The 55793-nt window shown below is 66.7% G+C and carries 57 protein-coding genes and 1 riboswitch (1 of these 58 only partly in view); of the genes, 29 read left to right on the forward strand and 28 right to left on the reverse strand.

The features are described from left to right. On the reverse strand, window positions 1–725 hold the 5' portion of the coding sequence (locus tag AB0I14_RS10990; protein ID WP_358020186.1) for a M20 family metallopeptidase. It extends 460 nt beyond the left edge of the window; the window shows 725 of its 1185 coding nt (coding positions 1–725); its start codon is at window positions 723–725; its stop codon lies off the left edge, out of view. A gap of 47 nt (window positions 726–772) precedes the next feature. On the opposite strand from AB0I14_RS10990, the gene AB0I14_RS10995 reads away from it, so the two are divergent. Then, on the forward strand, window positions 773–1564 hold the full coding sequence (locus tag AB0I14_RS10995; protein WP_358020189.1) for a purine-nucleoside phosphorylase: 792 nt from the start codon (window positions 773–775) through the stop codon (window positions 1562–1564). Here the strand turns inward: AB0I14_RS10995 and AB0I14_RS11000 are convergent. Next, window positions 1561–2106: a TetR family transcriptional regulator gene (locus AB0I14_RS11000; RefSeq protein ID WP_358020192.1), complete on the reverse strand. Its 546-nt coding sequence runs from the start codon at window positions 2104–2106 to the stop codon at window positions 1561–1563. The two genes, AB0I14_RS10995 and AB0I14_RS11000, sit on opposite strands and share 4 nt — an antisense overlap. 100 nt (window positions 2107–2206) lie before the next feature. Here AB0I14_RS11000 and AB0I14_RS11005 point away from each other — a divergent pair, with 100 nt between their 5' ends. Beyond that, the gene (locus tag AB0I14_RS11005) at window positions 2207–3355 is read left to right on the forward strand and encodes an NAD(P)/FAD-dependent oxidoreductase (RefSeq protein ID WP_358020195.1); all 1149 of its coding nucleotides are present in this window, start codon (window positions 2207–2209) and stop codon (window positions 3353–3355) included. Window position 3356: 1 nt separating this feature from the next. Here AB0I14_RS11005 and AB0I14_RS11010 read toward each other — a convergent pair whose 3' ends face one another. Then, window positions 3357–4463, reverse strand: a complete 1107-nt coding sequence (locus tag AB0I14_RS11010; protein WP_358020198.1) for an AbrB family transcriptional regulator — start codon at window positions 4461–4463, stop codon at window positions 3357–3359. A gap of 109 nt (window positions 4464–4572) precedes the next feature. Between AB0I14_RS11010 and AB0I14_RS11015 the strand changes: the two genes are divergently transcribed. Genes AB0I14_RS11015 through AB0I14_RS11025 form a run of 3 tightly spaced genes read left to right on the forward strand, consistent with a single transcriptional unit; the run spans window position 4573 to window position 8140 of the window. Further along, window positions 4573–5019 carry a MarR family transcriptional regulator gene (locus tag AB0I14_RS11015; RefSeq protein ID WP_358020201.1) on the forward strand — a complete coding sequence of 149 codons (447 nt, stop codon included), beginning with the start codon at window positions 4573–4575 and terminating at the stop codon, window positions 5017–5019. Next, a complete protein-coding gene (locus tag AB0I14_RS11020) occupies window positions 5016–6632 on the forward strand; it encodes a phospho-sugar mutase (RefSeq protein WP_358020204.1) in 1617 nt (538 codons plus the stop codon). The genes AB0I14_RS11015 and AB0I14_RS11020 overlap by 4 nt, the downstream gene beginning before the upstream one ends. A gap of 11 nt (window positions 6633–6643) precedes the next feature. After that, complete coding sequence (locus AB0I14_RS11025) at window positions 6644–8140, forward strand: hypothetical protein (RefSeq protein ID WP_358020207.1); 1497 nt, start codon at window positions 6644–6646, stop codon at window positions 8138–8140. Here the strand turns inward: AB0I14_RS11025 and upp are convergent. Next, window positions 8137–8760: a uracil phosphoribosyltransferase gene (gene upp, locus AB0I14_RS11030; RefSeq protein ID WP_358020210.1), complete on the reverse strand. Its 624-nt coding sequence runs from the start codon at window positions 8758–8760 to the stop codon at window positions 8137–8139. The two genes, AB0I14_RS11025 and upp, sit on opposite strands and share 4 nt — an antisense overlap. 157 nt (window positions 8761–8917) lie before the next feature. On the opposite strand from upp, the gene AB0I14_RS11035 reads away from it, so the two are divergent. The 4 genes from AB0I14_RS11035 (at window position 8918) to AB0I14_RS11050 (ending at window position 11887) form a co-directional block, all read left to right on the forward strand. After that, on the forward strand, window positions 8918–9529 hold the full coding sequence (locus AB0I14_RS11035) for a sigma-70 family RNA polymerase sigma factor (protein WP_358020213.1): 612 nt from the start codon (window positions 8918–8920) through the stop codon (window positions 9527–9529). A gap of 19 nt (window positions 9530–9548) precedes the next feature. Further along, the gene (locus AB0I14_RS11040) at window positions 9549–10286 is read left to right on the forward strand and encodes an SDR family oxidoreductase (protein ID WP_358020216.1); all 738 of its coding nucleotides are present in this window, start codon (window positions 9549–9551) and stop codon (window positions 10284–10286) included. 165 nt (window positions 10287–10451) lie between these two features. After that, window positions 10452–10757 (forward strand): hypothetical protein, encoded by a 306-nt coding sequence (locus AB0I14_RS11045; protein WP_358020219.1) that lies wholly within the window; start codon window positions 10452–10454, stop codon window positions 10755–10757. Window positions 10758–10759: 2 nt separating this feature from the next. Further along, window positions 10760–11887, forward strand: coding sequence for a C40 family peptidase (locus tag AB0I14_RS11050; RefSeq protein ID WP_358020222.1), 1128 nt, complete (start codon window positions 10760–10762; stop codon window positions 11885–11887). 7 nt (window positions 11888–11894) lie between these two features. On the opposite strand, the gene AB0I14_RS11055 is transcribed toward AB0I14_RS11050, so the two are convergent. Further along, window positions 11895–15098 (reverse strand): adenylate/guanylate cyclase domain-containing protein, encoded by a 3204-nt coding sequence (locus AB0I14_RS11055; RefSeq protein ID WP_358020225.1) that lies wholly within the window; start codon window positions 15096–15098, stop codon window positions 11895–11897. 126 nt (window positions 15099–15224) lie between these two features. Between AB0I14_RS11055 and AB0I14_RS11060 the strand changes: the two genes are divergently transcribed. Further along, on the forward strand, window positions 15225–16502 hold the full coding sequence (locus AB0I14_RS11060) for a primosomal protein (protein ID WP_358020228.1): 1278 nt from the start codon (window positions 15225–15227) through the stop codon (window positions 16500–16502). 43 nt (window positions 16503–16545) lie between these two features. Beyond that, entirely contained in the window at window positions 16546–17352 is an 807-nt protein-coding gene (locus AB0I14_RS11065) for an alpha/beta hydrolase (protein WP_358020231.1), read from the forward strand. Here the strand turns inward: AB0I14_RS11065 and AB0I14_RS11070 are convergent. The 6 genes from AB0I14_RS11070 to AB0I14_RS11095 form a co-directional block, all read right to left on the reverse strand. Beyond that, window positions 17349–17621: a hypothetical protein gene (locus tag AB0I14_RS11070; RefSeq protein ID WP_358020234.1), complete on the reverse strand. Its 273-nt coding sequence runs from the start codon at window positions 17619–17621 to the stop codon at window positions 17349–17351. The genes AB0I14_RS11065 and AB0I14_RS11070 overlap by 4 nt on opposite strands. A 126-nt stretch (window positions 17622–17747) precedes the next feature. Beyond that, complete coding sequence (locus tag AB0I14_RS11075) at window positions 17748–18836, reverse strand: adenosine deaminase (RefSeq protein ID WP_358020237.1); 1089 nt, start codon at window positions 18834–18836, stop codon at window positions 17748–17750. Between the two features lie 125 nt (window positions 18837–18961). Then, window positions 18962–19468 (reverse strand): hypothetical protein, encoded by a 507-nt coding sequence (locus tag AB0I14_RS11080; RefSeq protein ID WP_358020240.1) that lies wholly within the window; start codon window positions 19466–19468, stop codon window positions 18962–18964. A 67-nt stretch (window positions 19469–19535) separates the two neighbouring features. Beyond that, a complete protein-coding gene (locus AB0I14_RS11085) occupies window positions 19536–20159 on the reverse strand; it encodes a GNAT family N-acetyltransferase (RefSeq protein WP_358020243.1) in 624 nt (207 codons plus the stop codon). Window positions 20160–20211: 52 nt separating this feature from the next. Then, complete coding sequence (locus tag AB0I14_RS11090; protein WP_358020246.1) at window positions 20212–21504, reverse strand: thymidine phosphorylase; 1293 nt, start codon at window positions 21502–21504, stop codon at window positions 20212–20214. A 49-nt stretch (window positions 21505–21553) separates the two neighbouring features. Then, the gene (locus AB0I14_RS11095) at window positions 21554–21952 is read right to left on the reverse strand and encodes a cytidine deaminase (protein WP_358020249.1); all 399 of its coding nucleotides are present in this window, start codon (window positions 21950–21952) and stop codon (window positions 21554–21556) included. A 214-nt stretch (window positions 21953–22166) separates the two neighbouring features. Here AB0I14_RS11095 and sdhC point away from each other — a divergent pair, with 214 nt between their 5' ends. From sdhC to AB0I14_RS11125, 6 genes are all read left to right on the forward strand, one after another. Next, window positions 22167–22583, forward strand: coding sequence for a succinate dehydrogenase, cytochrome b556 subunit (sdhC, locus tag AB0I14_RS11100; protein WP_082448777.1), 417 nt, complete (start codon window positions 22167–22169; stop codon window positions 22581–22583). Next, window positions 22580–23053, forward strand: coding sequence for a succinate dehydrogenase hydrophobic membrane anchor subunit (locus AB0I14_RS11105; RefSeq protein ID WP_036388842.1), 474 nt, complete (start codon window positions 22580–22582; stop codon window positions 23051–23053). Before sdhC ends, AB0I14_RS11105 begins: the two co-directional genes overlap by 4 nt. A 3-nt stretch (window positions 23054–23056) precedes the next feature. Beyond that, window positions 23057–24811: a succinate dehydrogenase flavoprotein subunit gene (sdhA, locus tag AB0I14_RS11110; RefSeq protein WP_358020255.1), complete on the forward strand. Its 1755-nt coding sequence runs from the start codon at window positions 23057–23059 to the stop codon at window positions 24809–24811. Between the two features lie 2 nt (window positions 24812–24813). Next, a complete protein-coding gene (locus AB0I14_RS11115; protein ID WP_358020258.1) occupies window positions 24814–25599 on the forward strand; it encodes a succinate dehydrogenase iron-sulfur subunit in 786 nt (261 codons plus the stop codon). A gap of 158 nt (window positions 25600–25757) precedes the next feature. Further along, window positions 25758–26339 carry a carboxymuconolactone decarboxylase family protein gene (locus tag AB0I14_RS11120; RefSeq protein ID WP_358020261.1) on the forward strand — a complete coding sequence of 194 codons (582 nt, stop codon included), beginning with the start codon at window positions 25758–25760 and terminating at the stop codon, window positions 26337–26339. A gap of 100 nt (window positions 26340–26439) precedes the next feature. Beyond that, a complete protein-coding gene (locus tag AB0I14_RS11125; protein WP_358020264.1) occupies window positions 26440–27243 on the forward strand; it encodes a 3-oxo-5-alpha-steroid 4-dehydrogenase in 804 nt (267 codons plus the stop codon). 26 nt (window positions 27244–27269) lie between these two features. Here the strand turns inward: AB0I14_RS11125 and AB0I14_RS11130 are convergent, their stop codons facing one another. From AB0I14_RS11130 to AB0I14_RS11180, 11 genes are all read right to left on the reverse strand, one after another. After that, window positions 27270–27764 (reverse strand): PPOX class F420-dependent oxidoreductase, encoded by a 495-nt coding sequence (locus AB0I14_RS11130; protein ID WP_358020267.1) that lies wholly within the window; start codon window positions 27762–27764, stop codon window positions 27270–27272. Next, window positions 27764–28690 (reverse strand): sigma-70 family RNA polymerase sigma factor, encoded by a 927-nt coding sequence (locus AB0I14_RS11135; protein ID WP_358020270.1) that lies wholly within the window; start codon window positions 28688–28690, stop codon window positions 27764–27766. The genes AB0I14_RS11130 and AB0I14_RS11135 overlap by 1 nt, the downstream gene beginning before the upstream one ends. A gap of 42 nt (window positions 28691–28732) precedes the next feature. Beyond that, window positions 28733–29071: a cupin domain-containing protein gene (locus tag AB0I14_RS11140; protein WP_358020273.1), complete on the reverse strand. Its 339-nt coding sequence runs from the start codon at window positions 29069–29071 to the stop codon at window positions 28733–28735. Between the two features lie 16 nt (window positions 29072–29087). Then, window positions 29088–30506 (reverse strand): FAD-dependent oxidoreductase, encoded by a 1419-nt coding sequence (locus AB0I14_RS11145; RefSeq protein ID WP_358020276.1) that lies wholly within the window; start codon window positions 30504–30506, stop codon window positions 29088–29090. Window positions 30507–30535: 29 nt separating this feature from the next. Beyond that, window positions 30536–31630, reverse strand: a complete 1095-nt coding sequence (locus AB0I14_RS11150; protein ID WP_358020279.1) for an ABC transporter ATP-binding protein — start codon at window positions 31628–31630, stop codon at window positions 30536–30538. Beyond that, window positions 31620–32420 (reverse strand): ABC transporter permease, encoded by an 801-nt coding sequence (locus tag AB0I14_RS11155; RefSeq protein WP_358020282.1) that lies wholly within the window; start codon window positions 32418–32420, stop codon window positions 31620–31622. Before AB0I14_RS11155 ends, AB0I14_RS11150 begins: the two co-directional genes overlap by 11 nt. Next, complete coding sequence (locus AB0I14_RS11160) at window positions 32417–33304, reverse strand: ABC transporter permease (RefSeq protein ID WP_358020285.1); 888 nt, start codon at window positions 33302–33304, stop codon at window positions 32417–32419. The genes AB0I14_RS11155 and AB0I14_RS11160 overlap by 4 nt, the downstream gene beginning before the upstream one ends. Before the next feature lie 14 nt (window positions 33305–33318). After that, window positions 33319–34443, reverse strand: coding sequence for an ABC transporter substrate-binding protein (locus AB0I14_RS11165; RefSeq protein WP_358020288.1), 1125 nt, complete (start codon window positions 34441–34443; stop codon window positions 33319–33321). A 73-nt stretch (window positions 34444–34516) separates the two neighbouring features. Continuing rightward, window positions 34517–35107, reverse strand: coding sequence for an XRE family transcriptional regulator (locus AB0I14_RS11170; protein ID WP_358020291.1), 591 nt, complete (start codon window positions 35105–35107; stop codon window positions 34517–34519). Window positions 35108–35342: 235 nt separating this feature from the next. Then, window positions 35343–36491: an FAD-dependent oxidoreductase gene (locus AB0I14_RS11175; protein WP_358021241.1), complete on the reverse strand. Its 1149-nt coding sequence runs from the start codon at window positions 36489–36491 to the stop codon at window positions 35343–35345. A 31-nt stretch (window positions 36492–36522) separates the two neighbouring features. Next, on the reverse strand, window positions 36523–38010 hold the full coding sequence (locus AB0I14_RS11180) for a gamma-aminobutyraldehyde dehydrogenase (RefSeq protein ID WP_358020294.1): 1488 nt from the start codon (window positions 38008–38010) through the stop codon (window positions 36523–36525). A gap of 123 nt (window positions 38011–38133) precedes the next feature. On the opposite strand from AB0I14_RS11180, the gene AB0I14_RS11185 reads away from it, so the two are divergent. The 9 genes from AB0I14_RS11185 (at window position 38134) to AB0I14_RS11225 (ending at window position 47046) form a co-directional block, all read left to right on the forward strand. Continuing rightward, entirely contained in the window at window positions 38134–38649 is a 516-nt protein-coding gene (locus tag AB0I14_RS11185) for an Lrp/AsnC family transcriptional regulator (RefSeq protein ID WP_358020297.1), read from the forward strand. After that, window positions 38646–40031, forward strand: a complete 1386-nt coding sequence (locus AB0I14_RS11190) for an aspartate aminotransferase family protein (RefSeq protein WP_358020300.1) — start codon at window positions 38646–38648, stop codon at window positions 40029–40031. The genes AB0I14_RS11185 and AB0I14_RS11190 overlap by 4 nt, the downstream gene beginning before the upstream one ends. Before the next feature lie 123 nt (window positions 40032–40154). Then, on the forward strand, window positions 40155–41153 hold the full coding sequence (locus AB0I14_RS11195; protein WP_358020304.1) for an SMP-30/gluconolactonase/LRE family protein: 999 nt from the start codon (window positions 40155–40157) through the stop codon (window positions 41151–41153). 240 nt (window positions 41154–41393) lie between these two features. Continuing rightward, the gene (locus AB0I14_RS11200) at window positions 41394–42608 is read left to right on the forward strand and encodes a D-alanyl-D-alanine carboxypeptidase family protein (protein WP_358020307.1); all 1215 of its coding nucleotides are present in this window, start codon (window positions 41394–41396) and stop codon (window positions 42606–42608) included. Between the two features lie 331 nt (window positions 42609–42939). Continuing rightward, window positions 42940–43614: a hypothetical protein gene (locus AB0I14_RS11205; RefSeq protein WP_358020309.1), complete on the forward strand. Its 675-nt coding sequence runs from the start codon at window positions 42940–42942 to the stop codon at window positions 43612–43614. A gap of 42 nt (window positions 43615–43656) precedes the next feature. Then, window positions 43657–44286 carry a TetR/AcrR family transcriptional regulator gene (locus AB0I14_RS11210; protein ID WP_358020312.1) on the forward strand — a complete coding sequence of 210 codons (630 nt, stop codon included), beginning with the start codon at window positions 43657–43659 and terminating at the stop codon, window positions 44284–44286. Next, window positions 44283–45554, forward strand: coding sequence for a glycosyltransferase (locus AB0I14_RS11215; protein WP_358020316.1), 1272 nt, complete (start codon window positions 44283–44285; stop codon window positions 45552–45554). The genes AB0I14_RS11210 and AB0I14_RS11215 overlap by 4 nt, the downstream gene beginning before the upstream one ends. After that, window positions 45544–45792, forward strand: a complete 249-nt coding sequence (locus tag AB0I14_RS11220; protein WP_358020319.1) for a F0F1 ATP synthase subunit C — start codon at window positions 45544–45546, stop codon at window positions 45790–45792. The genes AB0I14_RS11215 and AB0I14_RS11220 overlap by 11 nt, the downstream gene beginning before the upstream one ends. Beyond that, window positions 45793–47046: a glycosyltransferase gene (locus AB0I14_RS11225; protein ID WP_358020322.1), complete on the forward strand. Its 1254-nt coding sequence runs from the start codon at window positions 45793–45795 to the stop codon at window positions 47044–47046. Between the two features lie 96 nt (window positions 47047–47142). Here AB0I14_RS11225 and AB0I14_RS11230 read toward each other — a convergent pair whose 3' ends face one another. Next, window positions 47143–48000: a nitronate monooxygenase gene (locus tag AB0I14_RS11230; RefSeq protein ID WP_358020325.1), complete on the reverse strand. Its 858-nt coding sequence runs from the start codon at window positions 47998–48000 to the stop codon at window positions 47143–47145. Window positions 48001–48022: 22 nt separating this feature from the next. Then, window positions 48023–48087, forward strand: a riboswitch (guanidine-III (ykkC-III) riboswitch). A gap of 12 nt (window positions 48088–48099) precedes the next feature. Between AB0I14_RS11230 and AB0I14_RS11235 the strand changes: the two genes are divergently transcribed. After that, window positions 48100–48417: an SMR family transporter gene (locus tag AB0I14_RS11235; protein WP_358020328.1), complete on the forward strand. Its 318-nt coding sequence runs from the start codon at window positions 48100–48102 to the stop codon at window positions 48415–48417. Here the strand turns inward: AB0I14_RS11235 and yhjD are convergent. Genes yhjD through AB0I14_RS11250 form a run of 3 tightly spaced genes read right to left on the reverse strand, consistent with a single transcriptional unit; the run spans window position 48414 to window position 50915 of the window. Then, window positions 48414–49430: an inner membrane protein YhjD gene (yhjD, locus tag AB0I14_RS11240; protein WP_358020331.1), complete on the reverse strand. Its 1017-nt coding sequence runs from the start codon at window positions 49428–49430 to the stop codon at window positions 48414–48416. The two genes, AB0I14_RS11235 and yhjD, sit on opposite strands and share 4 nt — an antisense overlap. 24 nt (window positions 49431–49454) lie before the next feature. Beyond that, window positions 49455–50468, reverse strand: coding sequence for a tryptophan--tRNA ligase (trpS, locus tag AB0I14_RS11245; protein ID WP_358020334.1), 1014 nt, complete (start codon window positions 50466–50468; stop codon window positions 49455–49457). Between the two features lie 33 nt (window positions 50469–50501). Continuing rightward, window positions 50502–50915 carry a MarR family transcriptional regulator gene (locus AB0I14_RS11250; RefSeq protein WP_358020337.1) on the reverse strand — a complete coding sequence of 138 codons (414 nt, stop codon included), beginning with the start codon at window positions 50913–50915 and terminating at the stop codon, window positions 50502–50504. Between the two features lie 51 nt (window positions 50916–50966). Here AB0I14_RS11250 and AB0I14_RS11255 point away from each other — a divergent pair, with 51 nt between their 5' ends. Further along, window positions 50967–51584: a TIGR03086 family metal-binding protein gene (locus AB0I14_RS11255; protein ID WP_358020340.1), complete on the forward strand. Its 618-nt coding sequence runs from the start codon at window positions 50967–50969 to the stop codon at window positions 51582–51584. Here the strand turns inward: AB0I14_RS11255 and AB0I14_RS11260 are convergent. Beyond that, window positions 51575–52366: an exodeoxyribonuclease III gene (locus AB0I14_RS11260; protein ID WP_358021244.1), complete on the reverse strand. Its 792-nt coding sequence runs from the start codon at window positions 52364–52366 to the stop codon at window positions 51575–51577. The two genes, AB0I14_RS11255 and AB0I14_RS11260, sit on opposite strands and share 10 nt — an antisense overlap. A gap of 100 nt (window positions 52367–52466) precedes the next feature. Here AB0I14_RS11260 and AB0I14_RS11265 point away from each other — a divergent pair, with 100 nt between their 5' ends. Then, a complete protein-coding gene (locus AB0I14_RS11265) occupies window positions 52467–53294 on the forward strand; it encodes an alpha/beta hydrolase (RefSeq protein WP_358020343.1) in 828 nt (275 codons plus the stop codon). Between the two features lie 137 nt (window positions 53295–53431). Here AB0I14_RS11265 and AB0I14_RS11270 read toward each other — a convergent pair whose 3' ends face one another. After that, entirely contained in the window at window positions 53432–55672 is a 2241-nt protein-coding gene (locus AB0I14_RS11270) for an NADP-dependent isocitrate dehydrogenase (protein ID WP_358020346.1), read from the reverse strand. Window positions 55673–55793: the final 121 nt, after the last annotated feature.

The raw sequence follows: 55793 nt of genomic DNA on the forward strand, positions 1-55793 counted from the left end.
GCGCGCATGGTGTATCGCATCTCGGCGCGGCCGGGGATGACGTTGGTGGCCTGCCCGCCGTGGGTGACGATGCCGTGCACCATCTGTCCCGGCATGAGCTGCTGGCGCAGCAGGCCGATGGCGACCTGCGCGACGGTGACCGCGTCGCCGGCGTTGACGCCCAGATAGGGCGCCACGGCTGCGTGCGATTCCCGGCCGGTGTAGTTCACCGTCACCTCGGACAGCGCCAGCGAGCGCGCGGCGGCGATGTCCACGGGTCCGGGATGCAGCATGACCGTCGCGGCGATGTCGTCGAACACACCGGCGTTGAGCAGCAAGACTTTTCCGCCACCGAGTTCCTCGGCCGGGGTGCCGACGAGCACAACGGTCAGGCCCAGTTCGTCGGCGACGTCGGCCAGGGCCAGCGCGGTACCGACCGCCGAGGCCGCGATGATGTTGTGTCCGCAGGCATGCCCGATCTCGGGCAGCGCGTCGTACTCCGCGCAGATCCCGACCACCAGCGGGCCGCTGCCGTAGGAGGCCCGGAACGCGGTGTCCAGTCCTCCGGCAGCGGCGGTGATCTCGAATCCGTACTCGGCCACCAGCGCCTGCGTCTTGGCGCAGCTGCGGTGCTCGGCGAAGGCCAACTCCGGCTCGGCGTGTATCGAGTGGGAGAGTTCGACCAGATCGCCACGACGCCGGTTGATGGCATCCTCGACGCTCAGCGAGGCGGTGGCGGAGGGCATCCTCGCAGTATCTCACTGCCGGTTTCCGGCGGTTAAGCTCGCCTATCGTGACCGATCCCCAGGCATCCAGCCAGGCAGCCGCCACCATCGCCGAGCGGACGGGCGTCGAACGCCACGATGTCGCGGTCGTGCTCGGCTCGGGTTGGGCACCCGCGGTGGCCGAGCTGGGCGAGCCGGTGGCCACTGTGCCGATGGCCGATCTCCCCGGCTTCACCCCGCCGAGTGCGGCCGGGCACGGCGGCCAGGTGCACTCGGTGCGCATCGGGGACCACCGGGTGCTGGTGCTGGCCGGGCGCATCCATGCCTATGAGGGCCACGACCTGCAGCATGTGGTGCATCCGGTCCGGACCGCGGCGGCCACGGGCGTGTCGACCGTGGTGCTGACCAACGCCGCCGGCGGGCTTCGTGCCGAGTACCAGGTGGGCCAGCCGGTGCTGATCAGCGACCACCTCAACCTCACGGCACGTTCTCCCCTGGTCGGCGCGCAGTTCGTCGATCTGGTCGACGCCTACTCCCCCACGTTGCGGGCATTGGCGCGGGAGATCGAGCCCTCCCTGGCCGAGGGCGTCTACGCCGGGCTGCCCGGCCCGCATTACGAGACCCCGGCTGAGATCCGGATGCTGCGCACCCTCGGGGCCGACCTGGTCGGCATGTCGACGGTGCATGAGACGATCGCCGCTCGGGCCGCCGGCCTGCAGGTACTGACCATCTCGATGGTGACCAACCTGGCCGCCGGGATGACGGGCGAACCGCTCAGCCACGCCGAGGTGCTCGAGGCCGGACGCCAGTCCGCAACCCGGATGGGTTCCCTGCTGCGCTCGGTGATCGATCGGATCTAGCCGACCAGATACCGCTGCAGCGTGGGGCCGATCCAGTCGACGACCTCCTGGCGGCCCATGGTTACCAACGGCGGGAACTCCAGCACGTAGCGGCACAACGCCATCCCGAGCACCTGCGACGCCGCGAGGCTGGCCCGCACCGGAGTGTCGGCAGCGTTGCCCGTCGTCTCGGCGATGACCGGAGCGAGTTGCGCCGCGAAGATCGTGCGCATCCGCTCGGCGACGGCCTCGTTGGTCACCCCGGCGCGCAGCAGGATCAGCAGTGCCTCATCGCGTTCCCAGCGTTCGAGGAAGTGCGCGGCCAGCGCGGCACCGATCCCCTCACGCGGAACCCGGTTGAGATCCGGTAGTTCCAAATCGAATTCGGCAGCGGCGGCGAACAGCCGTTCCTTGTTGCCGTAGTAGCGCATCACCATCGCAGGGTCGATCCCGGCATCGGCCGCAATCGCCCGGATGGTCGCGCGCTCGTACCCGTCTGCGGCGAATCGCTCCCGCGCCGCGGCGAGGATGGCGGACTTTGTCTCGGCTGCCGGTCGTCGCATGTCAACAATTGTAGGCCAACAGCTGTTGACATCGTGTCGGAAGGCTCCTACGTTGAAGTCAACAGATGTTGACCAACGGTTGTTGACCAAGGAGTCGAAGATGCAAAACACCACTACAGACGTCCTGATCGTCGGAGCCGGGCCCGTCGGACTGACGGCGGCCATCGTGTTGATCCAGCACGGCCACGACGTGACCGTCGTGGATGCTCAGGCCGAGGGCGCCAACACGTCACGGGCCGCTGTCGTCCATCCCCACACCCTGGAACTGCTGGAGCCCTATGGCGTGGTCGACGAACTCGTCGCCCGGGGTGTACACACCCCGTCATTCACCATCCGGGATCGCGATGATCTCCTCGTCGCGGTGCCGTTCAGCGAGCTGCCGACCGCCTTCCCGTACACACTGATGATCTCGCAGGCCGACACCGAGACCTTCCTGCTCAACCGGCTGGAGGAGCTGGGCGGGAAAGTCCTCCGCCCGGCCACCGTGACGGAGATCCGGCAGGACACGGACCACGCGATCGCCACGTTCGCCGATGGTCAGCAGATCCGGGCCCGTTACCTGGTCGGCGCGGACGGCATGCACAGCACGGTCCGCGATCAGGCCGGTATCGCGTTCAGCGGGGGCACCTACGGCGAATCGTTTGCCCTGGCCGATGTCCGCCTGTCCGGCGGTGTGCCCGCCGACGAAGTCATCCTGTACTTCTCGCCGGCCGGGCTGGTCGTTGTCGCGCCGCTGCCCGACAGCATGTACCGCATCGTCGCCACGGTGGACGAAGCCCCGCAGCATCCTGACATCGCGTTTGTGCAGTCACTGTTGAACGAACGCGGTCCGGTGGCGACGCCAGCCGTGGTCGAAGAGGTGGTCTGGGGTTCCCGGTTCCGCGTGCACCACCGGGTGGCGGACACGTTCCGCGACAACCGCATCCTGCTCGCGGGCGACGCCGCACACGTGCACTCTCCCGCCGGTGGGCAGGGCATGAACCTCGGCATCGAGGATGCCGTCGTCCTGGGCGAGCACCTCTCGCAGGTGCTGGACGCCGGGGCCGACGAGGCGCTTCTCGACGAGTACGCCACCACCCGCCGCCACACCGCACGCGGTGTCGTCTCGATGACCAGCCGGCTCACCGAACTCGCCACCGCGTCCGCTCGCCGCCGCCCGATCCGCAACCGCGTCATGCGGCTGGCCGGCAAGCTGCCCGCCGTCCGCCGGGCGCTGGCCTGGCGGCTGTCCGGCCTGAACCGACGCTGAGCTATCGCCGGACGGCGGCCACCGGTCGTTCGGTCGGCTTGCCTTCACGCTGGGAACGCCGCCTGCCCAGCCGCGCCATCACGCGCGCCATGAGCGGCGCGGCGAACAACATCAGCAGCACCCTCAGCACCTGAGCGGCAATGATGAACGTGACATTCGAGCCGGTTTCCACCGCAGTGGCCAGCACCGCATAGACGCCGCCCGGACTGGTCGCCAGGTAGCCCTCCAGTTGCGTCATCCCGGTGACGTTGGCCAACACCACCCCGAGTCCGGCGGTTGCCGCGCCGAGCACCACGATCAAGGTCAGTGCCAGCGGGAGTATCCGGCCGATCGCCCGTAGCGAGTCGCGGGTGAAGGCGATACCCGCCTGCCAGCCGATCACCATGTAGGCGGCCTGCACCAGCACCATCGGGACAGTCAGCCCGAAGGACACGCCGGTGAGCTGCAATGTCACCGTCAGAGCCAGCGGGCCCAGTAGTCCGGCGCCCGGCAACCTGGCCCATCGCCCGCCGACGCCCCCGACCGCGACGATCACAGCCAGCATTGCCAGGCTGAGATACCAAGGCCCCGAGGCAGATTCGCCCTGAACTGACGCCGGATGTGACCGATCGGCATGGAAGACCAGGGTCACCACGAGCGGAATAGTCGCGGTGACGAGGGCGACCCGCAGGTATTGAACGACGGAGACGACGCGATCGTCGCCGCCGAGTTCACGCGCGATCGCCACCAGCCCCGACGCGCCGCCGGCGACCAGCGCAAGCGACCCGGTCAGCGGGCTGACGTCGCGGTGCAGCCCGAGTAACCCGCCGGCAAGGATGCTGAGCAGCAGCGTGGCCACGGTGATCACCAGCACGATCACCCAGTCCGATCCGAGCGCACTGACGGCATCCTGATGGACCATCGTGCCGATGTAGACACCGAGCACGCCTTGGGCGATCACCCCAGCCGAGCGCGGCATCCGTTCGGGGGCCAGTGAGACCAGCGCCAGCGCGACGCCGACCGCGAGACCGGCGAACAGCGCCGCCGAGGGGACGCCGATGAGAGTGAGCGGAACCGTGACGGCGGCAGTCGCGACGACGAGCAGACCCCACCGCAGCGTCCGAGTCATCCGCGTCTGCCACCTCCCACTGAGATCATAAGGTATCCCTTCGCACTATTCACGTTCTGATGCGTACCAAATGCGCTGACCGCAGCAGATACCAAGGTATAACTTATTCATGGCAGCAACATCGGCGACGGAACTACGGGAGTCGATGATGGCGGTGACCCGCCAGATGCGGCGCCACCGTCCAGATCACGGCCTGACGTTGAGCCAGCTGGAACTGTTGGGCGAGGCCAGCCGCAGCGGGACGACAACCCCGGCCGAGATGGGCGCGCGGCTGCATGTGCGTGCCCAGTCGCTGACCGACAGCATCAACGAACTGCTCCGCCGCGGGCTGATCGCCCGGCGTCCCGACGACCACGACCGGCGCCGTCAGCTCATCGAGATCACCGCACAAGGCACGGCGTTGCTGCAGGCCGACCGGGCCGAACGCGACGCCTGGCTGCACGCCACGATGCGGGAGAACCTCACCGATCTGGAGTTCGATCTGCTGATGCTGGTGGCACCGGTCCTGCGCAAGCTGGCGTACTCCGACGCCGCGGCGGGCACACTTGGGTCATGACCACCATCGCGACCGCCGCCGCCGAATGGATCGCGCATGACCCCGACCCGCAGACCGCGGCCGAATTGTCGGCCTGCAGTCCCGACGAGCTCGACCGCCGGTTCAGCAATCCGCTGGCCTTCGGCACTGCCGGCCTACGCGGACCGTTGCGGGGTGGCCCCGATGCGATGAATCTGGCCGTCGTCGTCCGCACTACCTGGGCGCTGGCCCAGGTCCTCAAGGACAGAGGCCTGGGAGGGTCACACGTGGTGGTGGGCCGAGATGCGCGGCACCGCTCAGACGAGTTCGCCCTGGCGGCCGCCGAAGTCCTTGCCGCCGAGGGCTTCCAGGTCATTCTCATGATGGCCTCGGTCCCGACCCCGATGGTTGCCTATACCGTTCGGCACCTGCCTGCCGTTGCCGGCATCCAGATCACCGCGTCGCACAATCCGCCGACGGACAACGGCTACAAGGTGTTTCTCGACGGTGGCATGCAGATCATCTCCCCCGCCGACCGGGAGATCGAGGCCGCGGTGGACCGGGCGCCGCATGCCGACGAGATCCACAGGGCCGCAGTGGAAACCGGCGGACGCCACCAGGTTTACGGGTACCTGGAGCGGGCCGCCCGGGTCCGCCGCAGCACCGGTTCGGTGCGCGTGGCGCTGACCCCGCTGCACGGGGTCGGCGGCGAATACGCCCTTGATGCCCTGGCCCTGGCCGGATTCGACGACGTGCACGTGGTCGAGGAACAGTTCAACCCTGACCCGGACTTCCCCACGGTCAGCTTCCCCAATCCCGAGGAGCCGGGTGCCGTCGACGCGCTGCTGGCCCTGGCCGACGACGTCGACGCCGAGATCGCGATCGCCTTGGACCCCGATGCCGACCGGTGCGCCGTCGGGGTGCCCGGCCCGGATGGTTGGCGCATGCTCACCGGCGACGAAACCGGCTGGCTGCTGGGTGATTACATCCTGTCTCAGCTCGAACCCGGCCCCGTCAGCGAAGCCGCCCTGGTCGCCAGCACCGTGGTGTCCTCGCGGATGCTGGCCGCCATCGCGGCGGCGCACGGGGCCCAGCACGCTGAAACCCTCACCGGATTCAAGTGGTTGGCCCGCGCCCAGTCCCCCGGCAACACGCTGGTCTACGCCTACGAAGAGGCGATCGGGCACTGTGTCGACCCGGCCTCGGTACGCGACAAGGACGGGATCACCGCCGCGATCCTGGCCGCCGATCTGACAGCTGCGCTGCGCGATCAGGGCCGCACGATGCTCGATGCCCTCGATGCCCTGGCCAAGGTGCATGGCGTTCATGTGACGGGAGCGGTCACCCGCCACGTCGACGACGCCGGCGCCGCCATGACCCGGCTACGCGAGGCCCCACCGACAGAACTGGGCGGTATCACCGTCACCGTCGAGGATCTGCTGGAGCGGCCGGGGCGACAACGCACCGATGCGCTGATCTTCACCGGCGACGAGGCCGGTACCTCCGTCCGGGTGGTGGTGCGCCCGTCAGGAACCGAACCGAAACTCAAGTCCTACACCGAGGTTCGTTGTGCGCCGACCGACGATCTGAATACGGCACGGGCCCACGCCCAGAAGCTGAGCCAGGACCTCGCCGACGCCGCTGCGCGCTGGTAACCGGAAACGTAATGCCGGACTGGACCTACCAACCGCTTCGCCCCATCGCGTCCGCGGTCATCGGGGAACATCGCACCCAGCGCTGGGCGCTGCGGTTTCTGGCCACGCTGGTCGAGGCAGGCGGGTACCGCTGGATCCCACGGGTTTTCGATCACCCACCCATCCCGACTGAGTGGGTGGGCCGCTTCGGCGCGGTGGTCCCGCCGTCGGTGGCTCGCGACGCCGTGCTGGTGTTGCCGGTCCAAGGCGCCAGCATCATCGAGATCGCGCCGGTGAGCGCCGCCGATGTCGAAACCGTTCGCCGGGCCGCCGCCGGTCGGCGCTGCCACGTTGTCGCGCGGGTGGATTCCGCAGAGGTCGCCGACCTGCTCGCCCCTGACGTCGACGAGGTGGTCGTCGGCGGCGCGAGCGAGGATCGCTACCTGACCGACCCGGACGTCGCCGCCGCCGTTGCGGCGCTGCAGAATCCGGACCGCGTCGTGCTGGCCCGGCCGACGGTGCTGCTGGCAACCGGGCCGGGCTGGTTCAACCGCGTGATCGAGGCGGCCTCGCAGACCTCGACGCCGCCGCCCAGCCTGGCCGACGCCGGGCTCAACCCGTTTCGCTGGCCGGGCTGGCTGTGGGGTGTACTGGCCGGACTCGGCTTGATCGTCGCCGGCATCGGTGCCGGAGCCATCACCCTCGGTCCAGTGTTGCTGAGCTATGACCGTTCCGACCTCGGCCTGGGGGTGGACGACCTGCGCCAGATCAACGACAACCTGGTCCATTTCATTCAACATGACCGGATCAGCATGGCGGGCAACATGATCGGCCTCGGCGCGCTCTATGCCGGATTGTCCTGGGGCGGTATCAGGCGCGGACTGGGATGGGCCCGCACCGCCCTGCTGATCTCCGGACTCGTCGCATTTCTCACGCTGTTCTACTTCGTCGGAACAGGTTTCGTCGATCCCCTGCACACGCTCGTGGTCGTGACCCTGTTTCCGATGCTGCTGGCTGCGGTGTGGAACAAGCCCGACCCGCCCCGATGGCGTTCGCTGCCCGACGGTCCGGAGTCGCTGCGCAGGCGCGCGTTGTGGGGCCAGCTGCTGTTCATCGGCCTCGGTGCCGGGCTCGCCGTCGCCGGGGCCACCATCTCGTTCGTGGGGCTGACCGACGTGTTCGTCACCACCGATCTGGGCTACCTGCACACCCACGGCGCGACCTTGCGGGCCGCCGACCCGCAACTGCTCGGTTTCATCGCCCATGACCGGGCTGGTTTCGGCGGGGCACTGATCGGTTCCGGGCTGGCGATCGTGTTGATCGCGCTATGGGGGTTCCGCCGCGGCGAGCGCTGGGTGTGGTGGTCGATGTTGATCGGGTTCGTGACGGGCACGCTGCCGGCGCTGGCCGTGCACTACGCGATCGGGTACACGACCTTCATCCACCTGCTGCCCGTGTATGTGCTCATGCTCGCCACCGCGGCCGCACTGGTGTTGTCCCGGCCGTACCTGACGGCGAGAGCGCCCTAGCGCGGACCGAACTGACGATCTCCGGCGTCACCGAGACCCGGCACGATGTAGGCGATCTCATTGAGGCCCTCGTCGATGGTCGCGGTGATCAACCGGATCTCGGGGGCAACCTTCTCCAGCGCCTCGATCCCCTGCGGCGCGCACACCACACATACCGCGGTGATGTCGTCGGCGTTGCGCTCCTTCAACAGCCTGAGGGTGTAGGCCATCGACCCGCCCGTCGCCAGCATCGGGTCGAGCACGAACACCGACCGCGTGCTCAGATCGTCGGGCAGCGACGCCAGGTAGGGCGTCGGCTGGTGCGTCGTCTCATCGCGCGCCATCCCGACGAACCCGACCTGTGCCTCCGGGATCAGCGCGTGCGCCTGGTCCACCATCCCGAGCCCGGCCCGCAACACCGGCACCAACAGCGGCGGATTGGCCAGCCGCGACCCGGTGGTATCGGTCACCGGGGTGCGCACCGCGATCTGTTCGCAGGGCGCGTCACGGGTCGCCTCGTACACCAGCATCATCGTCAGATCGCGCAGCGCGGCTCGAAACCCTGCATTGTCGGTCCGCTCGTCCCGCAGGGTGGTAAGCCGCGCGGCGGCCAGGGGGTGGTCGACGACGCGCACATCCATGCGCTGACCTTAACGGTCGGCGCCAACTCCGTGCAGGTCAATCCGGTGTCCACGCCACGGACCACGGAGACCACGGATTCTCAAGGGTCCGCTGCGAGGTGTCGCGAATCAGGCTGAAGGGGCGTTCGTTCTTGCCCCCGACTTTGGAGTTCTGATCATGACGACAGCCGTAGCCGCCGACTCCGATGCTGCGCTGGCGACGCGGTTCGTCCGCGAGGCCATGCCGTTCCAGACTGTCCTGCTGCGCGCCGCGCGGCGGCTGACACACAGCCAGGCCGACGCCGAGGACCTGGTGCAGGACACGCTGATGAACGCCTACACCGGTTTCCATCGGTTCGAACCGGGCACCAACCTGCGGGCCTGGCTGTTCCGCATCCTGCACAACCGGTGGATCAGCACACACCGGATGAAGCAGCGCCGTCCCGACACGTTCGCGGTCCCAGAGTTCACCGACAGCGACATGTTCAGCAGCGCAGCCCATTCCAGGACTGCAGAGCGCTCTGCCGAGGACCATGCACTCGACCTGTTCTGCGACGACCGGATCCGCGACGCGTTGCTGACGCTGCCCGAGGGGTTCCGAACGGTGTTGTACTACGCCGACATCGAGGGCTTCACCTATGCCGAAACCGCCGCGCGCATGGGAATCCCCATGGGAACCGTCATGTCACGCATCGCGCGGAGCCGCGAACGCCTGCGGGTCGCGTTGACCGATGTCGCCGATGAACGCTGGATGACGAGTAGTGACAGGGACACGCGTCACGTCGCGTAACGAACAACGAGAGGACACAATGGAATCCGGATCGACAGAACTCAACGGATACCGCGCACTGGTTACCGGAGGCACCGCGGGCATCGGCTTTGCCTGCGCGCGCCTGCTGGCTCAGGCGGGCACGGTGGTGACCATCACCGGCAGAGATGAACAGCGCGGACGTGACGCCGCAGCCACGCTCGGTGGCGATGTCCGGTTCGTCAGCGCCGATCTCGCCGACCTGGACTCCGTGCGATCTCTCGCTCAACAATGCGATCGGCTCGACATCCTGGTCAACAACGCGGCCGCGTTTCCCGGTGCGCTCACCGTCGACCAGGATGTCGCCTCCTTCGAGCAGACTTTCGACACCAATGTGCGGGGCACGTATTTCTTGGTGGCCCAGCTCGTGGGCGGCATGCTCGAACGCGGCCGTGGCAGCATCGTCAACGTCACCTCGATGGTCGCGTCCAAAGGGGTACCCGGCGCGTCGACCTACAGTGCGTCCAAGGCCGCCGTCGAATCGCTGACCCGCACCTGGGCGGCCGAATTCGGTTCTGGCGGAGTGCGAGTCAACAGTGTGGCGCCTGGGCCGACGCGCACCGAAGGCGTCGAGGCCCAATGGGGAGACACCAACGAGGAGCTCGGCCGCGCCCTGCCGCTGGGCCGCACGGCCACCCCTGAGGAGATCGCCCACGCGGTGCTGTTCCTGAGTTCACCGCGGGCGGCGTTCATCACCGGCTCGACGTTGCACGCCGACGGTGGTGGTACGGCCATCTGAACGCCAGATCTGCCTCGGCACGCCGGGGACGCGCCGATTTCTATCGCAGGGCGGTCATCCCGGCGTGCGAGCAGCTCTGGAGTAGATAGCGACGCGCGAGCACGGTCGTCTGTGCGGGAGTCGATTTTGGGGGAACCGATCGGGGACGGGTGACGTCCTAACCACATGACCGCCGACCCCCTGCGCGCCGATATGGCGGCTATCGACGCCCTTGGCGGCGCCTTCGACGCACACGCCGCCGAGCTCAGCGCTGTGGCCGCAACCTTGCGGTCGATGCCGTCGCCTCGAGGCGCCCTCGGTCCAGTCGGCGAGCGGTTCGTGGCCGCCTTCACCGCATCCGTCAGCACCCACATCGATGCGGTGGCGGCGCTGAGTGACCGAGCCAGCGCGGGCGCCGTCAGCGCCGGGGTTACCGCCGCCGGCTACCACACCGCCGGCCAGCAGGCGGCTGCACTGTTGCCGCGGGTGTAGCCGTGCCCGCATCCGCCGCTGCGCTGGCCACGCCGCTCTACGCGATGCGAGACCTGGTGGGCAGTGGCCGGGTGGAACCCGGCTCCGCCGTGACAGTGCTGGACGCGGCACATTCCGCTCTGTCGGATATCGCTGCGGCACTCGGGCGATCGTGGGAGCGCACCGCCGGAGAATGGTCGGGCACGGCCGCAGCGGCAGCCGCCGACTTCGCCGCGGGCACCGCGGCCGAGGCGACCGGCCTGGCCGCGCAGGCGCAGGTACTGAGCGCCGCTGCCCGGCGCGCAGGCTCGGCTGTGGCCGACGCGAGGTCACGTCTGCAGGCGATCATCGACCGTTTCGAGGAACGCGCCGCGACGCTGGCTCCCCACCTTGATGAGCCTGGAGTGGCTCAGGACCTGCAGGCCGAGGCACGACGCGCGATCGCCGAGGCGTCGGCCGTCGTCGACGAACTACGCGCCGAACTGGACCGTCAGGCCGGTGCGGTCACTGCCCCGGTCGCCGGCTCGCCGCCGGCGGCCGGGATGCAAGCGGGCCCGACGGGGTTCCCGACGGGTTCGGGGCTTCCGGTCGGCGCGCCGGCAGGGGCCGGGTTCTCCGGGGCCGGGCTCTCAGGGGCAGGGTTCTCGGGAGGCGCACCGCTGGGCGGCTGGGGTGGCGCCGCAGACCTGCCGACGGCATCGGGTACCGATCGCTCCGAAGCCCCGGTCGGGCTCCGCGACCCGGGCATGTTCGGTGATGGCGTGGCAGTCCGCTTGCCCGACGGCAGCACGGCGGTGGCACCCAATGCCGTGGCTGCCAGCGCCGTGCGGCATGCGCTGACCCAGCTCGGGGTGCCCTACCGATGGGGCGGCACCACGCCAGGCGTCGGGTTGGATTGCAGCGGGCTGACTCAATGGGCCTATCACGAAGCCGGGCTGGATATTCCGCGGCTGGCCCAGGAGCAGGACATCGGCAAGGCGGTCGCGGCGGGAACGTTACGCCCGGGTGATCTGGCGGTGTGGGACGGCCATGTCGCGATGATCGTCGGCGAGAATACGCTGATCGAGGCGGGTGATCCGGTCAAACTGTCACCCATCCGAACGACGAACGCCGGTCAGGGTTTTCAGGGATTCTGGCGGCCGACGGTGTGAGCAGTTGTCACCGCATCGCCTCGGCGAGCGCGATATGTCCCGCAAAGTCCAGCTCGGTGGCCATCACGCGGTAACGATCCCGATAGTCGCAGTAGGCGGCGTCATCACCGCGCGCTCGGGCCAGCAGTGCGCGGAGCCGCAGTAGCAACACTTCTCGGGTGGCCAGTCTGTCGTTGGCCGGCTCGTCCGCCAGCCGATCGATCGCCGCCGCGGCGTCAACCAGGTCACCTTCGCCCGCCCGATCAAGCAGGGCCTCGACCACAACGCCCGTCGTCGGAATGCCCCATGCCAGCAGCTGCCCCGCGTGGACCAACTGGTCGAGGGCCGCGCGCATGGCCATGATCCCCTCGTTGCGATTGCCGCGCCGCACCCATTCCCGCGCCAGGTAGACGTCGGCGAGCGGACGGTCCCCCAGGTTGTGCCGGTGGTTCTTGAGCACGTCACTGACCTTGGCCAAGAGATCCTGCCCGCGCTCGCGCTCCGCTTCTGCCTCGCAGTGCACCAGCGCTACACCTAAGGCGAACCGGGCGAAAGCGACTGCCATGTCGTTCCCGGACCGTTCGGCAATCGCCAACGCATCGTTGATTTCACGCAGCGCCCGATCATCCACAGACAGAACGCCATTCGAAACTCCCGGGAAGTAGCCCCAGGCGACGACTCCCGCGTAGGTCAGGGGGTCGGCGTGGCGGGCCATATCCAGGCCGCGGCGCAGGTCACTTCGCCAGTCGACGCGCCCCAGGTAGTAACCGGCAGTCGCCCGGGATGTCAGGGCAAGCGCCAACGGAGATCCGAAAATGAAGTTGCCTTTGAAGGGATCGCCGCCGGCCAGATCGACGGTTCGCTGTGACCACCGCAGCACGTCGGAATACTCGCCGCCTTCGATCTTGGCGTAAATCGTCGGGAAGGACAGCCCCACCTCCAGGGTGTCATCGGCGATCGACTCGATGAACGCCATCGCTTCCGACGCCAACGACGTCGCCTGCCGAATCCGGCCCTGATAGGCGTGATCCATCACCAGTCCGGCCATGGCGATCGCCAATGACCGCTTGTCCCCGGCGTCGTTGCACAGCTGCCGCAATTCCTCGAAGTGAACACTCGCGCCCTGCGCGCGCACTCGATAGGCGGTGGCGCACAACATCGTACGAGGGGCGATGCGCATTGCAGGATTGTTCGGATCCGCGTGCGGCAATGCGTCGGCGATCACCCGCGCTCGCTCCCAGTTCCACCGCGCCGCGTTGAATTCGCGGCTCGTCGCCCACGCTGCGGCACGCATACGCCACTCGTAGGCAGCCTGCAGATCGCCTGCGGCCTCGGAGTGTTCGGCAATCAGGGCAGCGTTCTCATCGATCGAGTCCGGCTCACCCTGTTCGAGCGCGCTTGCCACCCGCCGGTGCATGTCGGCGCGATCGGATCTGAGCTGCGACTCGTAGGCCACCGCGCGGATGAGCGGATGGTGGAACACGTACTCGGGTTGACTGGTGAGCATCACCGGATCGATCAGATGAGCCGCGACCAGATCGGCGATCGCGGGTTCACCGCCGAGCCCCGTCAACAGATCGATTCCGAATCGTGAGCCGATGACGGCTGCCGCTGCCAGCGTGCGTTTGGCGTTCGGGTCAAGTCGGTCGATCCGCGCGCCGATGACCGCCTGCAACGTCGCGGGCACGGTCACCTCGGTCACCGATGCCACGGACTGATAGGCGCCGACCTCTCCGCGAAGAACCTTTCGCTCGGCCAGCTCCCGGACCATCTCCTCGGCGAAAAATGGTGTGCCCGCCGACCTCTCGACGACCATCTGGCCCGCAGCAGCCACCGAGGGGTCCGAACCGAGCAACTGCGACACCAGGGTGGCCGTCTCGGTATCGCTCAACGGCTCCAGAGCGAGAAGGTGAGCCCCGGGGACCCGCGCAAGGCCTCCGCGGTATTCGGGGCGATAGGTGACGATCACCAAGGAGGGCGTCTGCGCGATCACCGAGAGAAACCCGGCCAACATCGACTCGCTGACTTCGTCGATCCAGTGGATGTCCTCGACGATGAAGAGCGCAGGCCTTTCCCGCGCCATCGAAGCGGCATTCACCAGCGCAATCAGTCGGCGTCGCCGCGCATCCGAGTCGATCTTGGGCAACGGTGTGTCACGATCGGCAATGCCGAGCAGGTCGGCAAGGAGCAGCAGATCCTCGGTGTCCGCACCAGAAACCCGCTCGCGCAATCGATCGCGAGCGGTCTGCGGGTCATGTCCTTCCACGCCGGTAGCAGCACGCAAGAGTCGGGCCACGACATGAAACGGGATCTGGCTGGCGTGGGATTCGCAAAAGGCCGTGAAAACGTCGGCGCCACGGACCGTGGCCATAACCGAAAGTTCGCGCACTAGACGGCTTTTCCCGATTCCAGGAGGCCCCACGAGACCGAGGACCGCACCCTCACCGTCGATGGCACGGTTCAATGCGGCTTCAACCGTACTCATCTCCCGCCGTCGACCGACGAGAGTCGATTCGGTCCTTCTGACGACCCGGTCCGGGCGCATGCCGACCAAGCGGCGCGCCGGCACCGGTTGATCGGCGCCCTTGATCCGAACCAGTTCAGGCTCACCGAGGACCGCATTCTCCTCGACCAGCCGCGCCGTCGAGGAGCTGAGCATCACTCCGCCCGGTGGCGCGACCGATTCCATCCGCTGAGCCATCCCGACCTGCTCGCCGATGGCGGTGTAGCCGAGCGGGCCCGAGCGAACCTCGCCCGCAATCACCTGACCGGAGTTCAGGCCCACCCGAAGCAACAACTCCACACCGTCACGCTTGTGCACGTCGACCGCGAGCCGTCTCGCCTCATCCTGAATTCCCAACGCCGATAGAGACGCGTGAACGGCATGGTGTTCGAGGGCAAGCGGCGCGCCGAACACCGCCATGATCCCGTCGCCGGTGAAGCTGTCCACCGTGCCGCCGTAACGCTGCACAACAGTCGCCGAGCGCGCAACCAACTCGGTCATGATCTCGCGCAGCCGTTCGGCGCCCACCGCGGCGGCAATGTCCATCGAGTGCACCACATCGGCGAACAGCACCGTCACCTGCTTGTACTCCGCTGAGCGCGCAGTGCCGGCGACCGGCGTGCCGCACTGACTACAGAATTTGGCAGTCGCGCCCAGTTGCACGCCGCACGTCCGACAGGCGAGATCAGCGGCAGTCGATGCGCCGCGACCATCTGCGGCTTCAGCCACCTCGATATTGTTTCACCGCTGGTCAGCCGTGTCCTCAGATTTGGCGACGGTCCGCAGTCGCCGATTTGCGCCACGAACGGGAGACAACCTGACTGGCGTCGGAGGCGCCCCATTAGGCTGTGCCGCATGGCTGCTGACATCGTCCCGATTCGGCTCGGGCTGACCAAGGGCGACCTCTACACACTGTGGGCTCCGCGTTGGCGGGATGCCGGCGATGAGTGGGAGGCCTTCCTGGGCGAGGGTGACGCCCTGTTTGCCTTCGAATCGGTCGCTGACCTCGCGGCATTCGTCCGCACCAACACCGACAACGATCTGGCCGACCACCCGGCGTGGGAAAAACTGGCCGCGGCCAACGCCCACAAGCTGCAGCCGGCCGACGACCGTGAATACGACATCGTCGGGTTGCCGGAACTGGTCGCCGACAAGCCGACCGAAGAGTCCGTGGCGACCGTGCACCGCACGCTCGTGGTGGTCTCGTCGATCGGCTCGGTGTGTGAACTGGCGGCCATCAGCAAGTTCTTCAACGGGAACCCGGTGCTCGGCACGGTCGGTGGCGGGGTGGACGGCTTCACCGGCCGCTCCGGGCGCAAGCGTTGGGCCGAGATCGAAGCCGTGATCGCGCGGGGCTGGGACGGCGTGCTCGACGCCATCGACGAAATCGTCACCATTCCCGAAGACATCGACGACGACGCGGTCAAGAAGGCCGAGGCCGAGCTCGAGGAGCCGGCCCCCGAAGAGGACGAGGACGACCTCGCCGCAGACACTGAAGACGACGACGACGAGAGCGACGACGAGGACGACACCGCGGCGGCCGAACCCGCGCGCAGCGCCGCCGACGCCGCTGTCCTGGGCGACGACGAGGACTTCTGGCAGAAGGTCGGTATCGACCCGGTGCGCATCATGACCGGCTCGGGAACCGTCTACACCCTGCGCTGCTACCTCGACGACGATCCGGTCTTCCTCGGCCGCAACGGTCGCATCAGCGTGTTCAGCTCCGAGCGGGCGCTGGCCCGCTACCTGGCCGACGAGCACGATCACGATCTGTCGGACCTGGCCACCTACGACGACATCAGGACCGCCGCCACCGACGGCTCCCTGCGGGTCGAGGTCGCCGAGGAGAACGTCTACGTCCTGTCCGGCATCTCCGACGACATCGCCGACGGACCCGACGCGGTCGACCACGACCAGTTGGAGTTGGCCGTCGAGCTGCTGCGCGACGTCAGCGACTACTCCGAGGACAAGACCGTCGACGAGACGCTCGCGGGTACCAAGGCGCTCGGCAAGTTCGTGACCTATGTGCTCGGCGACGAGGGCGCCCGCAAGCCCGACGCGCCGTATGCCCAGGCCGTCGAGCAGTGGGAAGCGTTGGAGCGTTTCGTGGAGTCACGCCTGCGGGCGGAGTAGCCCGGTCCGATGACTTCTGGCCGCGAAAGCGGTCAGATCACTCATGACCGCATCGACCAGCCTCTCCACCCACACCGTCGAGGTTCCCGGCGCGCGCCTGCACTATGAGGTGCGCGGACAGGGCCCGCTGCTGCTGATCCTGGGCGCGCCGATGGCGGCCGCCGAATTCGCGCCGCTGGCGCACGCGCTGGCCGCTGACCACACCGTGGTGACGGCCGACCCGCGCGGCGTCGCCCGCAGTTCCCTCGACGATCCGACCGAGAACTCTATCCCGGAGCGCCGGGCTGATGACGTCGCCGCGATCCTCGATGATCTGGGCGCCGACTCCGCCGATGTGTTCGGCTCGTCCGGCGGGGCGGTGACGGGCCTGTCGTTGGCGGCCCGCCACCCCGACCGGGTGCGCACCCTCGTCGCGCACGAGCCTCCCCTGCTCGAGCTGCTACCTGACGCCGCAGAGCAACGCGCCGCCACCGAGGACATCATCGCCACCTTCAACAGCGACGGGATGTTCGCGGCCTGGGGCAAGTTCATGGTCAACGCCGGCTTCGATATACCGCCCGGTGCACCGGAGATGCCCGCACCGAGCGATCAGGAACTGCGCGACGCGGCACACTTCTTCAACCACGAACTCCGGGGAACCACCCGCTACCTGCCCGGCGTCGCGGCGCTGAAGAACGGGCAGGTGGTGCTCGGACTCGGCGAGGAGTCCGGGCGCCTGTTGACCAAGCGGACCACGATGGCCCTGGCCGATCTTCTGGGCGTACGCCCGGTGAAGTTCCCTGGTGACCACGGTGGATTCATCGAGGCCCCAGGGGCTTTCGCCGACGCGCTACGAGCCGTGCTGCGCTAGCAGGGGTCGCCGGGAGGGGTGAAGTAGGGCACGCCTTCGACTGTGTAGCAAGGGACTTCGCCCGGTACATACGGGACGTGCGCAGCCGCTATAGCGGCGCCGGTGGCGACATCGCCGGCTATGTTCGTGCAGCCTCCGGCGGCGAAGTGACGTCCGTCGGCTCCGGCGCAGACGTCAGCGCCGGCGGTCGGTACGGCAACAACCGGGAGGAACACCGCCGCCGTTGCCAGCGCTGCGCTGGACAACACGGTGGTGAGGGGTCGGGCCATGGATTCTCCTTGTTGATCGGGGCACGATCTCGTGGTCGGGCCTGCTGGATTGTCGCAGGCGTAAGCGCTGTTGTTACAGCGTTTGAGCTGGGAATTTCACCGGGGCGTATTCGCCCGACGGCGGGCTCAGCCGACCAGGACCGCGTACCGGGGCTTGATCACCTCGTCGATGATGGCGAGCCGTTCATCGAACGGGATGAAGGCCGACTTCATCGCATTGATGGTGAACCGCTCCAGGTCACTCCAGCCGTAGCCGAACGCCTCGACCAGGCGCAGCATCTCCTGGCTCATGGTGGTGTCGCTCATCAGCCGGTTGTCGGTGTTGACGGTCACGCGGAACCGCAGCCGCGCGAGCCGGTCGAACGGATGCTCGGCGATGCTGGGTGCCGCCCCGGTCTGCACGTTGCTGCTCGGGCACATCTCCAGCGGAATTCGCTTGTCCCGCAGGATGGAGGCCAGCCGGCCCAGCTGCTGCGTCCCGTCGTCCAGCTCGGTGATGTCGTCGACGATGCGCACCCCGTGCCCCAGCCGGTCGGCCCCGCAGAACGCGATGGCCTCGTGGATGGACGGCAGACCGAACGCCTCGCCTGCATGAATCGTGAAGCGCGCGTTGTTACCTCGCATGTATTCGAACGCGTCAAGGTGCCGGGTGGGTGGGTACCCGGCCTCGGCCCCGGCGATGTCGAAACCGACAACGCCCTTGTCGCGGAAGCGGATTGCGAGTTCGGCGATCTCCCGCGACCGGGCGGCGTGACGCATCGCGGTGACCAGGCAGCGCACGGTGATGGTGCGCCCCTCGGCCGCGGCCGCCTTCTCCCCGTCGGCGAACCCGGCCAGTACGGCGTCGACCACGTCGTCGAGCGACAGCCCACGATCGATGTGCAGTTCGGGGGCGAACCGGATTTCGGCGTAGACGACGTTGTCGGCGGCCAGATCCTCGACGCACTCGTAGGCGACGCGGTGCAGCGCCTCGGGGGTCTGCATGACCCCGACGGTGTGGGCGAACGGTTCCAGGTAGCGCACCAACGAGCCGCTGTGCGCGGCGGTGCGGAAGAACGTGGCCAGCTCGTCGACCTCGGTGGCCGGCAGGTCGTCATAGCCGAGCTGACCGGCCAGGTCGAGCACGGTGGCCGGCCGCAATCCGCCGTCGAGATGGTCGTGCAGCAGGGCCTTGGGAGCGTGCTGGATCTTGTCCAGACTCAGCGGCGTACTCATGTCCCCATCATGCGCGACGCCGACGGAACTGTGCCGAGGAAACGACACCGTCACTGATGACGATCAGGCCAATACCCACCCACTCGTGGATAACCAGCGGTTGGCGACGCAGCAGCCCACGCAGGTCACCAACGCATCATCGGCATGGGCCGAAGCGGGTGGCGAACCGCCCAGCCGGCCGCGGTACGTATCAGAAAGCCATGGAAACCCGCATAGGGATGCGCTGCGGCGACCTCCGCAACCGCCGCCCGGTCCAGACCACCGGGCAGCACACCCCGCGTCACGTCGATCCGGTCGGCGACTCGAAAACTCTCCACCCAGGCGTCCTGGCACGGACGCAGTTTGTGGTGCAATCCGACCATTTGCCGGACCCGTGCGACGTCGTCGATGTCGTAGTCACCGGCAAGTTCGTCGACGAGTTTCACCGACGGTCCCAGATAGTCCCAACCGGCGCTGAACAGGCCGATGTCGTGCAGCGCCCAGGCCAGCGCGATGTCGTTCGGAACCTGGTCCAGGCCAAGCAGTTTCAACTGATAGTTGAGCCCGCGGTAGACATGATTGCGGTAGTTCGTCGGCACCGAGAAGCGGTGCAGGACCCCGTCGATGAGGTCGTTCTTCATCACCACCGTCATCGTCAGAGCCTGCCACGCCGCCACGCGTTCGTGAGCAAAACCGTTTTCCCACTGCGGTTCTTCATGATCACCGCGCTGGCTGGCGGACCATGAGCTCGATCGGCGGTGCGCCGAGTGGACGGACCTGTTGCAGGGTGACGAAGCCGTGCCGCCGGTAGAGCCGGGCATTGTCCGGGCTCGATGCCTCGAGATAGGCCGGAAGCTCCTCGGCGTCGCAACGTCGCGCCAGGTCGGACAGGAGTGTGCTCCCGACCCCCTGTCCCCGCGCGGTGGTGACGACACCGATGTAGGGCAGGTAGTAGTGCGGAAATCGGGGGTGCGCCCGCTCGATGGCGGTGAGCGCCCCCAACGCGTGGCCGAGGCGACGGCCGAAGATCCGTGCGTAGGCGACCGCATGCCTGGCCTCCACGCTGATCGGGGTGCGCCAGTGGCCAGGCGGCAGGATCAGCGCCGCCCCTTGCGCGCCACCCGGTCCGACCGCGGCGACGCTGCCCGGATGACGCAGCACGACGTCACGCGCGGCGATGGCGAAATAGCGCCGTAGCGCCTCGGCCCGCCGCGCGGCATCGGGCAGCAGCCAGCTGAACACCGGATCGGTGTAGAACGCGTCCGCCAGCACGTCCGCCGCGGTCTGCGAGTCCTCACGACACAGCGCCTCGATGCGACGGTTGACAGGTTGTTGCGTGCTCACGCTGCCTCCTCCAATCCGAGGACACGCCAGAGGCGCCGATAGCCGGGGCCGATCAGCCGATCCGGTCGATGATCAGGGGCCGCTGTGCGGGTGCGGTGTCGCTGACCGTCCAGGCGCCCTCGAGCTCGGCGAGTGCGCCGGGAAGCCGCTCGGCGGTCTCGGTGTGCAGGGTAAACAGTGTCTCCCCGGCGGCGACCGGCTCCCCCGGCCCGCGGTGGATCCGCACGCCCGCACCGAACTGCACCGGCGCCCCCGGCTGGGCGCGGCCGGCACCCAGCCGCCAGGCCGCCAGCGCTACCCCCATCGCGTCGAGGTCACCCATGAAGCCGCCGCGCGGGGCCGTCACGGTCTCGGTGGCCGCCCCGATGGGCAACGGGCGGGTCAGGTCCCCGCCCTGGGCCGCCACCAGCGCACGGAAGCAATCCATCGCGCTGCCGTCGCGCAGCGTCTCAGCGGGGTCGGCGCCGTCGACACCGGCCGCGTCGAGCATCTCGGTGGCCAGCGCCAGGGTCAGGGTGACCACGTCGGACGGTCCGCCGCCGGCCAGCACCTCCAGCGACTCGGCGACCTCCACGGAATTGCCGACGGTCCGCCCCAACGGGCAGTTCATATCGGTGAGCAGGGCCCGGGTCGGGACCCCGTTGGCATTACCCAGGCCGACCATGGTGGCCGCCAGTTCGCGGGACTCGGCCTCGGTCTTGAGGAATGCCCCTCGCCCCACCTTCACGTCGAGCACCAGCGATCGGGCACCCTCCGCCAGCTTCTTGCTCATCACGGAACTGGCAATCAGCGGCAGCGACTCGGTGGTGGCGGTGACATCGCGCAGCGCGTAGATCTTGCGGTCGGCCGGCGCCAGCTCTCCGGCCGCGAACACCGCCGCCCCGATATCCCGAAGTTGTTGCCGAATACGGTCTTTCGACAGCTCCGCAGTGAATCCCGGAATCGCCTCGAGCTTGTCGAGCGTGCCGCCGGTGTGCCCGAGTCCGCGCCCGGCCGCCTGCGGAACGCTGGCACCACAGGCCATCACGACCGGCAGTAGTGGAATGGTGATCTTGTCCCCCACGCCGCCGGTGGAGTGCTTGTCCACCAACGCCAGTGGCCGCCCGGCACGACGAAGGTCAGTGAAATCGAACCGCTCCCCGGAGTCGACTATCGCCGCCGTCCAACGGGCGATCTCGGCGGGCGCCATGCCTTTCAGAAAGATCGCCATCAGCAGGGCCGACATCTGTTCGTCGGCGACCCGCCCGTGGGTGTAGCCCTCGACGACCCAGTCGATGGCGGCGTCGGACAGCACACCGCCGTCACGTTTGGTCCGGATGATCGACGGCGCGTCGAGATGCGGCATGCCCGTCAACCTACTCGCCAGTAACCCGGAGTTGTTGGACCACTTGGCCTTACCTGCGCTCCAGATCCTCGGGACCGAAGGCGTCGGGCAGTAGCTCTCGCAGCGGCCGCGGGCCGCGCCGATGGTCGATGAGCAACTCGGGACCACCGTGCTCGAGCAGCACCTGCCTACAACGTCCGCAGGGCATCAACACGTCCCCGTCCGGGCCCACACACGACAGTGCGATGAGCCTTCCGCCGCCCCCGGAATGCAGGGCGCAGGCCACAGCGCACTCGGCACAGAGACCTAGGCCATATGAGACATTCTCCACATTGCATCCGGTGACGACCCGGCCGTCGTCGACAAGCGCGGCAGCCCCCACCGGGAACCCCGAATATGGCGCATAGGCGTGGGACGAAGCCTCGATTGCCTTGTCACGCAACAGATCCCAGTCGACATCGACCGTCACGAGACAACCCCCGACTCAGGTTCTGAATGCATTCCGAAACCCCAATTCACGGACCGCGCAGTAAGATAGGTAAGCCTAACTTTTGCGCGATTTTCAGGTCGAACGGCTCAACCGTAATTCCTTCGCCACTACAAATGGGTTTAGAGTCGCCCCGAGGTTTGGGGCTAATTCACTTCGCAGTCCCGAACGTCCACCGAAGACGTTGGAGGGCGAGATGAGTACTCAGACGGAGGTGCCGGCTCCGCAACCCAGGAAAACGCGTCGGCGCACCCTGTACAAGGGTGATCCGGGAATGTGGTCCTGGGTATTGCACCGTATTACCGGTGCCACGATTTTCTTCTTCCTGTTCGTACATGTCCTTGATACCGCGTTGGTCCGGGTGAGCCCGCAGGCCTACAACGAGGTCATCGAGACGTACAAGACGCCCATTGTCGGATTGATGGAGATGGGCCTGGTCGCCGCGGTGCTCTTCCACGCACTGAACGGCATCCGCGTCATCCTCATCGACTTCTGGCAGCAGGGTCCCCGCTACCAGCGGCAGATGCTCGCGGTCGCCGTCGGCGTCTTTGCCGTGGTCCTCATCGCAGCACTAGGAGTTCTCGGTATGCACATGGCGGAGCGGTTCCTGTGAGCGCGCCAGGAGCGGGCGAGTCGCGGTTGGGTCGTCCGGCACCGGTGATGGAACGCGAGCACGACCGGCCGGCCGCGCTGGATCACCCGCGCGCGCCCCGTCGCCCCCGCGGCATTCCTTACTTCGAGAAGTACGCCTGGCTGTTCATGCGGTTCTCCGGTCTGGCGCTGGTATTCCTCGCGCTCGGCCACCTCTTCATCATGCTGATGTGGCAGGACGGCGTGTACCGCATCGACTTCAACTACGTCGCGCAGCGCTGGGCCTCCCCGTTCTGGCAGATCTGGGATATGGCCCTGCTGTGGCTCGCGATGATCCACGGGGCCAACGGCCTGCGCACCATCATCGGCGACTATGCCCGTAAGAACGTCACGAAGTTCTACCTGAATTCGCTGCTGCTGCTGGCGACAGGGTTCACGTTGGTTCTGGGCACCTACGTCCTGGTCACCTTCGACCCGAATATTGGGGGCTAACCAATGATTCAGGAACATCGCTACGACGTCGTCATCGTAGGTGCCGGCGGCGCCGGCATGCGCGCTGCCGTCGAGGCCGGTCCGCGCGTCCGCACCGCCGTGCTGACCAAGCTGTACCCGACGCGCTCCCACACCGGCGCAGCCCAGGGCGGCATGTGCGCCGCGCTGGCCAACGTCGAAGAGGACAACTGGGAGTGGCACACCTTCGACACCGTCAAGGGCGGCGACTACCTCGCTGACCAGGACGCCGTCGAGATCATGGCCAAAGAGGCCATCGACGCGGTGCTGGACCTCGAGAAGATGGGCATGCCGTTCAACCGGACGCCCGAGGGCCGCATCGATCAGCGCCGATTCGGCGGGCACACCCGCGACCACGGCAAGGCCCCGGTGCGCCGGGCCTGTTACGCCGCCGACCGCACGGGCCACATGATCCTGCAGACGCTGTACCAAAACTGCGTCAAGCACGACGTCGAGTTCTTCAACGAGTTCTATGCGCTCGACATCGCGCTGACCGACACCCCGACGGGCCCGGTGGCCACCGGCGTCATCGCTTACGAGCTGGCGACCGGCGACATCCACATCTTCCACGCCAAGGCGGTCGTCTTCGCCACCGGCGGTTCGGGCCGGATGTACAAGACCACCTCCAACGCCCACACCCTGACCGGTGACGGCCTGGGCATCATCTTCCGCAAGGGACTTCCCTTGGAGGACATGGAGTTCCACCAGTTCCACCCGACAGGCCTGGCCGGCCTGGGCATCCTGATCTCCGAGGCCGTGCGCGGCGAGGGCGGTCGTCTGCTCAACGGCGAGGGCGAGCGGTTCATGGAGCGCTACGCGCCGACGATCGTCGACCTCGCGCCGCGTGACATCGTCGCCCGGTCGATGGTGCTCGAGGTGCTCGAAGGCCGTGGCGCCGGACCGAACAAGGACTACGTCTACATCGACGTGCGTCACCTCGGCGAGGACGTGCTGGAAGCCAAGCTGCCCGACATCACCGAATTCGCCCGCACCTACCTGGGTGTGGACCCGGTGACCGAACTGGTTCCCGTCTACCCGACCTGCCACTACGTCATGGGCGGCATCCCGACCACGATCCACGGCCAGGTGCTGCGCGACAACACCAACGTCATCCCCGGCCTGTACGCCGCCGGTGAATGTGCGTGCGTGTCGGTGCACGGCGCCAACCGCCTGGGCACTAACTCGCTGCTGGACATCAACGTGTTCGGCCGCCGCGCCGGAATCGCCGCCGCGGAGTACGCCGCCAACCACAATCACGTCGATCTGCCGGAGAACCCGGCCGACATGGTCGTGGGCTGGGTCGGCGACATCCTCTCCGAGCACGGCAACGAGCGCGTCGCCGACATCCGCACCGCACTGCAGCAGTCGATGGACAACAACGCCGCGGTGTTCCGCACCGAGGAAACGCTCAAGCAGGCGCTGACCGACATTCACGCACTGAAGGAGCGCTACGCGCGAATCACGGTGCACGACAAGGGCAAGCGCTACAACAGCGACCTGCTCGAGGCCATCGAGCTGGGCTTCCTGCTCGAGCTGGCCGAGGTCACGGTGGTCGGTGCGCTGAACCGCAAGGAGTCCCGCGGCGGGCATGCCCGCGAGGATTACCCCGACCGCGACGACACCAACTACATGCGGCACACCATGGCCTACAAGGAGGGCGACGAGCTGCTCTCCGACATCCGGCTGGATTACAAGCCCGTGGTCCAGACCCGCTACGAGCCGATGGAACGGAAGTACTGATCATGAGTGCACCTGTCATCGACAAGCCCGAAGCCGGCGACCCGGAGCTGCCCCCCGTGCCCGACGGCGCGGTCATGGTCACCCTCAAGATCGCCCGGTTCAACCCCGAGGATCCCGACGCCGCAGGCTGGCAGAGCTTCCGGGTTCCCTGCCTGCCCTCGGACCGGCTGCTGAACCTGCTGCTCTACGTGAAGGGCTACCTGGACGGCACGCTGACCTTCCGGCGCTCGTGCGCACACGGTGTGTGTGGCTCGGACGCCATGCGGATCAACGGCGTGAACCGGCTGGCCTGCAAGGTGCTCATGCGTGACCTGCTGCCCAAGAAGGCGGGCAAGCAGCTCACCATCACCATCGAGCCCATCCGCGGCCTGCCCGTGGAGAAGGACCTCGTGGTGGACATGGAGCCGTTCTTCGACGCGTACCGCGCGGTGAAGCCGTACCTGATCACCAGTGGCAACCCGCCGACCAAGGAGCGCATCCAGAGCGCCACCGACCGGGCCCGCTACGACGACACCACCAAGTGCATCCTGTGTGCGTGCTGCACCACCAGCTGCCCGGTGTACTGGAGCGAGGGGTCGTACTTCGGCCCGGCCGCGATCGTCAACGCCCACCGGTTCATCTTCGATTCGCGTGACGAGGCGGCCGCCGAGCGGTTGGACATCCTCAACGAGGTCGACGGTGTGTGGCGCTGCCGCACCACGTTCAACTGCACCGAGTCCTGCCCGCGTGGCATCCAGGTGACCCAGGCGATCCAGGAGGTCAAGCGCGCTCTGATGTTCGCGCGCTAGATCTTTTCGACTGGCTTTCGACACTGCTCAGCGGGCGTCGACACTGCGGCCAGATCGTGTTTTCGAGCGAAATCACGATCTGAGCGCAGAGTCGGCGCCCGTTTTGCGTTGTCACACCCCGCCTGTCACACATTGCGGGGCTACCTCGTCTAACCGGTATGACCGAGACCAAGACACGAATCCCCGCTGTCACCCCCAAACAAGCCGGCCTGCTCACCCGCGCCATGTACTGGTACGCCAAGCGCCAGTTCGGTGAGGTGCCCGAGCCGTTCGCCGTGGCCGCCAACCATCCGCGCCTGCTGGTCGCCAACGGCGTCCACGAGATGCTGTTGCAGGGCGGCTCCAAGAAACTGCCCGCCACGGTTCGCGAGCTCGCGGTGTTCTGGACGGCCCGCACCGTCGGCTGCTCGTGGTGCGTGGACTTCGGCTCCATGCTGATGCGGCTGGAGAACCTCGACGTGGAGCGGCTCAAGTCGATCGATGACCACGCCACCTCGCCGCTGTTCACCGATGACGAGCGTGCCGCGATCTCCTACGCGAACGCCATGACCACCGACCCGCACACCGTCACCGACGAGCAGGTGGCCGATCTGCAGCGCCGCTTCGGCGACGACGGCGTGATCGAGCTGACCTACCAGATCGGTGTCGAGAACATGCGGTCCCGGATGTACTCGGCTCTGGGTATCACCGAGCAGGGCTTCAACTCCGGGGATGCGTGCCGGGTTCCATGGGCTGAGTAATCGCACGCCGCTGGCATCACGATGCGGCCGGGTGGTAGAACACGTTACAGAAACCAGCGGTCCCAGCCGCTGAAACCGCCCGCTCACCAAGGAATCAGCCATGCATTGGTACACCGGCAACACGTTCTACGACACCGTGCTGACCGCGGCCTTCGCGTTCGCCGCATTCGTGATCATCGGCGGCTTCTTCGCGCAGAGTTCCTACGGGCGCTTCTCGACGACGAAACTCGGCCTCAATCTCAACCCGAAGCTCGGCTGGTGGCTGATGGAGATCCCCGCGACCGTGGTGTTCTTGATCAGCTACCTGGCCGGGCCGAACCGATTCGAGCCGACATCGCTGGTACTGGCCGGAATCTGGATGCTGCACTACGCCAACCGGGGGTGGTTCTTCCCGCTCGCGATCCGCCAGGTACCCGGCAAGCGCGGCACCTTCAACATCTCGGTGATCGTGATGGGCATGCTCGTCACCTCCATGCACGGCTACCTCAACGGAACCCTGTTCAGCCACGACTTCTTCGGGCAGTACACCACCGGCTGGTTGACCGACCCGCGATTCCTGGTGGGGCTGGTGATCTACCTGTGCGGATTCGCGCTGCTGGTCAACTCCGAATCGATCGTGCGGAACCTGCGCGACAAGAACAATCCCGGCGCCTCAACCGTTGGGCAGGAGTACCGGATCCCGTTCGGCGGCGGCTTCCGCTTCGTCACCAGCCCGGCCTACCTGGGCGAGATCATCGCCTGGTCCGGGTTCGCCCTGCTGACCTGGGCATTGCCCGGCGTGGCCATCCTGTTGATCACCGCAGGCAACCTGATTCCCCGGGCCCTGGGCACCCACAGCTGGTACCAGGACAAGTTTCCCGAGTACCCCACCGACCGCAAGGCACTGCTCCCCTACGTGTTGTGACGCTGGGCTTGTGACGCTGGGCGCCGTCACCCCTGCGCAGGGGTGATTTCGATGAAAGCTATTGGCATGCCCATGGTTTGACTGCCGTAGTCGAGGCTGCGCTCGAACAACTTCATCGGAGCGCTCCAATTGGCGGCGATCACCGCGTCGGCGTGCGCGTGTTCGGCCTCGGGCAGGATGCGTGCCACACCGGCCACGACGGGTCCGCTGGGCCTGCCGCGCAGATTACTCGCCACCACAAGGACATTCGGGTTGTTGCGGATGCGTTTGACCTTGCCTGTCGACGCATCGGTACGCACGTAGAGCCTTCCGTCCGAGACGCCATGGTTGATCGGGCTCGGCATCGCCTCACCCGATTTCTTGAAGGTCACCAGCACGATCTGCCGGTAGTTCTCGAACCCGGCGAAGCTGCCCGCGGTGGCCGGCCCGACGTCGAAGGCGTCGCGGTGGCGCATCTTGTCCATGCCGCGGAACATCATTCGGCTGAACGTGTGGGCCAGGGTTCCGGGTTCGTTCGGCATCACGTCGTACCTCCAGGCTCGGCAGCCCCACGAAGGGGCGATCCGGTGAACTTGTCGGGGTTGGCGATATCCCACACCGCACAGACCTTGCCGTCGCGGACGGTGAAGATCGTGACCCGCGGCATCATCTCGGGGTATCCGTCACCGGCCGGCGCGCCTGCCGTATAGACGCCCAACTGGCCGTTGACGAGTGCAAATTGACTGCCTGCCAACCAGTTCGGCCCGTACTTCTTGGACAGTCCGAGGATGAACCGGGCCACCTTGTCCGGTCCGTGGATGACGCGAGCGGCGGTCGGGGCGCGGCGGTTCGAATCGCCGGTGAACGTGACGTCGGGATGCAGCAATCGCACGACGGCGTCGAGCTCACCCGACGCCAGCGCGGCCATCAGCTCGCCGGCGACCTGGTTGTGCAAATCGTCGGGCGACGACGGCGGTGGATTGTCGGCGACCGCGCGGCGGGCCCGCGAGGCCAACTGGCGGGCCGAGGCGTCACTGACACCGAGCACGCCGGCGATCTCGGCGAACGGCATGCCGAACCCGTCGTGCAGCACGAAGGCCACCCGCTGATCGGGAGTGAGCCGCTCCAGGACCACCATCGCGGCGAACCGGGCGTCCTCCCCTGCCACCACCGCGTTGAGTGGGTCGTTCCCGTCGAATCCGGTCACCACGGGCTCCGGCAGCCATTCCCCGTAATAGGCCTCGCGCCGGTGGGCCGCAGAGCGCAGTCGGTCCAGACCCAACCGGCTCACCACGGTGGTCAGCCAGGCCCGCAGGTCGGCGATCTGGGTGCGGTTGGCATCCCAGCGGATCCACGCGTCCTGAACGATGTCCTCGGCGTCGGCGAAGGTCCCGGTGAGCCGATAGGCCACGGCCAGCAGGTGTGGCCGCAACTCCTCGAACTCGCCGACCCGGGCGCTCGCGGTCATGGCCCCAGTTTAGGGCGGATCAGCCGACCGACTTGCGCGCCCTCAGGTACCCACCATGACGTAGGTCTTGCGGATCGCCTCTTTGACGAACCAAGTCCCCCGCCAGCCGCGGGGCAAGACCAGCAGCGATCCGGGCCCGATGTCGGCGCTGGTCCCGTCCTCTCCGACAACCGTGCCGGAGCCCGAGATGATGTGACACACCTCGGTCGCGCCCGACCGGTCGGCGGTGAACTCACCCGGGCCGCATTCCCACACGCCGGTGTCGGTCACCGCATCGGCCCAGACTTCTAGCGAGGATTCCAGCTGACCGCTGACACTCGTCGGTTTCGGTTGCGGCTCGGGTAGTTCGACCGTCGTCGCATCAACTTGAAGAAGCTTCACACTCGTCTCCATCGCGTCAGCGCCCGGTGATCTTGTTGGCCACCCGGGCAAGCCCGCTGGTACCGGTGAGCCCGCGGGTGGACTCGCGCCGGTCAGCGGTCCGGTACAGCGCATACATCGCCTGAACTCCGAGCCACCGCAACGGCTCCGGTTCCCACTTGCGGACCCGTCGGCCCACCCACGGCAACCGGGTGAGCGCGGTGTCGCGTTTGAGCACGAGATCGGCCAGGGTGTGTCCGGCCAGGTTGGTGGTGGTCAGGCCACTGCCGACGTAACCACCCGCGGTGCCGAGCCCGCTCGCCCGGTCGAAGTCCACGGTGGCCGTCCAGTCGCGGGGCACACCGAGCACACCACACCACGCGTGCTCGATCGGAATATCCCGGGTCGCCGGGAACATGTCGCGAACCAGGGCCCCGAGCGCATCGATGGTCCACTCCTGGGTGGCTCCGCGATGATCGAGTGCCGAACCGTATCGGTAGGGAATCCCCCGGCCACCCAACGCGATTCGATTGTCAGCCGTGCGCTGGGCATACATGTAGCCGTGCGCGTAGTCGCCGAGGAGCTCGGCCCCCTTCCAACCGACCTCCTGCAGCACGGAATCGGGAAGGGGTTCGGTCACCACCATCGACGAGTTCATCGGCAGCCACGCCCGGCGTTGCCCCGGCATGGTCGCGGTGAAACCTTCGAGGCAACGCAGGATCACCGGTGCCCGGACGTCGCCTCGGACCGTGATGGCACGTCCCGCCTTGATATCGGTCACCTCGGTCTGCTCGTAGATGTCCACGCCCATGCCCGCCACCACGCGGGCCAGGCCTTGAACGAGCTTCGCCGGCTGCACCCGCGCGCAGTGCGGCGTGAACAAGGCGCCCATGGCTCGATCGACCCGGATACGGGCGTTGGATTCGTCGCCGGTGAGCACCACGAAGTCGTCCTCGGTCGCACCCCAACTCCGCTCGAACTCGAGCGATTCGCGGAGCCGGCCCATCTGCGCCTGGTTGCGCGCCACATGCAACACACCGTCTTTGACGATGTCGGCGTCGATGCCTTCGGACTTCGTGACACCGATGACCTCGTCGACCGCGCCCCGCATCGCCCGCATCAGCGCGACGACGCCGTCATGGCCGTGGGTGGAGGCATAGGCGTCGCGGGATCCGGCGAGTTCGGCGGACAGCCATCCACCGTTGCGGCCGGACGCTCCGAACCCGGCGAACTCCTTCTCCAACATGACGATTCGGAGGTCGGGCTGTTCTTTCTTGAGGTAGTACGCGGCCCACAGGCCGGTCAGGCCCGCCCCGACGATGCAGACGTCGGCTTCGAGCGAGCCCGGCAGAGCCGGTCTTGATTCCGGCCAGCCCGCCGCGCGATACCAGAACGACACGCTGCCGTTCACGAAGTCATTGGCGAGACCGCTGGTCGTGCGACCGTCGGGGGACATCTTGGTTCTCCTGTACTCGTGGCTGTTGATCAGTGGGACGTATCGGCGGGCAGGATGGTGGCGACGTCAGGATCGAACGTCAACCAGACCTGTTGCCCCGCTTGGGTGGGCGTGATGCTGTCCGCGCTTTCGCGGACCAGGGCGACGGTCCCGTCGGGCAGGCTGACCTCGACCTTGCGGGAACTACCCAGGTAGATCTCCTGGATCACAGTGCCCGGCACCGCGTTGACGACGTCAGGCTCGGCGTCGCCGGTGACGATACGAATCCGCTCCGGTCGCACCACGACTGCCACCGAGTCGCCCCGGGTGGATTCGCCCTGGCCGGCCACGATCCGCCGACCGTAGGCATTCACCGCACGCCCGTCCTCGAGCTTTCCGTAGAACAGCGACGACTCGCCGAGGAACCGCGCCACGAAGATGCTCTTGGGGTGTTCGTAAAGGTCGGTGGGCGAACCGATCTGTTCGATGCGGGCCTTGTTGAACACCGCGATGCGGTCCGACAGCACGAGCGCCTCGTCCTGGTCGTGCGTGACGTAGACGAACGTGGTGCCGAGTTCGCCGTGAATGCGCTTGATCTCGAGCTGCAGCGAATCGCGCAGTTTCTTGTCCAGCGCGCCGAGCGGCTCGTCCATGAGCAACACGCGCGGCTCGTAGACCATGGCCCGCGCGAAGGCGACGCGCTGCTGCTGACCGCCGGACAGTTCCTTGGGCATCCGCTTGCCGTAGCCGTCGAGGCCGACCGTCTGCAGCGCGGCGGCCACCTTGTCGCGGCGTTGCGCTTTGCCCATCTTGCGCTGGCGCAACGGGTATTCGACGTTGTCGATCACCGTCATGTGCGGAAACAGCGCGTAGTGCTGGAACACCATGCCGATGTTGCGGCGGTACGGCGGAAGATCGGCAACCGGTCGACCGTCGATCAGCAGCTCACCCTCGGTGACGTCGACGAATCCGGCGATCATGTTCAGCGTGGTCGTCTTGCCCGAACCGCTGGGTCCGAGCAGGGTGAGGAATTCACCCGGCCGGGCGTCGAGGTCGATGGCGTCGACAGCCTTTTCCGATCCGTAGGTCTTGGTCAGGCGCCGCATGGTGATCGACGCACCGTGCGGAGTGTTGTCAGTGGACACGGTTCCTCCTGCGCGAGTAGATGCCCGCAACGACGGTCAGACACGTTGTGAGGGCGAGGATGAGGGTGGCGGCCGCAGCGATCGTGGGATCGGTGTCGCGCGTGACCGAGGCGTACATCTTGACCGGCAGCGTCTGCAGGTACGGGTTCTGGATGAACAGCGAGAGCACGACCTCGTCGAAGCTCGTCGCGAACGCGAACAGTGCTCCCGAGAGCACACCCGGGGCCACCAGCGGCAGGGTGACGGTTCGGAATGTGTTCCAGCGCCCAGCACCACAGATCGCGGCGGCGTCCTCCAGCCGCCGGTCGAATCCCTGCAAGCTGGCCATCACCGGCACGATGACGAACGGCAGCGCCAACATGGTGTGCGCGATGACGAAGCCGAACAGGGTGCCGAGCAGGTTCAGCCTCAGGAACAATGCGTAGAGCCCGACGGCGACCACGATCACCGGAACGACCATGGGAGCCAACAGGAATGCCCGAATTCCCTGCCGCCCGGCCAGCGCGGTGCGGCTCAATGCCACCGCCGCGGCAGTGCCGAACAAGGTGGCGAACACGGCAACCAGAACGCCGACCTCCAAGCTCGCCTTCAGGGCTGAGATCCAGGCGGGGTCCTCGAAGAATGTTTGGTACCAGCGCATCGACCATCCGCTCGGCGGGAAGGCGAACGACGGTCGATCGGTGAAGCTCAGCGGCACCACGATCAACGACGGCGCGACCAGCCACAACGCGACCCCGGCGCAGAACAACCCGAGCAGGACGTTCCAGAACGTCTTTGCGTGCCGTGTCATGCCGTGCGCTCCTTCCGGTTTCGGCGCAGCAGATACATCAGGGCCGCGAGCACCAGGAACGTGACGAACAGCAGGACCACGCCCATCGCTCCTCCCCTGCCCCAGGCCAGCAGACTGGTGACCTGCACGTAGATCTGCTGACTGATCAGCGCGTCGTCCGGAGCGCCGAGCAGCGCGGGCGTGACGTAGAAGCCGAGGCTGCTGATGAAAACCATCAGGCAGCCGGCGCCGACGCCGGACAGCGACAGCGGAACCCAGATCCGCGCGAACGAGATAACCGGTCGCGCACCGAGACTCGATGAGGCGAGCACCAGCCTGCGGTCGATACCCGACATCACGGCGTACAGCGGCAACACCATGAACGGCAACAGGATCTGGCTCATGCCGATGACCACACCCAGGTTGGTCCGCAGCAACGGCACACTGCCCAGCCCGACGAACGACAGCAGGGTCTGTATCGGACCGCCGTCCTCCAGCAGGATCACCCAGGCGAACGTGCGCACCATCAGGCTGGTCCAGAACGGGACCAGCACGATGAGGGTCAGCGCGATGCGCACCGCCGGTCCGAACGCGACCATGGCGTACGCGTACGGATAGCCGAGGACCAAGCAGATCACGGTGACCTCGAGGCCAGTGGTGAACGTGCGCAGCAGAACGCTGCGCTGCACCGAATCCCCCAGGTACCAGGTGAAATTGCCGAAGCCGAGTTCCGGGTCGCTGAACGCCTGCCAGAACATGATGGCCAGCGGCAGTCCGAACACCCCGACGACGAGCAGGATCGACGGCAGCAACAAACCGATGTCACCGAGCCTCCGACCGGAGGTCGTTGGAGTTGTCTGGGTCTTCGGTGGCGCACCACCGGCCAGAACATCGACCATCGACATACGACGAAACCTTCCTAGCCCGCCAGCCAGGCCGTGTACTTGGAAGCGATTTCTTCCTGGTGTTCGGCCCAGTAGTCGAGATCGAGCGGGAACTTGTCCTTCTCCCGCTCCGGTGTGGTGGTCAGGTACGACCGGGCGAGGTCATCCAGTTGAGGCTTGGCATCGACGTTGATCGGGCTGTAGGACGTCAGTTCAGCGAGCTTGGCCTGCTGCTGCGCACCGAGGTAGAAGTTGATGAACGCCATGGACGCCTTGGGATTCCGGGCACCGATCGGCACGGCGATCGTGTCGGCCTCCGGCATCCACTGGTCCCACATCGGAGCGAACGGCGCGCCGTTCTTGACCGCCGTGTAGGCGCGACCGCTCCACACCAGCGCCATGTCGACCTGGCCGGACTCGATGAGTTGTTGAGACTGCGCTCCGGTGGTCCAGAAGATCGTGTCATTGCGGATGGAGTTCATCTTCTTGAGCGCGCGGTCGAGATCGATCGGGTAGATCGCGTCGGGCGCGACACCGTCGGCGAGGAGCGCACCTTCGGGCACCCCGGGGTCGAGCTCGCCGGGCACGCCCTCGATGGCCCGCTTTCCGGGGAACTTCGCGGTGTCGTAGAAATCGGCCCACGTCTTGGGCGGGTTCGCACCGTACTTCTCGGTGTTGTAGACCACGATCAGGCCGTAACCCATTGCCGGAACCGAACAGTCGTCGGTCTTGGTTCCCGCGGGCAGCTTGCTGATGTCCACGATGCTGGTGTCGAGCGGCATGAAGAGCTTGCCGCAGTTCTTCGCGGTGAACACGTTGGTGCTGTCGACCACGTCCCACGTCACGTTCTTGGAATCGACCTGGGCCTTGATCTTCGAGTTCTCAGTAGGCCCGTCCTGCAACACCTTTGCCCCGGATTGGGCGGCGAACGGCTCGATCGCCGCCTTCGCCTGGCCGTCCTGGAAGATGCCGCCGTAGGAGACGAACGTCATCGTGGTGCCCTTGAGTGCCCCTTCCTTGATAGAGCCCGCCTGCGGCGGTCCGCTGCCGAGATCGACGTCGGCCGCACGGCCGGGACCTGCCGGCGTGCATGCCGTGGTCAGGAGAACACCGGCGGCAATTAGTGCGGGCAGCCTGCGGGCGACGGGTGACAGGTTCATCGGGTATCTCCTTTGATCTGGGGCGGAAGGGTTTTCGCGGACGCGGGCACGTCCGCAGCGGGCGAGCGGCCCGTCAGGTCGGCCAGTCGGTCGGGGGGCTGACGATCCAGATGAGCTCGACGGGAGCGTCGCTCAAGTTGTGCACCGTGTGCGGCATGGAGGTGCGGTACTCCGCGCTGTCGCCCGGTTCGAGCACGTAACGCTCACCGTCGAGTTCCAGGGTCGGGGTGCCGGCGAGGACGATCAGGATCTCCTGCGCGTCACCGTGCACATAGGCCTCGCCGGCGCTCGACCCCGGCGAGAGTTCGCCCGCGTACACCTCGAGGTTGCGCAGCGGCTTCTGCGACAGCAGGTACTTCACGCTCAGCTCGGACACCTCGATGGTCGGACGCGCCGCCTTGCGGAGGATGCGTACGTCGGTGACCTCGTCGTCGGTGAACAGGTCGGGCAGCGAGATACCCAGCGCCTGCGCCAGGCGACGCAGAGTTCCGACACTCGCGTTGACCTGTCCGCGCTCCACCTGGCTGAGAAAACCCGCGGAGATACCCGCACGGTCGGCCAGCTGCCGGAGCGACATCTTCCGGGCGGCTCGGAATTGACGAATCCGGCCGCCGACCACGGTGTCCGCCGTCTCGGCGGGATCAGGCTCGACAGTCGCACCCATATCGAAATATCCGTTCGTCACATACGAGCAAGAGGATCGTTTTCAGCGAACACTTTGTTCGCTCAAGCCGAACCCTATGTCTGCTCAGTGGCGGCCCGCAAGGCTTCGATCACATTTTCAACATGTTGTGGGATGGGTCACATTGCGGTGTTTTCGGTGTAAATGTGCGTCATATGCCACGTTTACAGCTGTCAAAGCCGTAACCAACGACTGATTTCGCGTGAGCGCCGTGTGCTCAGTGCCTGCCGAGCACGTGCGGGCCGGTGCGCTCCGGCATGCCGTTCGCAAAGCGCGCCAACGACCACTCGGCCACGTCGGCGTCCGGCGTGCCCCCCTCGGCCAGGTCGGCGAGCACCTCGCCCATCAGCGCGGAGTACTTGAACCCCTCCCCCGAGTCTCCGCACGCGACGACGATTCCGCCGTCGAGACGGTCGACGACGAACGTGCCGTCGGGAGAGTCGGTCCAACTGCAGACCTGGGCATGGAGCACCGTCGGGACCACGGCAGGCATATCGGCAGACACCCGGTCGCGGAGCACCGTGGTCCGACCGTCGTCGGGTGTCCGGTCGATATCGTCAGCCCGGTAGTCCCGCAACGGGGCATCCAAACCGACCTTGTAGCCCGCACCCGGCGAGGGCATGGCATAGATTCCCGGGCGGTCACCGCGGGGTCCGTCGAACAGGCATGGAAAGTCGTCGGCAGCACCAGGATTGGCCGGATCGCCGAAGTACGCCACCTGTTCCAGATACGGGTGCAGCGGGAGGTCCAGGCCCAGCGGCGACAGCAGCGGGGCGGCGCCTGGTCCGGCCGCGATCACCGCGACATCGGCGTCGATCGTGGCACCGTCGGCCAGCACCACCCGAACGCCATTGGAGACCAGCTCGACGCGCGCCACATTGCGTTCCAGAAGCGTTGTGCCGGAGAGACTCTGAAAGATCCTCAGCTGAGCCTGCAGCGATGCAGCGGCAAGCACGACGCCCGCCACCGGCTGCCAGAGGGCGTCGCGGCCGTCGCTGCGCAGGCCGGGGAAGAACCGGTCCACGTCGTCAGGAACCACACTCGAGTACGCGACGCCGAGGGCATCGAGCGTCGACGCCACGGACGGCAGCGACTCGTCGTCACGCCACAGCAGGCCTCGGGTGAGGAACACGGGCGTTCCCGCCCGCTCGGCGAGGCGGTGCATCGCGTCGACACCTCGCTGCGCCAGCCGCACCCGCAGCGGGTCGGGGTCGGCGAGCCGCCACAACCGGGTCGATCCCGCCGATGACGACAATCCGTTGAGCGGGCCGTAGCGATCGATCAGCGTCACCCGGTGCCCGCGGCGAGCGAGTTCGGCTGCGGTGGGCAGGCCCCAGGCGCCCGCGCCGATCACCACGCACGTCATGGTCACGGTTGCATACCTATCGCAGCGAGCCTCAGCGCTTGTTGAAAATCGTTCGGTGCCATTCTTTTTCGGCGACATCGGTGATGTCGCTCATCACATGCTTGATGGTGAGGTACTCCTCGAACGAGTAGTCGCTCATGTCCTTGCCGAATCCCGATGCGCCGACGCCGCCGTGCGGCATCTCGGAGATGATCGGGATGTGGTCGTTGATCCACACGCACCCGGCGTTGATCTCGCGGGAGGCCCGCTGCGCGCGGTAGACGTCGCGGGTCCAGGCCGAGGCGGCCAGGCCGTAGACAGTGTCGTTGGCCTGCCGGATCGCGTCGTCGTCGTCGGTGAACGACCGGACGGTCAGCACCGGCCCGAAGATCTCGTCGCGGTACACCTCAGACGTCTCGGCGACATCGGCGATCAGGGTGGGCCGGTAGAACGCGCCGGGCAGATCGGGAATCACGCCACCGGTGACGACGCGGCCACCCTGTTCGGGAGCCCGGGCCACCATGGCCGCCACCTTGTCGCGGTGCGCGAAGGAGATCAGCGGGCCCAGATCGGTGTCGGGGTCGTGCGGGTCGCCGACGACGATCTTGCCCATCACCTCGGCGACGCCGGCGACGAAGTCGTCGTACAGGTCGCGGGCCACGATCGCCCTGGTCGCGGCGGTGCAGTCCTGACCGGTGTTGATCAGTGCACCGGCTACCGCACCCTGGATCGCGGCGTCCAGGTCCGCGTCGTCGAACACCACGAACGGCGCCTTGCCGCCCAACTCGAGCTGGGTGCGGTGGCCGTGGACGGCGGCGGCCGACATCACCTTGCGGCCGACGGCGGTGGATCCCGTGAAGGTGACGACGTCGACGTCGCGGTGGCCGGCCAACGCGGTGCCGACGTCGGCGCCACCGCCGGTGACCACGTTGAACACGCCATCGGGCAGACCGGCCTCGGTGGCCAGCCGGGCCAGCGTGAGGGTGGTCAGCGGGGTGATCTCGGCGGGTTTGATGACGACGGAGCAGCCTGCCGCCAACGCCGGGATGACCTTCCAAACCGCCATCTGCAGTGGGTAGTTCCACGGGGTGATGGTCGCGACGACGCCGACGGCTTCACGTCGGATGCTCGACGTGTGGTCACCCGAATACTCCGCGGTGGCCTTGCCTTCCAGATGGCGGGCCGCACCGGCGAAGAAGTCGATGTTGTCCACACTGCCGGGGACATCGAACTCGGTGGCCAGGCGCACCGGTTTGCCGGTCTGGCTGACCTCCTCGGCAACCAGCTGATCAGCATGTTCGTCGGCAAGCTTGGCGAGCTTGGCCAGCACCGCCGACCGCTCGGCCGGCGTTGCCTTGGACCAGCTGGGAAACGCCGCCCGGGCGGCTGCCACCGCGTTCTCCACGTCAGCGGGAGTGGCCAGGGCGTAATCGGCGACGGCCTGCCCGGTGGCCGGGTCGAGGATCTGATGGACGGGCCCAGCCGTCGCGACCGGTGCACCGTTGATCCAGCTACTCGTCACATTTACTGCCACGCTCATGGAGCCCCACGGTAACCGATAGCAGATTCGATCTCTACGCAATCCCGCGTTCGGCACGTTTCAAACGAGGGATTTCATCGATTCGGTTGCCGCAAACGACGGATTCCGTGCACAATCGAATGTATGAGCAACCCTGAGGGTGACGACCTTCAGCCCGTACAGCTGCGGGTGAACAACAATTCTCGCACCGCCTTTCAACTCGACGATCTGTCGAAGGCGATCATCGAGAAGTTGCAGGCCGACGGCCGCCGTTCGTACGCCGGAATCGGCAAGGCCGTAGGCCTGTCCGAGGCCGCGGTACGCCAGCGCGTGCAGCGCATGGTCGACGCGGGCGTCATGCAGATCGTCGCGGTGACCGATCCGCTGCAACTCGGGTTCGCCCGCCAGGCGATGATCGGCATCCGCTGCACCGGCGACACCCTGAAGCTGGCCGAGAAACTCGCCGCACTCGACGCCGTCGACTACGTGGTACTGACCGCCGGATCGTTCGACGCCATCGTCGAGGTGGTCTGCGAGGACGACGACAGCCTGCTCGAACTTCTCAACACCAAGATCCGCTCGCTTCCGGGAGTGATAACCACCGAAACCCTCGTTTACCTGAAACTCGTTAAACAGCAATACAATTGGGGAACCCGATGAGCATCACAGAAACCGCACCGACCACCGCCGCAGATCTGGGCGCCAAAGCCAACCGCCACCTGTGGGGTCACTTCTCCCGGCACGGCGAGGGCATCACACCGCCCATCATCACCCGCGGCGAGGGTGTCCGAATCTTCGACGACAAAGGCAAGAGCTACATCGACGGCCTGTCCGGCCTGTTCGTCGTCCAGGTCGGTCACGGCCGCAAGGAACTCGCCGAGGCCGCTGCCAAGCAGGCCGAGAAGCTGTCGTTCTTCCCGCTGTGGTCCTATGCGACGCCGCCGGCCATCGAACTGGCCGAGCGCGTCGCCAACTACGCGCCGGGCGACCTGAACCGGGTCTTCTTCACCACCGGCGGCGGCGAGGCTGTGGAGAGTGCCTGGAAACTGGCCAAGCAGTACTTCAAGCTCACCGGCAAACCCGGTAAGCACAAGGTGGTTTCGCGTGCAATCGCCTACCACGGCACCCCGCAGGGTGCGCTGGCGATCACCGGCATCCCGGCGTTCAAGGCGCCATTCGAGCCGCTGACGCCCGGCGGCTTCCGCGCACCGAACACCAACTTCTACCGAGCACCAGCCGAATACGCGCACGACGAAAAGGCTTTCGGCCGCTACTGTGCCGACCGCATCGCCGAGGCAATCGAATTCGAGGGGCCGGATACGGTGTGCGCCGTCTTTCTTGAGCCCGTGCAGAACGCGGGCGGTTGCTTCCCACCGCCGCCCGGCTACTTCGAGCGGGTCCGTGAGATCTGCGATCAGTACGACGTGCTGTTGGTGTCCGACGAGGTGATCTGCGCCTACGGCCGCATCGGATCGATGTTCGCGTGCGACGACTTCGGCTACGTGCCCGACATCATCACCAGCGCCAAGGGCCTGACCTCGGGCTACTCGCCACTGGGCGCGATGGTGGCCAGCGACCGCCTCTTCGAGCCGTTCAACGACGGAAAGACCGTGTTCGGCCACGGCTATACCTTTGGCGGTCACCCGGTTTCGGCTGCGGTCGCCATGGCCAACCTCGACATCTTCGAGCGCGAGGGCATCAATGCCCACGTGAAGGAAGCCGCCCCGGCGTTCCGGGCTACCTTGGAGAAGCTGTACGACCTACCGATCGTCGGCGACGTCCGCGGTGAGGGCTTCTTCTATGGAATCGAGCTGGTCAAGGACAAGGCCACCAAGGAGACCTTCAACGACGAGGAGTCCGAGCGCCTGCTGCGCGGGTTCCTGACGCCGGCGCTGTGGGAGGCGGGGCTGTACTGCCGCGCCGACGACCGTGGCGACCCGGTGATCCAGCTGGCCCCGCCGCTGATCAGCGGGCAGGCCGAGTTCGACGCGATCTACGAGATCCTGCACGGCGTGCTCACCGAGGCGGGAAAACTGTTGTAGCCCCGCGATTCTTACGCAAAACGGCATTCCGGCAGGATTGGCTCGAGTAGTCACCTGCCGGAATGCCGTTTCGGCCTTCATGGGATAGCTCACGCTCCCGAGATTCCGATCTACTCTCGACGGGTGCCGCGCAAACCACCCATAGATCCCGTCCGCTGGACACCGCCGCCCGTCGACGAACTGCCTGAATTCGGGCCGGTCCCCCTGACCATCGTGCCGATGCCCGGGGACGGCCCGGAGGATGTCGTCGCGGACGCGGCCGGGCACCTCTGGACCGGACTGGTCGACGGACGGATCATCCGAGTGTCGCCCGACGGCGCCGCGTCCGTCGTTGCCGATACCGGCGGCCGCCCACTCGGCATGCACGTCGCTCGCGACGGACGGGTGCTGATCTGCGACAGTCATCGCGGGTTGCTGGCACTGGACCAAACCACCGGCACAGTGTCGACGCTCGTCGCGTCGGTGAATGGCAGGCCGTTGAAGTTCTGCTCGAATGTCACCGAGACATCTGACGGCACAATCTATTTCACCGAGTCCACCAGCCATTTCCATTTCGAGCATTTCTCCGGCGCGATCATGGAGGCTCGCGGGCGCGGCAGCCTCTTCCGCCTGGACGGCGACGGCACCGTCACCACGGTGCTGGACGGCCTGTACTTCGCCAACGGACTGACCGCCACCGCCGACGAGTCGGCACTGGTGTTCGCCGAAACCCAGGCCCGACGTCTGTCGAAGTACTGGCTGAGCGGGCCACAAACCGGCACGGTGACACCGCTGGCCGTCAACCTGCCGGGGTACCCGGACAACATCTCCACCGGTGCCGACGGCCGGATCTGGGTGGCGATGGTGTCCGCACCGAACGCCGCAGCGGAATGGCTTGCACCCCGAGCCCCGGTGATCCGAAAACTTCTGTGGCGGTTACCCGACCGGCTCCAGCCACAGATCCGACCGCAGGTTTGGGTGCTGGCGTTCGACGCCGACTCCGGCGGCGTGCTCGCGGGTGTGCGGTCCACGCGTCCAGACTTCGGCACCGTCACCGGGGTCGTGGAATCAGCGGGCAAGCTGTGGATGTCGACGATCGCCTTCCCCGCATTGGGCTTCGCCGAGGTCCGCGACCTCCGCTAGGACCGTTGACAGCGGGTTTATCGTGGTTCGGGGGGACGGCTCCTTCGGCGGTGTGATCTTGGACAATCGCGCTTAGCGGCTTGGTTCCGTCCCCCTCCCCCTGCCCTGCCAGTCGTTCACAGCAGCTGGCCCAAACGCCGGGCACGTGCCGGGGCCCATTTCACATTTGTCACACAAACCACACACGTCACAGCGTGGCAAACCGGAAATCGCGTCCGATTCGCCTAATCTTCGGACACGATGGCGACCTTGCGGAGGACTACTCAGCGTGCGGTGTCCGCATTCGCGGCACTGGCGATGCTGACGGCACCCCTGATGACAGCCGGCGTGGCCAATGCCGACCCGGCGCCCGAATGCCCGTACAAGGTGACCACTCCCCCTGCGGTGGACGCCTCCGAAGCGCCCAAGCCGGGCGAGGTTGCACCCGGCCCGCTACCCGTGCCCGCCAAGACGATTGGCGGTGAGGCACTTTCCGGGTGCGGCGTGATCACCGCCGCAAACACGCCGCCACTGCCCAACGATGTCTCCGCCGAGTCCTGGGTGGTCGCCGATCTCGACAGCGGCGACATCATCGCCGCCCGCGACCCACATGGCCGTCACCGTCCGGCCAGCATCATCAAGGTGTTGGTGGCCACCGCCGCACTCAACGAACTCAACCTCAACAAGTTGGTCGCCGGCACCCAGGACGACGCCAACTCCGAGGGCACCCGAGTCGGCGTCGGACCCGGCGGCCAGTACACGATCAACGACCTGCTGCACGGCCTGCTGATGCACTCCGGCAACGACGCCGCACATGCCCTGGCGGTTCAGCTGGGCGGCATGGACCCGGCGCTGCAGAAGCTGAACATCCTGGCCGGCAAGCTCGGTGGCCGCGACACCCGGGCGGCCACCCCTTCGGGTCTCGATGGACCCGGCATGAGCACCTCGGCCTACGACATCGGCCTGTTCTACCGATATGCCTGGCAGAACCCGGCATTCGCCGACATCGTCGCCACCCAGACCTACGATTTCCCCGGCCGCGACGGCAATCCGTCCTACCCGGTGGAGAACGACAACAAGCTGCTCTACAGCTACCCGGGCGCGATGGGCGGCAAGACCGGATACACCGATGACGCGGGTCAGACGTTCGTCGGCGCGGCCAACCGTGACGGCCGGCGCCTGGTGGCCATCCTGATGAAGGGCACCCGGGTGCCGATCGCCCCATGGGAACAGGCTGCACACCTGCTCGACTACGGGTTCGCCACTCCGCCGGGAACCAAGGTCGGAACGCTCGTCGACCCCGATCCGTCATTGATCACGCCCAAGGCCGACGAGCCGACCGCTGCCCAGGCGGCTTCGGTTCTGCCACCGGCAGACGCCTTGCCCGTGCGGGTCGGTGTCGGGATCGTCGGAGGACTGGTCGTGTTCATGCTCATGATGGGCGCCCGGTCGCTGAACCGCCGCACCATTCGCTGACCCGCAACTTCCCGGCCTGAGACGACGACGCAGGCTGAGCACTTTGGGTCCACACCTTGGAAGCGAAATACCCACGGCGGCATCCCCTTCGGACCAGACGCCGTGGAGTTTCATCTAAGATATAGATGACTCCTATTGAAAATGTTTGCTGGACGCGATGACCCAATCGTGTTCGACTGGATCGCATGACCTTCATTGCCACCGTTCGCCCGCCGTGAAGTCATGCCCCTCATCGGTGCGACATTGAAAGTCCATGGCACCCTGAGTCTTCGAGTTGCCGATGCACAAGAACATCCGGGCATTGCCCGTCTCAGCAGGAGGAGCTCCAGAAGTGTCGATCAAATCATCTGACGCCGAAAGCGCCACACCGGCCGCCCAGGTCTCGTTCAAGTCCGCGCTGTCAGGCTGGACGTTGACGTGGCTCCTCATCGTGGCGATCGCCGTCGGCTCAACCATCGCGGCGTGGGCTGTGGGCGGTGTCAACGGGGCCAACCTCGGCATCCGCATCACCGCCCGCACATCGGCGGTCCTTTTCCTGCTCGCCTTCACCGCGTCGTCGCTCTACCAGCTGTGGCCGAACAGCACCACCAAGTGGATCCGCCGCAACCGACGCTATCTCGGCGTCGGGTTCGCCGGATCTCATCTCGTCCACGCCGCATTCATCGTCACGACAATCGTTCTGAACGAACAGCGGTTCGAGACCCGCGTGGTCGATCCCACCCCGCACGGTGTCTTCGTCCTGGATTTCATCGCCTACGGATTCATCATCGCGATGACCATCACCTCGTTCGACCGCATCTCCAAGCGCATGCAGTACTCGACGTGGAAGCGCCTGCACCTCACCGGCAGCTACGTCATCTGGTTCACGTTCTTCATCGCCTACTGGCGCCGTGGCGTCACCTACACCGAGTTCTACGGACCGTTCCTCATGATCGTCCTTGCCGCGTTGATCATCCGGTTCATCGCAAAAGCGAAGCGCGGTGGCGCGAAGGCCACGCACACGTAGCGCCCCTTGCCAATTTCTGACCGATCGGTCTAATCTCAGACCATGCGGTCAGAGCGAGCCAAGACGTTTACCGAGCAGGCGCGCCGCCGACAGATTGTCGAAGGCGCCCTGGAGGTGATCGCCGAACAGGGCTATCCGCAAGCGTCGCTGGCGCGTATCGCCGACCACGTCGGCATCGCGAAAAGCGCTGTGTTGTATCACTTCACCAGCAAGTCCGAAGTGGTCGAGGCGGTCTTCACCGAGATCTTCACCCGCGGCGTCGCGATGATCGTGCCCGCCGTGAACGCCGAAACCACTGCGGCGGCAAAACTGTCCGCCTACATCCGCGCCAACGTCGCGTTCGTTGCCGGCAACCGGTCGGCGGCCGTGGCGATGCTCGAACTCATCTCCGGTTACCGCGACGCGGATGGGCTGCGGGTCGACCAGGCCGCGGCCAAAGCGGTGCAGGAGCATCCGCCGACCGGTGACCTGGCCGCCCTCGACCCGCTGACCATCTTCACCGAAGGCGTGAGCAACGGTGAATTCCGGCAACTGTCACCACTGTTGATGAAGAACATCCTGCGCGGCGCACTGGACAGCGCAGCGCAGGAGTACGCACGCGACCCGAGCTACGACGTGATCGGTCACGGCGAGGTGCTCGTCGAGGTCTTCGAGAAGGCCACAGCACCGTGACCACCATCGTCATCGCGGCATTCGGCAGCCGCGGGGACGTCGCCCCGTACACGGGTCTGGCGCGACGGCTCGCCGAGGAAGGTTACCGCGTCGCCGTCGCCGCCCAGGAGCCCTACCGGGAACTGGTGTCCGCCTGCGGAATCGAATTCCGCTCGCTGCCCGGGGATACCGAACGCGCCACCAAGGCCTCACCGGGCGCGCAGGCGTTTGTCGACGGCGCCAGGATGCGGCCTTCCAGGGAACTGCTCGACGAGATGCGCGAGGATCTGCGCCAGCTGGGCTGTGGCCTGATCGAGGCAGCGAAAGACGCCGACCTGCTGCTGCTTCCGGCCGTCGCGGCCCTCCTCGGATACCACGTAGCCGAAGGACTCGGCATCCCCAGCGTCGGGGTCCTGCTACAACCAACCGCACCCACCGGCGACTTCCTGCCGTCAGTGCTCAGCGCCCGGTCGCTCGGCCGTTGGGGCAACCGGATGGTCGGCCGGTTGGGCGCGCTCGGCGAGCAGCCACACCTGACGCTGATCAATGACCTACGCTCCGAGCTCGGGCTACGCCCGACCACGTTGTCCGGGTACCAACGTCGACGTTCGGCCACCTGGCCCATCCTGCACGGGTTCAGCGAACACGTGGTGCCGCGCCCGGGAGACTGGCCGGAGCACCTGCAGGTCACCGGCTACTGGTGGCCATCAGAGCCCGACAATTGGTCCCCACCAGCCCAACTCGTCGACTTTCTGCACGCCGGCCCTCCACCGGTATTCGTCGGCCTCGGCAGTACCGCGACGGCGCGCGGGCCAGAGCTGTCGGACATCATCGGCGCGGCACTGCGTTCCGCCGGCACCCGAGCGGTGGTGCAGACTGGGTGGGCCGGGCTGCACTGCGCTGGCGACGACGTCATGATGGTCGACGAACTCCCCCACTCATGGTTGTTTCCACGGGTGGCCGCCGTTGTGCACCATGGCGGTGCGGGCACCACGGCAGCGACGCTTCGGGCGGGCGTCCCGTCGATTCCGGTCACCGGAATCATGGATCAACCATTCTGGGCGAAGCGGCTACAGCTGCTCGGCACTGCGCCTGCCGCGCTTCGACGCGCCACCGTGACCGCAGACCAGCTGGCCGCCGCCATCGGTGAGGTGTCCAGCAACCCGTCGTATCACGCACGGGCACAACATGTCTCCCAACTGCTGGTCCGCGAGGACGGAGCGGGTGTGGCGACGCAGCACATCACCGACCTGCTCAGCCAATCACGGGAGGTTCACCATGGCGAGTGACGCATTGATGGGCAACGCCCTACTGGCCGGGGCAATCGTGCTGGCCGGCGGAGCGATCGGTGCCGGAATCGGCGATGGACTCGCCGGGTCGCAGTTCATTGCCGGTGTAGCACGCCAGCCGGAGGCCCAAGCACGCTTGTACACACCGTTTTTCATCACCGTGAGCCTCGTGGAGGCAGCGTTCTTCATCAACATCGCGTTCATGGCGTTGTTCGTCTTCGCCACTCCGGGCGGATAGATGGCCACCGTCGCGATCATCGCCATCGGCAGTCGCGGCGATGTGGCACCGCTGACCGGGATCGGGGTGCGGCTGCAACAGGCCGGACATCGCGTGATCATGGTGGCGTATCAGGCATTCGCCGATCTGGTGACCGGATGCGGGCTCGAGTTCCGCGGTCTCGACGACAACCTCGACGGCACAGCAGATCTATCGGACGTATCGGCGCGCCAGGCCGCGAAGGCCATGGCGGAATTCCTCGCACCTGGCGGCATGCGGGCGTTGGGCGAGCGCGTGCTGGCGGCTCTCCGTGACGAACCGCTCGATGTCCTACTGCTGTCACCATTCGCCGAGCTGGTCGGCCATCCGCTTGCCGAGGCACTCGCCATCCCGAGCATCGGCGTGCGGTTGCAGCCCTTGTCAGCAACCGCCGACTATCCGCCGACCGTGCTGGGCGCGTGGTCCGCCGGCCGGTACGGGAACCGGGCGGCAGCGCGGATCGGCGCGGCCGCGATCGATGGGCTGTATGACAAGACAGTCAACAGCTTTCGCACGCGCCTCGGACTGCCCAAGGCCTCGGCTCGCCTACTGAGGCAGCGACGCACCGACGCTCGTTGGCCCATCTTGTACGGCTATTCGCCCACGGTGCTGCCCCCACCGTCCGACTGGCGACCAGGGATCGACGTTGTCGGCTACTGGTGGCCGGCACACCCGGCCGCGTGGCAACCGCCCACCGAACTGGTGGCGTTTCTCGACGCCGGCCCACCACCGGTCGTCATAGGGTTCGGCAGCACCGTCAACAGCAGCGCCGAGGCGAACCAGCTTTCCGCACTTGTGGCGCAGGCAGTTCGGTCCGCCGGCGCCCGTGCGGTGATCCAGGCTGGTCGGGCTGGGCTCGACGCCTGCGGAGACGACGTGATCGCCGTCGGCGATGTGCCGCACGACTGGCTGTTTGCGCGGGCGTGCGCCGTCGTTCACCACTGCGGCGCGGGCACCGCAGCGGCGGGGCTACGGGCAGGCATACCAACGATTGCGGTCCCGGCCGGCTACGGAGACCAACCGTTCTGGGCGCGAAGGCTGTTCGAGCTCGGAGTCAGCCCGCAGCCGATCCGGCAGAAGCGCCTCAACGCCGACACTCTCGGCGCAGCGATTCGAACGGTGTTGTCAACCAACCGGTTTCGAGACAACGCCGAGGCTCTCGCCATACGCATCGACGCGGAGGACGGTGCGGGGCGGGCGGTGACGGCCGTCGGGACGGTCCTGAGCGACCGGTGACGAATCCGTCGATTCTGCTGACACATAATTGCCGCGCGAGTTAAATACACCCCGGGCCTGCCAACCGTCGCCGCTCTCGGCGGATTGGCAGGCCCATCATCGCCAGCGTCGCAGTAGCTGCTCTGCGCCGTCGGACAGCGACGCCACGATTTCGGCTGCGTCGGCCGGACGCCGCACCAGCCCCACACCCTGCCCGGCGTTGACGGGCGAGCCTCGCAACACGCGCTCCGGAACAGTCGCCGGCCATCGGTATCCGGCGGCGACGTCGTACTCGGTGGTGAGCTCGGTGGCGTCACCCTCTGCGGCCAGCAGGGCATCACGCGCCGGGGCCGGGGTCAGCGCCTCCGAGCAGGCGGCGAATGCCGTGCCGACCCAGGCTGCGCCCGCCCCGGCGGCCAGCACCGCGGCCACCGAGCGTGCCGATGAGATCCCGCCGGCGGCGAGCACCGGTACGTCGACCGCGTCGAGCACCTCGGCCAACAGCGGCAGAGTTCCGACCGTCGGCTCACCGTGGCCGCCGCCCTCGGCGCCCCGCGCCACCACCACGTCGACGCCGGCGTCGACCGCGCGCCGGGCGGCATCGACCGTCGCCACCTGGGTCGTCACCGTCAGCCCCACATCGTGCGCCCGACGCACCCAGTCCCAGTCCTCGCCGAAGCTCACGCTCAGCAATGCCGGCCGGACGGCCAGCGCGACTTCGAACAGGTCCGGCCGATCCTGGGCGACCCAGTGCACCAGGCCAATTCCGAATCGCTGCCCATCGAGTTGTGTCAATTCAGCAGCCAGTTGCTCAGCCGTCGCCGAACTGCCCATTCCCACCATGCCAAGGCCTCCGGCGGCCGAGACCGCGGCGGCCAACCGGCCTCCTGCAGCACCGCCCATCGGCGCGTTGACGATTGGTACGTCGATGCCGATTGACTGCGACCATGTGGTTGCCAAGCTCACAGCCCGCAATGTTACGTCGTTGTTACAATGACAACTGCCAGCACATGGCACCGGACGAGGCGCACCCGTACCCGGCCAGCGACAAGACGGGGTGTTTGGAGGTGTGCCATGGCTTGGCTGATTCTCGTCGTATCCGGTGTCCTCGAAGCTGTCTGGGCGACCGCCCTGAGCAAGACCGAGGGCTTCACCCGCCTGGTTCCGTCACTCGTGTTCTTTGTGGCCCTTGCGTTCTCGATGGCCGGACTGGCCATCGCGATGCGCAGCCTGCCCCCTGGTACCAGCTATGCGATCTGGGTCGGCATCGGGGCGGTACTCACTGTCGGGTACGCCATGATCACCGGTGCCGAATCCGCTTCGGTGATCAAGATAGTGCTCATGCTCGGCGTCGTCGGCTGCATCGTCGGCCTGAAGGCCGTCAGTCACTAGCGGCGCAGTAGCCGCGAAAGCCCGAGGGCGCCAATGGCTCCCATCGCGGCGGCGGCCAACGCGCCGGACACCCCGATCCCCTCGTGTACCTGCACCCTGGTGACGATCTGCGCGGGGTCCGGTGGTGGCACCGGCGCCTCGGCCAGGCTCTCCCTGGAGGTTGCCGCCCAGGCCGTCGCGAACAGGATGAGCCGCGCGGTGACGTAGGCGAACACCATCAGGCCCAGCACCGGGCCGAACGTCGCCCCGGCGGGGCCGGTCAGCACAGACTGCAGGTAGATCGACGCGACCTGCTTGAAGATCTCGAAACCCACGGCGGCCAGCAGGCCGGCGCGGACAGACCGGCGGAAGGGCACCGGTTCGCGCGGCAACCGGGAGATGATCCAGGTGAACAACAACCACGAGATCGAGACCGACACCGCGATCGAGATGACGCGCAACCCGCTACCGAGTACCGCGCCGTCATGAAGGCCGATCCAGCGCAACACCTTCCGCATCAGTGCGGGGTCGCCGAGGACGGTCAGTCCGATGGTGATCACCATCGCCAAGAATGCCGACACCAAGGCGAAGAGATCTGAGAGCTTGTTGCCGACGAAGTTGGACTCGGCGTGTTGCTCCCACATCTGGCTGAGCGCCTCACGGAGGTTGGCCATCCAGCCCAGGCCGGCCCACGCCGCGGTCGCGAGGCCGATCACGCCGACCGTGCCGCGCGAGGCAATGGCCGAGTCCATCAGGGTGACCAGTTGCTGGCCGAGGTCACCGGATACTGTCTGACGGATCCGGTGCTCGATTTCTTCGAGCAGATCCGGACGGCGCGACAGCAGAAAACCTCCCGCGGCGAAGCCCACCATCAGCAGCGGGAACAGCGCGAAAATCGTGAAATAGGTGATGCCAGCGGCGTAGAAGTTGCCGTTGCAGTCGTTATAGCGCTCTTGCGCCCGCATCACATGGTCGAACCAGGGAAAGCGTGTGCGGACCCGTGCCAGTAATCCCGGCTTCTCCGCCTCGTTCACTGCCGACCCCTCCCCTGGCCCTCATCACGTTTGCTGGAGAAACCCTATCCTGTCGTAAACCCGTGCGAGGGTCTTCCCCGCGACCTCTCGGGCGTGTCCTGCCCCGGCGGCCAGAACCGACTGGAGTTCGGCCGGATCGGCCAGCAATTCGTCCACCCTGGTCTTGATCGGCGTGACGAACTCGACCACGGCCTCGGCGGTCTCCTTCTTCAGATCGCCATAGCCGCGGCCGGCATAGCCCTCGACCAGCTTGTCGACATCCGTGCCGGTCACCGCGGACTGGATGGTCAGCAGGTTCGAGATGCCGGGCTTGTTCTCCTGATCGAACCGGATCTCGCGCTCGCTGTCGGTCACCGCGGAGCGGATCTTCTTGGCCGTGGCCTTCGGGTCGTCGAGCAGGCTGATCAGCCCGGCATCGGACGCCGCGGACTTGCTCATCTTCGCCGACGGATCCTGCAGGTCGTAGATCTTGGCCGTCGCCTTGGGGATCATGGCCTCGGGCACCACGAAGGTGTCGGGGAATCGCGCGTTGAACCGCTGCGCGAGGTCGCGGGCCAACTCGAGATGCTGACGCTGGTCCTCCCCGACCGGAACCAGATCGGTGTCGTAGAGCAGGACGTCGGCGGCCATCAGCACCGGATAGGTGAACAGACCGACCGTCGTGGCGTCCGCACCCTGCTTCTGCGACTTGTCCTTGAACTGCGTCATGCGCGATGCCTGGCCGAAGCCGGTGAAACACCCCAGCACCCAAGCCAACTGGCTGTGCTCGGGCACGTGGCTCTGGACGAACACGGTGCTGCGCGCCGGGTCGATGCCCAGCGCCAGGTACTGCGCGGCAGTCACCAGCGTGCGCCGGCGCAGGGTCTCGGGGTCCTGCGGCACGGTTATGGCGTGCTGGTCGACGACGCAGAAGAACGCCTCGTAACCGTCCTGCAGCTGCGCCCAGTGCGTGACGGCACCCAGGGCATTGCCGAGGTGCAGGGAGTCGGAGGTGGGCTGGGCGCCCGAGAATACGACCTGTTTGCTTCCGCTACTCATGATGTTCCGATTTTCGCACTGCCGTCATTCGGATTATTCAGGGGTCAGCTGCTGCAGGATCCGCAGGAACGCTTTCCGATCGTCGGCGGAGAGCTCGCCCAGCCAGCGTTCCTCCCCGTGCTGGATCTCCCGCTGGGCTGCATCCTTGACCGCGCGGCCCGCGGCGGTGATGCCCAGCAGCCGCACCCGCCGGTCGTCGGGGTCGGCCTCGCGCTCGATGAAGCCCTGATGTTGCAGGTCATCGAGGGTGCGGATGATGCGCGTCTTGTCGGCGCCGATCGCCTCGGCCAGCGCCGCCTGCGTCCGCATCGAGGACCGGTCCAGGGCGAGCAGCACGACATAGCCCCACATCGTCAGGCCGTGGGCGTCCAGCACCGGCTGCTCGGCGGCCATCAGGTCCCGCATCAACGGGGCGAGCATGGCTGCCAGATCCGGGCGCTTCGACATCGGCTCATCGTAGGCGTTGCGATATCGTACGCTGCCGCTTATCGTATGCTTATGCCTACCATTGAGACTGATCTACGTCCCCTTCACCGCGTCGCCGTTCTGCGCTCCGTCGAAGCCGTCGACGCGGTCCACAGCTCCGACCTGGACCGCCCGACGCCGTGCGCGGAGTGGACGCTGGCCGACCTCCTGGCGCACATGACCGTGCAGCACCGTGGGTTCGCCGCAGCCGCCCGCGGAAACGGTGCCGACGAAGCGGTATGGGAGGTGGCGACGGTGACCGACGCCGTACGCGCCGACCCAGCCGGCACGTACGCCGCTGCCGCCCACGACGTGCTCGACGCGTTCGCAGCCGACGGAATCACCGAGGCGACGTTTGCCTTGCCCGAGTTCGGACCGGGTGCGACGTTCCCCGGCGCTTTGGCGATCGGGTTCCACCTTGTGGACTACGCGGTCCACGGGTGGGATGTCGCAGCCGCCCTGGGGTCGCCCTATGAGCTACCGGCCGATGTGGTGACCGCCGTGCTGCCACTGGTCATGGCGATCCCCGACGGCGACTTCCGCGACACTGCAGCCTCACCGTTCGACCGCGCCGCCAATGACTCGGCGGCAACCGATTTCGAGAAGATCCTGGCCCACCTGGGCCGTCGTCCGCACTGGCGTCAGCCGTAGCTGACCGTCACCGGTGAGTGGTCCGACCACCGCAGCGCGTACAGCTCGGCCCGGTCCACCCGCGCCGACGTCGCCCTGACAGCCAGCGTCGGGCTCGCCAGGTGATAGTCGATGCGCCAGCCGGCGTCGTTGTCGAAAGCCTTGCCGCGCCATGACCACCAGCTGTAAGGCCCGGCCCTGTCGGGGTGCAGCACCCGGACCACATCCACCCAGCCGGTGCCCAAAAGCTCGGTGAGCCAGGCCCGCTCACTCGGCAGGAAGCCGGCCTTCTTGACGTTGCCCTTCCAGTTCTTGATGTCGTTCTCGGTGTGGGCGATGTTCCAGTCGCCACACAGCACCGCGTCACGGGCCTGCAACTCCGCCATCCGGGCTGCGATGGCTGCCATGAACCGTTCCTTCTCCAGCTGACGGTCCGTCTCGGCCTCCCCGGTCGGCACGTACAGACTGGCCACCGTCACTCCCGCGGTATCCACCTCGAGGTAGCGCCCGTGTGCCTCGAACTCGTCGGAGACCAGCAACCGCGACGCGTCGATGGGATGCCGGGACAACACCGCAACCCCGTTGCGGCCCTTGACATGCGGAACGGCCGAAGCCAGGTTCCAGCCGTCGGCCAGGGCCGGGGTCAGGGCATCGTTGAGCTGCTCATCGTCGGCCCGGGTCTCCTGCAGACACACCACGTCGGCGTCGGTTTCCTTCAGCCAGGGCAGCAGGCCGAGATTGTCCGTGGACCGCTGTTTGACCGCGGCGCGAATGCCGTTGACGTTGATGGTGCTGACGGTCAGAGGTCCCGGAGATGCCACGGCCCCTGACGGTACCGGGCCGCACCGACGGTGTTTGTCACACCCTTGCGGTACCGGCGGTATCACCATAATGTCGGGCGGCATGGCTGAACGTGCACCCATCCATCTCGGATCGGGCGAACCCATCCTGCTGCTGCATCCGTTCCTGCTGTCACAGAGTGTGTGGAAGTACGTCGCACCCCAACTCGCGCAGACCGGGCGTTACGAGGTGTTTGCGCCCACCATGGCCGGCCACCACGGCGGCGCACATGCACCGATGCTCCTCGACGTCGCCTCGTTGGCCGACGACGTCGAACGCCGGCTCGACGCGCTCGGCTGGACCACCGCGCACGTCGTCGGGAACTCGCTGGGTGGCTGGGTGGCATTCGAACTGGAACGCCGCGGCCGGGCCCGCACGCTGACCGGCATTGCGCCCGCCGGCGGCTGGTCGATGTTCACGCCCGCCAAATACGAGATCATCGCCAAATTCATGGCAGCCTTACCGGTGGTGCTCGCGACCACCGCGTTGCGTCAGCAGGTGCTGAGACTGCCGCTGTCCAAGCAGATCTCGTACCTGGCCGTCAGTGCGACGCCCGACGTTCTCAATGCCGGCGACCGACACGATCTGATCGATGACGTCGCGCACTGCCCGGCGTACTTCAAGCTCATGGTCAAGGCGCTGACCACCGCCGGGCTGATGGAGATCGGCGATTCGCACACCCCGACCCAACTGGTGATCTGCGAGAAGGACCGGGTGCTGCCGGCGCCACGATTCACCCGGCACTTCACCGCCAGCCTGGCGCCCGACGCGGTCGTCACGACCTTGAAGGGGGTCGGACACGTCCCGATGTTCGAGGCACCCGACACCATCACCCGGGTGATCACCGAATTCGTGGACCGGCACGTCGGCCCGACGCGCGCGACCGGGTGATCGACCATGCGCGTAGGGCATCCAGTCTGCGCACAGATCGAAAAATCGGGCGTTTTGACGATCTGAACGCAGTCTCGACGATCTGAACGCAGATTCGGCGCGGCGCTTGTTCAGCTGCCGCGCCGAATCTCTACCGCCTAAGCGTTCTCGGCAGCCGCCAGGACGTCGTTGAGCGTCTTGCTCGGACGCATCACCGCAGCGGTCTTCTCGGCGTCCGGGTAGTAGTAGCCGCCGATGTCGGCCGGCTTGCCCTGGGCCGCATTGAGTTCGGAGACGATGGCCTGCTCGTGCTCGCCGAGCGTCTTGGCCAGCGGCGCGAAGTGCGCGGCCAGCTCCTTGTCCTCGGTCTGCTCGGCCAGCGCCTGCGCCCAGTACAGCGCGAGGTAGAACTGGCTGCCGCGGTTGTCGAGCTCCCCGGTCTTGCGGGACGGAGACTTGTTCTCGTCCAACAGCTTTCCGGTCGCGGTGTCGAGCGCGGTGGCCAGCACCTTGGCTTTCTCGTTGTCGAGCTTGTTGCCCAGATCTTCGAGGCTGGCCCCCAGCGCGAGGAACTCACCGAGCGAATCCCAGCGCAGGTGGTTCTCCTCCACCAGCTGATGGACATGCTTGGGCGCCGAACCACCGGCACCCGTCTCGTACAGGCCGCCACCGGCCATCAGCGGCACGATCGAGAGCATCTTGGCGCTGGTGCCCAGCTCCAGGATCGGGAACAGATCGGTCAGGTAGTCGCGCAGGATGTTTCCGGTCGCGGCGATGGTGTCCTCGCCACGGACCACCCGCTCGATCGTGTACCGCATTGCCCACACCTGCGGCATGATCTGGATGGTCAGGCCCTCGGTGTCGTGGTCCTTGAGGTACGCCTTGACCTTCTTGCGCAGCTCGACCTCGTGCGGGCGCTCGGTGTCCAACCAGAACACGACCGGCATGCCGGACAACCGCGCGCGATTCACGGCCAGCTTCACCCAGTCGCGGATCGGGGCGTCCTTGACGATCGGCATCCGCCAGATATCGCCCTCTTCGACTTCCTGGCTCAGCAGCACCTCGCCGGAGTCGATGTCGGCGATGTTGACGACACCGGCCTCGGGGATCTCGAAGGTCTTGTCGTGGCTGCCGTACTCCTCGGCCTTCTGCGCCATCAGACCGACGTTGGGCACGGTGCCCATCGTGGTCGGATCGAACTGACCGTGGGTCTTACAGAAGTTGATCATCTCCTGGTACATCCGGGAGAAGGTCGACTCCGGGTTGACGGCCTTGGTGTCCTTGGTGCGGCCGTCGGCGCCGTACATCTTGCCGCCGAGCCGGATCATCGCCGGCATCGACGCGTCGACGATGACATCGCTGGGCGAGTGGAAGTTCGAGATGCCCTTGGCCGAATCGACCATGGCCAGCTCGGGGCGGTGCTCGTGGCAGCGGTGCAGGTCCTCGATGATCTCCTCACGCTGCGAGGCCGGCAGCGCCTCGATCTTGCTGTAGAGATCCGACAGACCGTTGTTGACGTTGACGCCGAGCTCGTCGAACAGCTTCTGGTGCTTGGCGAACGCGTCCTTGTAGAAGATCTTGACCGCGTAACCGAACACGATCGGGTGGCTGACCTTCATCATGGTCGCCTTCACGTGCAGAGAGAACATCACGCCCGTCTTGTAGGCGTCCTCGATCTGCTCCTCGTAGAAGTCGCACAGAGCCTTCTTGCTCATGTACATGCTGTCGATCACGTCGCCCTCGTCGAGCTTCACCTCCGGCTTGAGCACGATGGTCTCGCCACCGGCGGTGACCAGCTCCAGGCGCACATTGCGGGCCTTGTCCAGGGTCATCGACTTCTCACCGTGGTAGAAGTCGCCGTCCTTCATGGTCGCCACGTGGGTGCGCGAGGCCTGGGACCACTCGCCCATGCTGTGCGGGTGTTTGCGCGCGTACTCCTTGACCGCCTTGGGCGCGCGACGATCCGAGTTACCTTCACGCAGAACGGGGTTCACCGCGCTACCGAGGATTTTTGAATAGCGATCGCGGATCGCCTTCTCCTCGTCGGTCTTCGGGTCGCCCGGGTAGTCGGGGATCGCGTAACCCTTCTCCTGCAACTCCTTGACCGCGGCCATGAGCTGCGGAACCGAAGCGCTGATGTTGGGAAGCTTGATGATGTTGGTGTCGGGCAGCTGGGTGAGACGGCCCAGCTCACCGAGGTTGTCCGGGACCCGCTGGTCCTCGGTCAGGTAATCGCCGAATTCGGCCAGGATGCGGGCCGCGACCGAGATGTCACTGGTCTGGATATCGATACCGGCCGGCTCGGCAAAGGCACGGACGATCGGCAAGAAGGAGTACGTCGCAAGCAGCGGCGCCTCGTCGGTCAGCGTGTAGATGATGGTCGGCTGCTGGGCAGTCATGGTTGCTCTCCCGGCGTCAGTCTGGGCTCGACGAGGATCACTCGTTCTCACCCGCGGTTATTCGCTGCTCTGTATCGCGGGCCAGACTACAAGGGCGCCGACGGCCGCGAAGGAGCAGCTT

Origin of the sequence: Mycobacterium sp. NPDC050441 (assembly GCF_040655355.1) — a bacterium.
Taxonomy (GTDB): Bacteria; Actinomycetota; Actinomycetes; order Mycobacteriales; family Mycobacteriaceae; genus Mycobacterium.

Excerpts from the sequence above, each read along its gene's own strand:
- AB0I14_RS11000 (WP_358020192.1), bottom strand. The coding sequence starts at position 2,106 with ATGCGACGACCGGCAGCCGAGACAAAGTCCGCCATCCTCGCCGCGGCG.
- AB0I14_RS11005 (WP_358020195.1), top strand. The coding sequence starts at position 2,207 with ATGCAAAACACCACTACAGACGTCCTGATCGTCGGAGCCGGGCCCGTC.
- AB0I14_RS11010 (WP_358020198.1), bottom strand. The coding sequence starts at position 4,463 with ATGACTCGGACGCTGCGGTGGGGTCTGCTCGTCGTCGCGACTGCCGCC.
- AB0I14_RS11015 (WP_358020201.1), top strand. The coding sequence starts at position 4,573 with ATGGCAGCAACATCGGCGACGGAACTACGGGAGTCGATGATGGCGGTG.
- AB0I14_RS11020 (WP_358020204.1), top strand. The coding sequence starts at position 5,016 with ATGACCACCATCGCGACCGCCGCCGCCGAATGGATCGCGCATGACCCC.
- AB0I14_RS11025 (WP_358020207.1), top strand. The coding sequence starts at position 6,644 with ATGCCGGACTGGACCTACCAACCGCTTCGCCCCATCGCGTCCGCGGTC.
- upp (WP_358020210.1), bottom strand. The coding sequence starts at position 8,760 with ATGGATGTGCGCGTCGTCGACCACCCCCTGGCCGCCGCGCGGCTTACC.
- AB0I14_RS11035 (WP_358020213.1), top strand. The coding sequence starts at position 8,918 with ATGACGACAGCCGTAGCCGCCGACTCCGATGCTGCGCTGGCGACGCGG.
- AB0I14_RS11040 (WP_358020216.1), top strand. The coding sequence starts at position 9,549 with ATGGAATCCGGATCGACAGAACTCAACGGATACCGCGCACTGGTTACC.
- AB0I14_RS11045 (WP_358020219.1), top strand. The coding sequence starts at position 10,452 with ATGACCGCCGACCCCCTGCGCGCCGATATGGCGGCTATCGACGCCCTT.
- AB0I14_RS11060 (WP_358020228.1), top strand. The coding sequence starts at position 15,225 with ATGGCTGCTGACATCGTCCCGATTCGGCTCGGGCTGACCAAGGGCGAC.
- AB0I14_RS11065 (WP_358020231.1), top strand. The coding sequence starts at position 16,546 with ATGACCGCATCGACCAGCCTCTCCACCCACACCGTCGAGGTTCCCGGC.
- AB0I14_RS11070 (WP_358020234.1), bottom strand. The coding sequence starts at position 17,621 with ATGGCCCGACCCCTCACCACCGTGTTGTCCAGCGCAGCGCTGGCAACG.
- AB0I14_RS11075 (WP_358020237.1), bottom strand. The coding sequence starts at position 18,836 with ATGAGTACGCCGCTGAGTCTGGACAAGATCCAGCACGCTCCCAAGGCC.
- AB0I14_RS11080 (WP_358020240.1), bottom strand. The coding sequence starts at position 19,468 with ATGACGGTGGTGATGAAGAACGACCTCATCGACGGGGTCCTGCACCGC.
- AB0I14_RS11090 (WP_358020246.1), bottom strand. The coding sequence starts at position 21,504 with ATGCCGCATCTCGACGCGCCGTCGATCATCCGGACCAAACGTGACGGC.
- sdhC (WP_082448777.1), top strand. The coding sequence starts at position 22,167 with ATGAGTACTCAGACGGAGGTGCCGGCTCCGCAACCCAGGAAAACGCGT.
- sdhA (WP_358020255.1), top strand. The coding sequence starts at position 23,057 with ATGATTCAGGAACATCGCTACGACGTCGTCATCGTAGGTGCCGGCGGC.
- AB0I14_RS11115 (WP_358020258.1), top strand. The coding sequence starts at position 24,814 with ATGAGTGCACCTGTCATCGACAAGCCCGAAGCCGGCGACCCGGAGCTG.
- AB0I14_RS11120 (WP_358020261.1), top strand. The coding sequence starts at position 25,758 with ATGACCGAGACCAAGACACGAATCCCCGCTGTCACCCCCAAACAAGCC.
- AB0I14_RS11125 (WP_358020264.1), top strand. The coding sequence starts at position 26,440 with ATGCATTGGTACACCGGCAACACGTTCTACGACACCGTGCTGACCGCG.
- AB0I14_RS11130 (WP_358020267.1), bottom strand. The coding sequence starts at position 27,764 with ATGCCGAACGAACCCGGAACCCTGGCCCACACGTTCAGCCGAATGATG.
- AB0I14_RS11135 (WP_358020270.1), bottom strand. The coding sequence starts at position 28,690 with ATGACCGCGAGCGCCCGGGTCGGCGAGTTCGAGGAGTTGCGGCCACAC.
- AB0I14_RS11145 (WP_358020276.1), bottom strand. The coding sequence starts at position 30,506 with ATGTCCCCCGACGGTCGCACGACCAGCGGTCTCGCCAATGACTTCGTG.
- AB0I14_RS11155 (WP_358020282.1), bottom strand. The coding sequence starts at position 32,420 with ATGACACGGCACGCAAAGACGTTCTGGAACGTCCTGCTCGGGTTGTTC.
- AB0I14_RS11160 (WP_358020285.1), bottom strand. The coding sequence starts at position 33,304 with ATGTCGATGGTCGATGTTCTGGCCGGTGGTGCGCCACCGAAGACCCAG.
- AB0I14_RS11165 (WP_358020288.1), bottom strand. The coding sequence starts at position 34,443 with ATGAACCTGTCACCCGTCGCCCGCAGGCTGCCCGCACTAATTGCCGCC.
- AB0I14_RS11170 (WP_358020291.1), bottom strand. The coding sequence starts at position 35,107 with ATGGGTGCGACTGTCGAGCCTGATCCCGCCGAGACGGCGGACACCGTG.
- AB0I14_RS11175 (WP_358021241.1), bottom strand. The coding sequence starts at position 36,491 with ATGACGTGCGTGGTGATCGGCGCGGGCGCCTGGGGCCTGCCCACCGCA.
- AB0I14_RS11180 (WP_358020294.1), bottom strand. The coding sequence starts at position 38,010 with ATGAGCGTGGCAGTAAATGTGACGAGTAGCTGGATCAACGGTGCACCG.
- AB0I14_RS11185 (WP_358020297.1), top strand. The coding sequence starts at position 38,134 with ATGAGCAACCCTGAGGGTGACGACCTTCAGCCCGTACAGCTGCGGGTG.
- AB0I14_RS11190 (WP_358020300.1), top strand. The coding sequence starts at position 38,646 with ATGAGCATCACAGAAACCGCACCGACCACCGCCGCAGATCTGGGCGCC.
- AB0I14_RS11200 (WP_358020307.1), top strand. The coding sequence starts at position 41,394 with ATGGCGACCTTGCGGAGGACTACTCAGCGTGCGGTGTCCGCATTCGCG.
- AB0I14_RS11210 (WP_358020312.1), top strand. The coding sequence starts at position 43,657 with ATGCGGTCAGAGCGAGCCAAGACGTTTACCGAGCAGGCGCGCCGCCGA.
- AB0I14_RS11220 (WP_358020319.1), top strand. The coding sequence starts at position 45,544 with ATGGCGAGTGACGCATTGATGGGCAACGCCCTACTGGCCGGGGCAATC.
- AB0I14_RS11225 (WP_358020322.1), top strand. The coding sequence starts at position 45,793 with ATGGCCACCGTCGCGATCATCGCCATCGGCAGTCGCGGCGATGTGGCA.
- AB0I14_RS11235 (WP_358020328.1), top strand. The coding sequence starts at position 48,100 with ATGGCTTGGCTGATTCTCGTCGTATCCGGTGTCCTCGAAGCTGTCTGG.
- trpS (WP_358020334.1), bottom strand. The coding sequence starts at position 50,468 with ATGAGTAGCGGAAGCAAACAGGTCGTATTCTCGGGCGCCCAGCCCACC.
- AB0I14_RS11250 (WP_358020337.1), bottom strand. The coding sequence starts at position 50,915 with ATGTCGAAGCGCCCGGATCTGGCAGCCATGCTCGCCCCGTTGATGCGG.
- AB0I14_RS11255 (WP_358020340.1), top strand. The coding sequence starts at position 50,967 with ATGCCTACCATTGAGACTGATCTACGTCCCCTTCACCGCGTCGCCGTT.
- AB0I14_RS11265 (WP_358020343.1), top strand. The coding sequence starts at position 52,467 with ATGGCTGAACGTGCACCCATCCATCTCGGATCGGGCGAACCCATCCTG.
- AB0I14_RS11270 (WP_358020346.1), bottom strand. The coding sequence starts at position 55,672 with ATGACTGCCCAGCAGCCGACCATCATCTACACGCTGACCGACGAGGCG.